Here is a 57,671-nt window from a genome sequence, read left to right on the forward strand (position 1 = left end):
GGTTGATAGGTCTGAGGTGGAAGTGTGGCGACACATGGAGCTGACAGATACTAATCGATCGAGGACTTAACCATATTTTTGAATGATGTCACACCTGTTATCTAGTTTTGAGAGAACACTCTCAATTTGTTTGGTGGCGATAGCGAAGAGGTCACACCCGTTCCCATACCGAACACGGAAGTTAAGCTCTTCAGCGCCGATGGTAGTCGGGGGGTTCCCCCTGTGAGAGTAGGACGCCGCCAAGCATTACTTTTATCATCGCGGGGTGGAGCAGTTCGGTAGCTCGTCGGGCTCATAACCCGAAGGTCGCAGGTTCAAATCCTGCCCCCGCAACCAAATATATGATTAAATAAGGAGTGCCCTAAGGGTACAACTAAAATAATCTTATACAAATATGGTCCGGTAGTTCAGTTGGTTAGAATGCCTGCCTGTCACGCAGGAGGTCGCGGGTTCGAGTCCCGTCCGGACCGCCATTAATGTAAACGAAACGATCATGTTTTCGTTTTTTTTGTGTTTTCTTTTACTGTATCTTCTGCTTGGTGTCATAGCCAAGCTTTCTTTATATCGGGAACATCTTGGATATTCCAGCAAAATTCGATAAACTAGGAAGAGCAATATAGGCATAAGCAGGGTTGAAAGGAGATTTTGGTTCATGGATGAATTTGATTTGATACATAGCATTACTCCGCGGACCATTCACCATTCTTCCGTTGATGTAGGAATAGGTGATGATGCAGCGCTCTACACTGCGAAACACGGCGTTCAGGAAATTGTTTGTGTTGATACTATGGTAGAAGACGTGCACTTCAAATTACACTATTCCTCACCTGAAGATATCGGGTATAAGGCGTTAGCCGTTAATATAAGTGATATTGCCGCGATGGGAGGCATTCCGAAATTTTATTTGGTATCAATTGCGGTACCTTCAAAATGGACGGCATCCGAAATCAAGGCGATGTATGAAGGAATGAATGAACTGGCGAAACTATATCAGATGGATCTGATTGGCGGCGATACAGTTTCTACCGCTGACAAATTAGTCGTTACAGTCACTGTGATCGGTGAAGTTGAAAAGGGACAGGCCTGTTTGCGCAGCTTAGCAAAACCGAATGATATTGTGTTTGTAACCGGTGAAATCGGTTCTTCTGCAGCAGGGCTTTCTTTATTATTAGAGGAGACTAATCCTCAAAACTCATCTGTGGAAACGGATTACTTTATCCACAGGCATAAACGGCCTGAGCCAAGAGTAAGCGTCGGCAGATTATGCTCGATTTTTAAACGGGCAGCTTTAAATGATGTTAGTGACGGATTGGCTAGTGAACTGAACGAGATTGCAGAAGCCAGCTGTGTTTCAATTGAAATTGTTGAAAGCATGCTTCCAATTCATTCTGATTTGCCTAAGCTTCATCCTAACTGGAAAGAATGGGCTTTGTTTGGCGGTGAGGATTTTGAGCTGACAGGGACGGTTTCAAATGAGGAGTGGGAAGTGTTGAAGCAGGAGTGCGCAGCGCTTCATCTTCCCATTACAAAGATTGGCTATGTCAGGGAAAAAACAAAATCTAAAGTGATCCTAAAAACAGATCAAACATCAATGATCTTAGAGAAAAAGGGATATAATCATTTTAAATAAGACGGGTGACTCGTGTGAAGCAATTAAAATGGAGAACTGTAAATCCAGAAGAAACAAAAGCAATTGCCAAGCTGACGGCAGCGTTTGCTAAACCGGGAGACGTCCTGACATTAGAGGGCGATTTAGGTGCAGGAAAAACGACTTTTACGAAAGGTTTTGCAGAAGGGCTGGGAATTACACGTGTTGTAAACAGTCCGACTTTTACAATTATAAAAGAATATAACGATGGCGTACTTCCTCTTTATCACATGGATGTGTATAGAATGGAAGATGAAAGTGAAGATTTGGGACTTGATGAATATTTTCACGGACAAGGTGTCTGTCTCGTTGAATGGGCTCATTTAATTGAAGAACAGCTGCCACAGGAGCGACTGCAAATTGTCATCAAAAGAGCTGGTGATGATGAGCGGGAAATTACCTTTACTGCTGTCGGGAATCGGTATGAAATGCTTTGTGAGGAGTTAAGTAGACATGACAATATTAGCAATTGATACATCAAATTATACATTGGGCATTGCGCTGCTTCGAGAAGACACTGTTATAGCAGAATACATTACATATTTGAAAAAGAACCACTCTGTAAGAGCGATGCCTGCTGTTCATTCATTGCTGAATGATTGTGATATGGCACCGCAGGACCTTTCTAAAATTGTCGTTGCAAAAGGCCCTGGTTCATACACAGGAGTAAGAATAGGTGTGACGTTGGCCAAAACACTTGCCTGGTCTTTAGACATTCCAATAAGTGCTGTATCAAGTCTTGAGACGCTTGCGGCAAATGGCCGGCATTTTGACGGTCTGATCAGCCCAATCTTTGATGCTAGACGGGGACAGGTGTACACAGGTCTGTATCAATATAAAAATGGGCTTTTAGAGCAAGTTGTTCCAGATCAAAATGTGATGCTGGCAGATTGGCTGGAGATGCTAAAAGAAAAGGACCGCCCTGTTTTGTTTTTAGGCCATGATACTTCTCTTCACAAGCAGATGATCGAGGATGTGCTTGGAACAAAAGGATTCATTGGAACTGCCGCCCAGCATAACCCGCGTCCTTCAGAATTGGCTTTTCTCGGGAAGGAAAAGGAAGCAGCTGATGTTCATGGGCTTGTCCCGGATTACTTGCGGCTGGCAGAAGCTGAAGCGAAATGGATTGAAAGTCAAAAGTAGGGTGATAGGATGAAAACAAAAGCAGCGGTCAGAAATATGCGGATTGAAGATATAGATCACGTATACGAAATCGAAGCATCCTCCTTTACGTCTCCTTGGACGAAGGATTCGTTTTATCATGAGCTGCTGGAAAATCCATATGCTCATTATCTCGTGATTGAAAAGGACGGCCATGTTGTTGGGTATTGCGGGATTTGGATTGTGATGGATGATGCCCAGATTACAAATATAGCGATAAAACCAGAGTATCGCGGCCAGTCTTTAGGAGAAACGCTTTTTCGCTCAGCTGTTGAACTGTGTAAAGAAAAAGACGCAAGGCGGCTTTCGCTTGAAGTGAGGGTTTCGAATCATCCTGCTCAAGGCTTATATAAGAAATTCGGGATGCAGCCCGGCGGAATAAGAAAGAACTATTATACTGATAACGGGGAAGATGCGTTAATTATGTGGGTGACGATAAATGAGTGAGCAAAAAGACATGTACGTATTAGGAATTGAAACAAGCTGTGATGAGACTGCTGCAGCTATTGTGAAAAACGGAAAAGAGATCATTTCAAACGTAGTAGCCTCTCAAATTGAAAGCCATAAGCGCTTCGGAGGCGTTGTTCCGGAAATTGCTTCAAGACATCATGTTGAACAAATCACTTTGGTTATAGAAGAGGCGTTTCGCAAAGCTGGCATGACGTATAGTGATATTGATGCGATTGCAGTAACAGAAGGTCCGGGACTGGTGGGAGCGCTTCTTATCGGAGTGAATGCCGCTAAAGCATTGAGCTTTGCACATAACATTCCGTTAGTAGGCGTTCATCATATAGCCGGTCATATATACGCGAACCGTCTTGTAGAAGACATCGTGTTCCCGGCACTGGCATTGGTCGTTTCAGGAGGCCATACAGAACTGGTTTATATGAAGGAACATGGATCATTTGAAGTCATTGGGGAAACCCTTGATGATGCGGCAGGAGAAGCCTACGACAAAGTGGCGCGGACGATGGGATTGCCATATCCGGGTGGACCGCAAATTGACAAGCTAGCTGAAAAAGGGAATGACAATATTCCGCTTCCTCGCGCATGGCTTGAAGAAGGCTCTTACAACTTCAGCTTTAGCGGATTGAAGTCTGCGGTGATCAATACGCTTCATAATGCATCCCAAAAAGGGCAAGAGATTGCTCCGGAAGATTTGTCTGCCAGTTTCCAAAATAGTGTGATCGATGTCTTGGTAACCAAAACGGCGCGCGCGGCAAAGGAATATGATGTCAAACAGGTCCTTTTAGCCGGAGGAGTAGCTGCAAACAGAGGCCTCAGAGCTGCATTAGAAAAGGAATTTGCCCAGCATGAAGGGATTACGCTTGTCATTCCTCCATTAGCTTTATGCACGGATAATGCTGCGATGATTGCTGCTGCTGGTACAATTGCTTTTGAAAAAGGAATTCGCGGTGCATATGATATGAATGGCCAGCCCGGCCTTGAATTGACTTCTTATCAAAGTCTCACGAGATAATAGCGTGAGACTTTTTATATGTTTGTTATTAACAGATAATTCACAATTTATCCACATGTCTGTGAGTAATTATAGAGATATAGATGGATAAAGGGCTGAAGCCGCTGTTAATAAAGTGGATAAATTCAGAATATTTTGTGGATATTGTGTATAAAGTTTACTTTGTTTATTTATTAGGAGATGTTCTGTGGATAAAAAGCACCTCTAAAAAGAGGTGCTTGACTTTTAATCTTCTTCTGTGGATAGTTCTTCCCATTCGGACAAAAGAGATTCCAGCTCCTGATTGAGCTTCTCATTGTCTGCATGGATAGCTTGTACTTTTTCATGATCCTGATAGACTTCAGGGTCACATAGCAATTCATCATTGCGGCTGATGTTCTCCTCAATGGTTTGAACGGTGGTTTCAATTTCTTCAATCCGACGGAGTCGTTGGCGCTCTTTCTTTTTCCATTCTTTTTCTTCCTCGTAGGAACGTTTGGAGTCAGACTTCACAGTAGCTGGCGTTTTTTCAGTTTCTTCTTGCTGATTTATTTTCTCCAATTCAAGCTGCTCTGTTTTTTTCTCTGTATAATAATCGTAATCTCCCAGATACTCCTCTATATGGCTTGAAGAAAGCTCCAATACTCTTGTGGCGATTCTGTTAATAAAATATCTGTCATGTGAGACAAATAACAGTGTGCCTGGATAATCAATCAGCGCGTTTTCGAGAACTTCTTTGCTGTCTAAATCCAGATGGTTAGTCGGTTCATCAAGGATGAGAAAGTTGGCTTTTTGAAGCATCAGCTTAGCTAGAGCCAATCTTGCTTTTTCGCCTCCGCTCAGTGAATGAACTGGTTTCAGCACATCATCTCCGGAGAATAAGAAATTTCCGAGACACGTTCTGATTTCTTTTTCTGGGAGCCCGGGGTACTCGTCCCACAGCTCATCAAGGACACGTTTAGAGGAAGTCAACTCAGCCTGTTCCTGATCATAATAGCCGACACTGACATTTGAGCCGTATGAGATCGTTCCTTGATCTGGTTTTAGGGTGTCTATCAATGTTTTCAGTAATGTCGATTTACCAATTCCGTTAGGGCCGACAAGCGCTGCGCTTTCTCCTCTTGTGAGCATGAATGACACTTCTGTTAAAAGCGGCGGCTGGTTTTCATAGCTGATTGTGAGATCCTGAACACGGAGGACTTCATTTCCGCTCTGTTTTGTAATATCAAAATGAAAGTTTGCAGATTTTTCATCGCCAAGCGGTTTTGACATGACTTCCATTCGCTCAAGCTGCTTTCTGCGGCTTTGCGCCCTTTTGGTGGTAGAGGCTCTCGCCAGATTTCGGTCTACGAAGTCCTGCAGCTTTGCAATCTCGTCCTGCTGCTTTTCATACATTTTAAGATCTTTTTCATACTGCGCGGCTTTTTGGTCGAGATAAGCACTGTAGTTGCCGTGATACTTTTTGCTTTCTGCTCTTGATACCTCGTATACCTGGTTTACTACTTTGTCCAAAAAGTAGCGGTCATGCGAAACGATGAGGATGGCGCCTGAATAGCCTTGTAAATAATGCTCAAGCCAGGTAAGCGTATCAATATCCAGATGGTTTGTCGGCTCATCGAGAATGAGCAAATCAGGCTGTGTTAACAGAAGCTTACCTAAAGCCAGTCTTGTTTTCTGGCCTCCGCTGAGGCTTTGAACCTGTGTAGAATCGTCAAAATGGCTGAAGCCGAGACCATGCAGCACAGATCTTACATCCGCTTCATATTGATAGCCGCCTTTATCTTTGAATTCCTGCTGAAGGCGGTCGTAGGTTTTCATGATGCTTTCTAATTCACCTGGGTCAGCTGCCGCCATTTTTTCTTCTATAGCCCGCATTTCCTTTTCCATTGCTTTTAAGTGGTCAAAAACAGTCAGCAGCTCTTCTTTTATGGTAAGCTTAGAATCCAAGCCAGTATGCTGGGCGAGATATCCCATTGTAATATCTTTCGGTTTAATAATTTCGCCCTTTGCATACGAAAGCTGGCCTGCGATAATTTTAAGGAGCGTGGATTTTCCGGCGCCATTTCTTCCTACAATGGCGATGCGATCACGATTTCTGACTTCCAGCTTTATATTGTTTAAAATAGTATCAGCACCAAACGATTTGGACAGCTGATTAACTTGTAAGATCATCATATTATTTCACCTCTGCTATAATAAGTTAAGTGTAGCTTATGAACCAGAAGTCAGCAAACAATACATTGGCCATATAAGACATAGAGAAGAAAATAGTGTATGATCTGTTTAAGGAGCGTTTTAATATGAATGGATTTTCTCATTTTAATGAACAGGGCAGAGCCCAGATGGTGGATATTAGCGAAAAATCTTCGACTGTCCGTACTGCGGCGGCTGTTTCAAGCGTACACATGAAGAATGAAGTGTACGAGAAAATACAAAGTCACGATATCGGCAAAGGAGATGTACTGGCTGTCGCACAGGTGGCAGGCATTATGGCCGCAAAGCAAACGTCGAATATCATTCCGATGTGCCATCCGCTTTCATTGAGCGGGGTAGATATATCGTTTGACTGGAAAATAAAAGAAGCAGAAGTTATACTTCATATAAAAGCACAGGTCAAAACGAAAGGGAGTACAGGTGTGGAAATGGAAGCGCTCACTTCTGCATCGGTGTGCGCTCTTACCGTTTACGATATGTGCAAGGCCCTTGATAAGGGAATGGTCATCGGCCCTACTTTCTTGCTGGAGAAGACAGGCGGGAAAAACGGTGACTTTAAAAGAGAACTATCCGAGTATAATTTGGAGGACCAAAAATGAATAAGGATCAATCAAAAATTCCGCAGGCGACGGCGAAACGGCTGCCGCTTTACTATCGCTTTTTAAAGAATCTGCATGCGTCAGGAAAACAGCGTGTATCATCCGCTGAACTCAGTGATGCCGTAAAGGTTGATTCTGCCACGATTCGGAGGGATTTTTCCTATTTTGGAGCTCTTGGCAAAAAAGGATACGGATATAATGTGGATTATTTGCTGTCTTTTTTCCGGAAAACGCTTGATCAGGATGAGATGACAGACGTCATCTTGATTGGTGTCGGGAACTTGGGAACGGCATTTCTTCACTATAATTTCACAAAAAACAATAACACAAAAATTTCTATGGCTTTTGATATAAATGAGAGTAAAATAGGAACTGAGGTAGGCGGCGTGCCCGTCTATAACCTTGATGACCTTGAACAACACGTAAAAGATGAATCAGTTGCCATTCTTACAGTGCCAGCAGTTGCCGCTCAATCCATTACAGACAGATTGGTCGCATTAGGAATCAAGGGAATCCTTAATTTTACGCCGGCCCGTTTGAATGTGCCGGAACACATTCGAATTCATCATATAGATTTAGCAGTTGAGCTTCAGTCACTGGTTTATTTTTTGAAGCATTATTCAGTTTTAGAGGAAATCGAATAGAGGGAAAGGAGGAGCCCAAATATGCCGATCGGTCCTGGAAGCCTTGCTGTTATCGCAATCGTTGCTCTGATTATCTTCGGTCCCAAAAAGCTGCCTGAATTGGGTAAAGCAGCGGGAGACACACTTCGTGAATTCAAAAACGCTACAAAAGGATTAACGAGTGATGAAGAGGAAAAAAAGAAAGAAGATCAGTAAGTTAGGATGACACGAATGAAAGTGAATCAAATGTCGCTGCTGGAGCATATTGCTGAGCTTCGAAAACGGTTGCTGATTGTAGCGCTGGCGTTTGTCGTTTTCTTTATTGCTGGATTTTTTTTAGCGAAGCCGATTATTGTGTATCTGCAAGAAACAGATGAAGCGAAGCAGCTTACGCTTAACGCGTTTAACCTGACAGACCCGCTTTATGTGTTTATGCAATTTGCGTTTATCATCGGCATAGTCCTGACCTCGCCGGTTATTCTTTATCAGCTTTGGGCTTTTGTGAGTCCGGGTCTCTATGAGAAAGAGCGCAAAGTAACGCTCAGCTACATTCCGATCTCTATTTTGCTGTTTTTAGCGGGCTTATCTTTTTCATATTATGTTTTATTTCCTTTTGTTGTTGATTTTATGAAGCGGATCTCTCAGGACTTGAATGTCAATCAGGTGATCGGAATTAATGAATATTTTCATTTTCTTCTGCAGCTGACGATTCCGTTTGGACTGCTGTTCCAAATGCCGGTCATCCTCATGTTTTTGACCAGGCTCGGAATTGTGACACCGATGTTCTTGGCGAAAATCAGAAAGTATGCGTATTTTACGCTGCTGGTGATCGCAGCCCTGATTACACCGCCTGAGCTTCTGTCCCATATGATGGTCACAGTCCCGCTTTTGATTTTATATGAAATCAGTATTCTGATATCGAAGGCCGCTTATCGGAAAGCGCAGAAAAGCAGTGCTGCCGATCAGGACGTGTCTTCGGGGCAATAATAAAAAATCCATTTCTCATGAGGGAAATGGATTCAGCGTGTTGACAAACCCCCGCATTTGTTGTCAAGCCTGTGCGTTGGTGCTCACGAATGAAAACATTCGCTCCGCTCCAATGCTCGCCTTTCCTAGACTTCAAGGGTTTTCAATCACGCTGAAAATGACAAAATCCTAAAACGAAAGCCGTTTTAGGATTTAATTTGAATCCATTTCTCATTCAGAAATGGATTTTCTTTATTTTTGGTTCTTTTTGATTTTAAATGAAAAGGCGAACATCTTAAAAGAAATGCTGATGTTGTAAGCGGCGAACACCATCAGCAGGATGGAGTAAAATGACCACATGCTGCCTGGCGAGCTTGCGGCAAGATAAGTAAAGATGCACCCTACGGCAAAGTAGATCATTCCCCAAACTACCGGGTTTCTCATAAAAATAATCCTCCAATAATCAATTGCATTTGTGTGCTCTGCTGTTCAAGGTAATTCCGAACAGGCTCAAGCTGCATGATGACGACGAATGTATTCATCATTAAATGGGCGAAAATCGGCACCCATATCCGTTTTGTTCTCGCATATAAAAAGGCAAAGGTAAAGCCCATTGCTGTATATAGAAGGAGATGCTTCAAATCAGCGTGAACAATACCGAAGATAACCGAGCTGATCAGTCCTGCGAAAAAGAAATTCGTTTTTTCGTAGAGCGCGCCGAAAATGATTTTTCTGAAGATGATTTCTTCTAATATAGGCCCGATGACGGAAGAAACGATAATCATGAGCGGGACTGCCTGAATGACATCCAGAATCGCTTGTGTATTTTCTGATTCTCTTCCGATGCCAAAAACATAATATTCAATAGAGCCTGCTATTCCTTGAGAGAAAAGGGCAATGAAAAAACCGGCTATCGCCCAAAGGATAGAGAGTCCGATTGAGTCCTTCTGTCCGTTTCGCAGCGTTTCTTTCGGAACGGTTCTCAGAATGAGCAGAACAACAACGAGACAGGCGATAAAGCTGATAACGGACCATAATCCTTGTGCATGCAGCATATTTTCATCTGTAGGCTGTCCTCCGGCATAACCGAATTTAAATAACAAGGGAATCGCGATTAATGCGGAAAACTGCATGATGATATATGTCAAAATAATAAACCAATACTGTTTTCTCAAATGGTATGTACTCCTTTGTTAAGTGGGTTTCGTTCATCTACAGCTATTGTAACATAATCGGTACGGGGGTGAAAAAGCTAACGGAAAAGGGAGCGGAAAAGAATGATGTAAGCGTGAAAAATTTTTTATCTTATCACTTGAAATTGGAAGGGAGATTCTTTATTATAAGAATTGTGTTAGCACTCTTTAGTGCTGAGTGCTAAAATTACATATTCATACTATTGAGGAGGTTATTACATTGTTAAAGCCATTAGGTGATCGCGTTGTCATTGAACTCGTAGAATCTGAAGAAAAAACTGCCAGCGGAATTGTATTGCCGGATTCTGCAAAAGAAAAACCGCAAGAAGGCAAAATCGTGGCAGCTGGTTCAGGTCGCGTGTTAGAAAGCGGAGAGCGCGTTGCTTTAGAAGTAAAAGAGGGCGACCGCATTATCTTCTCAAAATACGCAGGTACTGAAGTGAAATACGAAGGTACTGAATACTTAATCTTACGTGAAAGCGACATTTTAGCTGTTATAGGCTAATTCTTAAATAAACAATATTTAAAACATTTGAGGAGGTCTTGTAAACATGGCAAAAGAAATTAAGTTTAGTGAAGAAGCTCGCCGCGCAATGCTTCGCGGTGTCGATGCACTTGCTGATGCTGTTAAAGTAACTTTAGGACCAAAAGGACGCAACGTGGTTCTAGAGAAAAAATTCGGTTCTCCGTTAATCACAAATGACGGTGTAACAATCGCTAAAGAAATCGAGCTAGAAGACGCTTTTGAAAACATGGGTGCTAAGCTTGTTGCTGAAGTAGCCAGCAAAACAAACGACGTTGCCGGTGACGGTACAACAACTGCAACAGTTCTTGCGCAAGCAATGATCCGTGAAGGCCTTAAAAACGTAACAGCAGGCGCTAACCCTGTAGGCGTGCGTAAAGGGATGGAACAAGCTGTAGCGGTTGCGATCGAAAACTTAAAAGAAATTTCTAAGCCAATCGAAGGCAAAGAGTCTATCGCTCAGGTTGCTGCGATCTCTGCTGCTGATGAGGAAGTCGGAAGCCTTATCGCTGAAGCAATGGAGCGCGTAGGAAACGACGGCGTTATCACAATCGAAGAGTCTAAAGGCTTCACAACTGAGCTTGAAGTTGTTGAAGGTATGCAATTCGACCGCGGATATGCGTCTCCTTACATGGTAACTGACTCTGATAAGATGGAAGCGGTTCTTGACAATCCTTACATCTTAATCACAGACAAAAAAATCACAAACATTCAAGAAATCCTTCCTGTGCTTGAGCAGGTTGTTCAGCAAGGCAAACCATTGCTTCTGATCGCTGAGGATGTTGAAGGCGAAGCACTTGCAACACTTGTTGTGAACAAACTTCGCGGCACATTCAACGCAGTTGCTGTTAAAGCTCCTGGCTTCGGTGACCGCCGTAAAGCAATGCTTGAAGACATCGCTGTCCTTACTGGCGGAGAAGTCATCACAGAAGATCTTGGCCTTGACCTGAAATCTACTCAAATCGCTCAATTGGGACGCGCCTCTAAAGTTGTCGTTACTAAAGAAAACACAACAATCGTTGAAGGCGCTGGCGAAACAGACAAAATTTCTGCCCGCGTGACTCAAATCCGCGCTCAAGTGGAAGAAACAACTTCTGAATTCGACAGAGAAAAATTACAAGAGCGTCTTGCTAAACTTGCTGGCGGCGTAGCTGTCATCAAAGTCGGCGCTGCGACTGAAACTGAACTGAAAGAGCGTAAACTTCGCATCGAAGACGCCCTGAACTCAACTCGCGCAGCTGTTGAAGAAGGCATCGTATCCGGTGGTGGTACAGCGCTTGTAAACGTATATAACAAAGTCGCTGCAGTTGAAGCTGAAGGCGATGCTCAAACAGGTATCAACATCGTGCTTCGCGCGCTTGAAGAGCCAATCCGTCAAATCGCACACAATGCTGGTCTTGAAGGATCTGTCATCGTTGAGCGCCTCAAAAACGAAGAAATCGGCGTAGGCTTCAACGCTGCAACTGGCGAATGGGTAAACATGATCGAAAAAGGTATCGTTGACCCAACGAAAGTTACACGCTCAGCTCTTCAAAACGCTGCGTCTGTAGCTGCAATGTTCTTAACAACTGAAGCCGTTGTCGCTGACAAGCCAGAAGAAAACGCTGGCGGCGGAATGCCTGACATGGGCGGCATGGGCGGTATGGGCGGCATGATGTAATCAATTCCCCAAAACCCAGTAAAAATGGGGTTTCTAGACTCTTATCTACTTTGAAAATAACCGAAGAATAACAAAAGGGTAACATTTTCTTGAATAAGGATCTAAATCAGAGGTTTTCCATTAGTTCTTTGAACTTTTGGGAAGCCTTTTTTATTTCTTACTTCAAATAAATGTCCTTTGTCGTATCCTCATCTTTGTATCCTAATCGTTCTATTATTTAGAAGAGTTACCTAGCCTGTGCTAATAGGGGTGTGAGTATGACATAATTAGGGAAGTTCTGTATTTAGTTCTTCCATTTTTAACATGGGTCTAGTTCAATTCTCTATTTTTAAATATAGAGGGGATTACTAGGTAGTTACTCCTCGATGCTCACAAAAACAAAGTTTTCGTATAAATATATCCCAGTACTTCATCATCAATTGTTGTTGAACTAACTTATGCTTACTTAATTCATTAATTCGGTTTCATCAATATCAATAATGTGTACAGCTGCCGATGTTTATGGAGTAAATAACTTTAAATTCTTATTGTTGTTTGGGGGATTGTAATATGTTACTAAAATGCTATTAGTCTGTTTTCAAAATTAATATCGCGCCATTTTAAATTGCAAGTTTTGTCTGCACGTAATGGGTAATTGTTATTAATTAAAAAGATAGAGTAATCATCATCAATCTTTGTGTTTGAGTTCTTCTCTATCTAAATATTTTGGTAAACTGTTTCGATCCCAAATCTTTGTTGATATATTGCTGTTTAGGAGCTGTGTCGGGTCTTTTTTTAGGATTTTCAGTTCGATAACCCTAAAGATTATTTTGCTTGTCGATGAGCATATCCCTTTCTTTAAGTCATTTAAGGCTTCCTGATATTGTTTTCAATAGTCTGATAGTCGTTTGTATTCGTGCCTGCGGGTTCTCGCAGTATTTTCTTTTACAACGTCCGTACCTTAATAGAGGGACAGCCACTCGTCAGGAAAAGCCTTAAATGTTGTGTCAGTCTCTTCTAGGTAGGTACCTTAACTTATTTCGTTTCCTCAGATTAGCCTCTGCCTCCTTTAATCGGAACTATTTTATATTTTTTCCTTTCATTCCATTTATATAATAATAAATTGCAGTAAGTCCACTTACTCCTACCCTTTCTATACCAAATAGTGTTTTGTGAAGAGCGGTAAGGATTTTCCTTTTTTAAAATTCTTTATTGTGAGTTTAATAGTATAATTAGGTTATTATACAAAGGGAGTGATTTAATGGAGGATTTACTTAGTCTAGAAAAACAGCAAATTGAAAATGAAGATGAGAAAATTGAATATGTTGATGAAATAAAAGTAGTAACAAGGGGCGTGGATTTTTCTGTACGTGAATTAAAACTGCTAAGAGAGGAAAAAGAATTAATTGTTCCTGATTTCCAGCGGGAATTAGTATGGGATAATAAAAGAAAATCAAGATTTATTGAGTCCATTTTATTAGGATATCCTATCCCAGGAATGTTTTTCACTGATTTAGAAAAAGGCCGTATGATGATAATAGATGGGCAACAAAGGATAAATACTCTAGTTGAATTTCTAAATAATGAGTTAAAAATATTAAAGCGGGAAGACATAAATCCTAAATGGAGAGGAAAATTTTACAGGGAAATAGATGAAGACTCACAAAGACGTCTTAGAAATACAAATATTAGAGCTTCTGTGTTTCAGATATTGTCAGAAGATGTGGATAAGGATATTGCATTGTATAGTTTATTTGAAAGAATCAATACCGGAAGTATTCAACTAAATAGTCAAGAGATTAGGAGAGCTATATATTTTGGAGAATTCACAAAAAAATTAAATATTTTTGTAGAAAATCCGCTTTGGTTAGCTGCATATAAAATGATAATGCCTGAAGAATATAAAGATTATTCTAAAGATAAAAGGCTGAACGATCAGGAGATTGTAGCTAGATATTTTACTCTTAAATCATTAATTCAATCCAAAGAATTAGAAAGTGATATCTCTTATAAAAAAGAAATTAATCGATTTATGTCAAATGTTCAGAAAATAGAAGAGGAGACAGTAGATAAAATATTTAAAGACCTCGAGGAGAAATTAAGGTGGTTACAATCTCAAGTGGATTTTTCAATAGGTTATCTTTTTAGAAGGCCTATCGAAAAAATAGAACATATAAATAATATTAAGGATATTTTAAAAGGAAAAAAATTTAACATTCCCTTATTTGAGAGTGTATTGATAAGTATTGATAAATTAAAGTTGGAAAATACAAAATTAGATATTGAGAAATACTTTAACCTATTTAATGATGAAAAGTTTGTAGATGCAATTTCCTCGCAAACTAATCGTGTTGAAAAGATTCATTATAGGTTGGGTGCGGTAGAGGAGGTTTTCTACAGTGAATAACAAATTAATGGAAAGAGAAATGGAAGTGGTAAAAAGTACAGGATTAATGGTAGAGAATAAAAATGCTATTGAGGTAGACAAAACTGAATTACCTGTAGAAGCAGATGATATTACACAAGAAATAGATGATTTGAAAAGACAGATTATATTCTTGAAAGAATTAGTAGAAGAAGCAACATATGATTCTTTTATTAAAGTTATCAATTACTATGAAGAGCTATTGAGAATGGATACAAATGAAAGATCTTCATCAGTATATGGCTTAACAAGCACGTATGGTTTGCTGCTATTAAATTCAACGTATGATGTTTCTATTAAAGAGATTTTCAGAAAAAGATTTTCTAATGCTTTAGCGGATAAAAACATAATTCAGAGTTACATTAGTGGAATTATTGATAATAAAATATTAAATAGGTATATGACTAATATAAAACATAAAAATGTAAAAGATACATTTGCTTTAGCAGTTGATACAAATGATGCCAAACTTCAAAGGAGTATAAAAGTAATAAATGATCTAATAGATACTCGGAATAAAATTGCTCATGGCTTAGAGACTAGCACAAAAGGTCATAATGATTTGATCAGCGCATTAGAAAGCGTGATCTATTATTTGAATTGGTATAATGAACAACTTTTAAATAAGTTCTGTGAAAGTTAGATTTAAGGGGTAAGTTGAGGTTGATCATGTGATGAAATAAAGGTTACATCAAGTTTTGTTTACCCTTTAGATTAATTTTAAATAGCTTGTAAGTATAGAATTAGTATAAGTTAGTATAAAACTTTGTTGGAACGAAATAATTCGTTTATGGAAGGAATGGACACAGATAATTTATCGACTTAAAATCTTTAATAAAAATGATAATCCTTTTTTATTTCTGAAAATAAAATAATTATCGCAGAAAAGACCTCTAATCAATTACTAGGTAGATTAGAGGTTATTTTAAAAAGGGCTTAGTTATTTGTCGACGCTCATATACCTATCTAATTACTATATATTACTTGTTTATTTAATAACCATCTGTAATCTTTCCACCTCTCCCCGAATCCCAATCGCAGGCTCCCACGAATCAATCAAACGAATCGCCTTCTGATTAGATTCCATCGCTTTCGTTTTCTCTCCTTTACGGTTCAACAGCTGCGCCATCCCGTAAAAATAATAGATCAACTCAACCTGATTGGCGTTATGTTTGTCATAGAGCATTTGCTCAAAGGCTTCTTCCGCTTTCTCAAACTGGTCACACTTCACATAAGCAACACCCAAATTGAAATAGGCTTCTATCGTTTTTTCGCCGCCGTACGTGGAGCTGATCTCATTTGCCGCTTCGTATAGTTGAATGGCTTCTTCATCAAGGTCTCTCGCAAAGCTTAGGTCTCCGCGAACCAATAGAACCCTGTGTTGAATCGTAGGGGAAATCGGTTGATCTTCGATTTTGTTTAAAATGGTCATTGCTTTTTCCTGTTGCCCGGCTTTTAAAAACAGCCTTGCTTTGAGTGCCTGTCCCCAAACCTTTAGATCATAGGCATCGTGAGCGTCTGATTGTTCCAGAATCCTCAGCCCGGCTTCAATTTGCTGTAAGGCCCTGTCTAAATCATTGACTTCCATCAGAGCCCAGCCTGCTGTGTCGATTCGGAAGTACGCTTCTCGTATGTGTTGGCCTAATTGATGGGCGGCGTCGGCGGCTTTGCGCCCGTATTCGATTCGCAGGGGCAGGTTGATTCTGCTTAGAAAATGGCTGATGCGGGTGATGAGTTCGATTAGGATTTCTTTTTGATCGGTTTCACTTGCCCATTGGATGACCTTTAAGATGTTTGGCCATTCTTGTTTCATTTGATCTAAGTTCCGTCCCAGCAGGTAGCTCCAATAGATAGAGTTGGGCTGTTCCCGCTTTAAATGGGTTTCGGCATAATCAATATAATAGTGAGCCCAGCGATTGTGGGCTTCTTTTTCATATTCGTGCTGTTCGGACAAGTGCTGTTCTCCGTAAGCGACAACGGTTTGGTGCGCTAAGTATTGTGTCCTGCCTTGGCTTCGTTCCGGCTGAATCAGCGCATATGACCGCATTTGTTCCATAGCGTAATGAAAACGGCGGGCGTCTAATCCGGCTGCTGCCGCCAAGCTTTTTTCATCAGGCGGCTTGCTGAAAAAGCAAAGCGTCTGCCAGAGCTTTCGCGTATCTTCATTGCATCTATCCCAGGTGCGGCCAAAGAGGAATTCAAACAATTCCAGCAGTGAGTAGCCTGCTTTTCCAAGCTCATGAATCAGCTGCTGAGCGGGGATGTCATCGTCTGACATATAGGCAATGCTGAGTGCCATGGCTTTCGGGTTTCCGGCAGTCGCTGAAATGAATTCGTTTTTCAGGTCAGATGATAGATGTAACAGCTGCTCCAGCTTTTCCCGTTTACGTGGGAGGTTGCATGTTTGTAAGCAGTGATGCACTTCTTGTTGAAAAAATTCGTGGGCATCTGTTTGGTCAAGACCGCTTAGCTGAATGGCTGTCATTTCTCCGAAGCTTTCCCGATAGGTCTGCTTTACGTTTTCCCGCGCTGTGAGGAGGACTTTCACGCCTTGAGGAAGGCTGGTGATAAATTCATGAATGTCACGTTCTGCGGTATCAATACTGTCAACGATCAGCAGGATCGGTTTTTCTCTAGTATAATTGGCTAACGCATTGCGGACGACGAACCGTTTTTCATTGATTGATTTATCGATTTGTTCTGTGCGTCCGAGCTGATAGGCGATCGTATTTAAAAAATCGCTAAAGCTCAATCCTTTCCAATCAGCGCTGACCCAGATGATGCTGTTGAATGCGTGCCAATCTGAAGTATCGCCGACACAGGAATAGGCGGCTTCAAGAGCGACTGTGGTTTTACCCATACCGGCCCAGCCGGTGATTAAACAGACTGGTGACGGAGAAAGCATCCATTGCCGTATCGCTTCCATATCAAAGCTGCGTCCGATAAAGCGTCCGGACCAGCGTGAGGGTAAATTATGAGTGATAGGCTGTTCTGTAAGCGCATTCGTTTCATGGCCGGGTCTGTCATGAAACAGCCGTTTTACTACATTTTCAATTTCGCCTTCACTCGGAGCCCCGAATAATCCGTCTTTTCGCAGTATTTTCGCTTTTTTCAAACAGGATGCTGCCCATACAGGCAATGCGGGTTTGATGACTGGGATAGTGGTGGCTTCCAGCAAGTCGGTCAACCACTCGATATCCAAGTCGGTCTTTTCGAGAATGATCCAGATCATTCCGAACAGTTTTCCGTCGTCGATTCTTCCGGGAATGTAGTTTGCCCCCATCTGTCCGATCCAGCTTTTGATCGTGTTTGGGGAGACTCCCAGCTGGAGTGCGATTTTATCTATGTAAGACTGTCCTGTTTTTTCATTCTTTTTCCTTCTGACTTTATAATCAGGATGAAGTTTTAGCGTTTTGACGCCAGGTGCCAGCAGTTGTGCAAATTGTTTTCGGTTTTCAAGTTCAGCCATAAGCCTGCACCTCCTATTAGTACTATTTTATCAATCCAGCGTTTTTTGTATATGAAAAAATAAAAGTACAGTGCCGCTGTCCTTTTATACAGCAGAAAAGGCTGTTGAGCGTGTTGAAAAGCAGATAAAATGGGGGCAGTAACAGAGAAAACAAAAATGTATGCACTTACATTTTATTTTCTGAAGAAAGGAATTTGCCAAATGACTCACACAGTACCTCAAAACATGAAAGCGGCTGTTATGCACAACACAAGAGAGATCAAAATCGAAACAGTACCTGTGCCTGACATCAATCATGATGAAGTGTTGATTAAGGTGATGGCTGTCGGAATTTGCGGATCAGATCTGCATTACTATACAAATGGCCGAATCGGCAACTATGTAGTGGAAAAACCATTTATCCTTGGGCATGAATGTGCAGGAGAAATTGCCGCTGTCGGATCATCTGTCGATCAATTCAAGGTGGGAGACCGCGTCGCTGTAGAACCTGGTGTTACGTGCGGACGCTGTGAGGCGTGCAAAGAAGGACGCTATAATCTTTGCCCGGATGTAAAGTTTTTGGCTACACCGCCGGTAGACGGTGCGTTTGTCCAATATATTAAAATGCGTCAGGACTTTGTTTTTTTAATCCCAGACTCACTTTCTTATGAAGATGCTGCTTTGATCGAGCCGTTTTCTGTCGGCATCCATGCGGCGGCCAGAACGAAGCTACAGCCCGGATCAACGATTGCGATTATGGGGATGGGCCCTGTTGGGTTAATGGCTGTTGCCGCAGCTAAAGCATTTGGGGCAGGCACAATCATTGTCACCGACTTAGAGCCGCTGCGGTTAGAAGCTGCGAAAAAAATGGGAGCGACTCATATTATTAATATACGTGAACAGGATGCACTTGAAGAGATTAAAACGATCACGAATGATAGAGGCGTTGATGTTGCTTGGGAAACAGCAGGGAATCCAGCGGCATTGCAATCCGCACTGGCTTCTGTGCGCCGGGGCGGAAAATTGGCGATTGTCGGTTTGCCTTCACAGAACGAGATTCCGCTCAACGTGCCGTTTATTGCGGATAATGAGATTGATATTTACGGGATCTTCCGTTATGCCAATACGTATCCAAAGGGAATCGAATTTCTTGCTTCAGGCATTGTGGACACGAAGCATCTAGTAACGGACCAATATTCGCTGGAGCAGACGCAAGATGCGATGGAGCGAGCGCTTCAATTTAAGAATGAATGTTTAAAAGTGATGGTGTATCCAAATCGCTGAGTGAACAGGGAGGATCTTCGTATTCTCCCTCTTATTTACTGGAAATGAAAACGGATTCTTGGGGTGGGAAATCATGATTGAAACAGAAAAAGTAACGGCAATGAAAGTGAAGCATCAGTCAAAATCCAGTACCGGACTGTCTTGGTTTGAACGAATCGGCTATGGATTCGGCGATATGTCGTATAATATTATCTTTCAGTTTGTAAACGCATACTTATTATTTTATTATACAGACGTCGGCGGCATTCAGCCTGCGGTGATTGCAACTTTGTTTCTTGTTGTGCGTGTGCTGGATGCTATTTTTGACCCGATCATGGGATTGATTTTAGATAAAACGAATACAAGGTGGGGAAAAGCAAGGCCATATTTGCTGTGGGTGGCATTTCCTTTTGCGCTATTCACATTCTTATGTTTCACGACGCCTCATTTCGGTGAGACCGGAAATATGGTATATGCGTATGTCACTTATATTCTGCTTGGGATGTCCTTTAGTATGCAAACGATCCCGGTGAACAGCTTAACGGGGCGGATGACGAATTCGGTGGAGGAACGGACGGTTCTGACCACAACCCGGATGATTTTGGTGTATATCGGCATTCTTTTATCCATTTCCTGTGCGACACCGCTTGCAACTGCTATCGGAGGAGAGGATCAGGCGTTTGGATTTCAAATGACTGCGCTCATCTATGCGGCTGTCAGCATCGTTTTGAATCTATTTAGTTTCTTTACTGTACGGGAGCGAATTCAGCCTAAAAAGAGAAAAAAACAAGGGATCAAAAAGACATTATCCGTTTTATTCCAAAACAAACCCTTGCTCATGTTAATTTCATCATTTTTGGCTTTTGCGATCGGGTTTAATATTAAGCTCAGCACGATGGTGTATTATTTTACGTATAACGTAAACCATAAAGAGTTCGTGTTTATGGGCACCGTTTTATTTTTCGGGGCAGCGCTGATCAGCAATTTGTTTATTCCTTTCTTTTCTGAGAAGTGGGGCAGAAAACAAGTCATGATCATCACGGCAGCTCTATCGCTTATTTCTTATGCCGGCCTGCATTTTACGCCGTATTCTTCAATTCCACTCATTTTCATTTGGCTTTTCGCTTCAGGATTTTTCACAACGCCTTTAAATACGCTTGCTTGGGGAATGGTTGCGGATTGCGTCGATTATGCAGAATGGAAAACCGGAGTTCGCGCGGATGGTGTTGTGATTTCGAGCATGAGCTTTATTAATAAGTTGGGTGTTGCGTTAGCCGGGTCATTTTCGGCCATTTACTTAGGAATCGCCGGATATGTGGCGAATACAGACCAGACAGTTGCGTCATTGAATGCGATTAAAAATATGAATGCTTTGATTCCGGGATTTTTCATTTTGCTTTCTATTATTCTTATTGCCTTCTATCCTTTAACGGAAAAAAGATATAAACACATCATCTCTGAGCTGGAGCAAAGGTCTGCGAGATAAATAGATGTAAAATTTTTAATATTCAATGTTGTATTTATGGCAGAAAGTAATATACTGAGACTGTAATCTAGACTTTATAAATGAGTGTGATAATATGCGTAGTCATTCTGTAGTTTGTATTGGGGAATTGTTGATTGATTTCTTTTGTACCGATGTTGACGTTGATTTAATGGTAGGGCGCCAATTCCTGAAAAGTGCCGGCGGGGCACCGGCGAATGTGTCGGCAGCAATTGCTAAGCTGGGCGGAGACGCCGCTTTCAGCGGAAAAGTAGGAAAGGATCCGTTTGGGTATTTTCTGAAGCAAACATTGGACGCTGTACATGTCGATACCTCTATGCTGGTGATGGATGAGAAAGCGCCTACAACGCTTGCTTTTGTTTCATTAAAACAAAATGGAGAGCGTGACTTTGTTTTTAATAGAGGCGCGGACGCTTTGTTTACGCTGGAGGACATTGACCAGGAAAAACTAAACGAAGCGAAAATCCTTCATTTCGGCTCTGCGACGGCACTGTTATCGGATCCGTTTTGCTCAGCCTATTTACGGTTGATGTCGATTGCGAAAGACAATGGACAGTTTATTTCGTTTGACCCTAACTACCGTGAAGATTTATGGAGGGGAAGAGTCTCAGAGTTTGTAAGTGTTGCGAAAAAAGCGATCGCTGTAAGTGATTTTGTGAAAGTCAGTGACGAGGAGCTTGAGATTATCAGCGGTGTGAAGGATCATGAAAAGGGTGTTGCGATCCTTCATGAGATCGGAGCCAACATTGTCGCTGTGACACTTGGGAAAAGCGGAACGCTTCTTTCCAATGGAAAAGACCGTGAAATCATTCCAAGCATTCCGGTGACATCAATTGACTCAACAGGGGCGGGAGATGCTTTTGTCGGTGCGGCTTTATATCAATTGGCAAATACGGATCAGATTCAATCTGTAGATGCTGATTTTGTGAAACTGCGTAAGATTGTGGCGTTTGCCAATAAGGTCGGAGCTCTTGTCTGCACTAAAATTGGAGCGATTGATGCACTGCCAAGCATGGATGAGATTGAAGTTTCTTTGTAAATCATTGAAGATGTCTCTTGAAAGTCTTTGGACTTTTGGGGGCATCTTTTTTTATTACTTACATTTTTGTTCAGGTAAAAAGTTGTATATTTTTCGTTTGAAATGTCATTTTTTATTAAAAAAGTGAAACTTTTAACGATAATAAATAGTATATGTAACAAGGGTTACCGAATAGCTTTAGGAGGAACGATATGATGAGTATAATTGGAAGATTTAAAGATATTATGTCTGCGAATATCAATGCTTTATTGGACAAGGCTGAAAATCCGGAGAAAATGGCAGATCAATATTTAAGAAACATGAATAGCGATTTGGCTAAGGTTAAGGCAGAAACAGCAGCTGTTATGGCCGAGGAGCAGAGAGCAAAAAGAGAATATCACGAATGCCAGGCGGATATGGAAAAGATGGAAAGCTATGCAATGAAGGCGCTGCAAGCCGGGAATGAGGGCGATGCGAGAAAGTTCCTTGAAAGAAAAACATCTTTGGAATCAAAGCTTTCTGAGCTGCAGGCGGCGAATCAAATTGCTGCAACCAATGCCGCACAGATGCGAAAGATGCATGACAAATTGGTATCTGACATTGGAGAGCTGGAAGCACGCAAAAATATGATCAAGGCGAAGTGGGCAGTAGCGAAAACGCAAGAAAGAATGAACAAACTAGGCGCTTCTGTTTCAAGTACAAGCCAATCAATGTCTGCATTCGGCCGAATGGAGGACAAAGTAAATAAGGCACTTGATCAGGCCAATGCAATGGCTGAACTGAACAGCGCTCCGCAGGATGATATGGCTGATCTGACTGCAAAGTATGACACTGGCGGTTCAAGCCAGGTTGATGATGAACTTGCGGCGTTAAAAGCGAAAATGATGCTCGATAAGTAATACATAGGAGGCCGCAGCTTTCGGCTGCGGCGTCATTTTATCATAAAATGTGAGAGGGAACGGTAATGATAATATCTTATAAGTGTCCGAACTGCGGCAGTGATATGGCATTTGACAGTGAAACCGGCTCGTTATCCTGCAGCAGCTGCGGAAGACAGGACAATATTGAAAGCCTTCCGAAAGAAAACATTGCGGCACGGTTTTCTGATGATGAAGCAAAAGAATATCAATGTAAAAACTGCGGTGCCGTTTTGATCACGGAAGCTGAAACGACAGCAACGACGTGCAGCTTCTGCGGAGGTGCTGCAATACTTGCCGATCGTTTATCAGGACATTTGGCGCCGGCGAAGGTCATTCCATTTACAATCAGCAAGCAAGAAGCGGAGCAGGCATTTCGAAAGTGGTGCAAAAAAGGCCTTCTGACACCAAGAGGTTTCATGTCTGCTGATCGTATCAAAAGCATCACCGGCATGTATATTCCATTTTGGATGTTTGATTTAAATAGTGAAGTACAGGTGAGAGCAAACTGTACCAGAGTCCATCAATATGAAGAAGGGGATTATATTTGCACGGAAACAGAGCACTTTGAAGCGTTTCGTGATATCAATCTCGATTATTTGAAAATCCCTGTCGATGCCTCTGAAAAAATGAAAGACGAATTAATGGACAAATTGGAGCCTTATTCATACGAAGAGCTGAAGGACTTTCAAACGGCATATTTGGCCGGTTATATTGCGGAAAAGTACAATTATACCGATGAGGAGCTTTTTCCGAGGGCAAAAGAGAAAATCAGCAGTTATATAGATTCATACATCCATTCTACTTTTTCCGGATATACGTCAGTCAATGTGAGGGACAAACATATTCACACGAAAAACGTGAACAGCTTTTACGTTTTGCTTCCTGTTTGGATGGTCAGTTACGATTATGAAAGAGCGGAGCATATCTTTGCGATGAACGGGCAAACAGGAAAGGTCGTTGGAAAGCCGCCGATCAGTCGAGGAAAAGTGGCTGCATGGTTTAGCGGAATAGCAGGCGGGACATTTCTTGCGTTGAAGCTCGTCTCATTGATGATGGGAGGCGGATTTTGATGCGTGGATTTTTTGGGAAAGCGATCTTTGTTGTGCTGGCTGTTTTCATCATGATGCCTTTACTGGGTATCGAAGCGGTAAGAGCCTCTGAATTGCAGCAGCATGTGTACGATCGCGCTCATCTATTGTCAAAAGCGGAGATCGGAAAACTTGAATCTCTCTCGGCAAAGCTGGGTGCAAAGAGGGACACTGATTTCATCATTATTACGACCAAAAGCACAAACGGTGAAGATATTGCAGACTATACCGGCGATTTTTATGATCGTTACGGAAAAGGCAGTACAGCCATTCTGACGATTGATATGACAAACAGAGAAGTGTTTATCGCAGGCTTTAAAAAAGCCGAACAGTATTTGGACAACAGCAGGCTCAATAGCATCAGAAATACGATTTCATCTGATTTATCCAATGAAAATTATTTTGAAGCTTTTGAGACATATATTCAGCTTTCCTATAAAGATATGGGCATAAAACCGGGAGTAAACCCTGACAACATATTCTTTACATGGTGGTTTCAGCTGATTGCTGCCATCGCAGTCGGGGGAATTGCGGTTTCAATCATGCTTTATCATGCAGGCGGCAAAGTAACGGTTAATGGAAGTACATATATGGATCAGCGTACGTCTGATGTGATTGATCAATACGACACTTATATTAGAACGACTGTAACAAGAGAAAGAAAACCATCAGATAAAGACAGCGGCAGCGATGGCGGTGTTACGAAAGGCGGCACGTCATACAGTGGGAGCCGGGGCAGTTTTTAAATGTAAGAAATAGAGAAAGGGAGAGGCGTAATGTCGTTTTTCAGAAATCAATTAGCGAATGTAGTAGAGTGGGAAGAATTTAGAGATGATATGATTTTTTATAAATGGAACAATCGTGAAATCAAAAAAGGGAGCCGTTTAATCATTCGTCCCGGACAGGATGCTGTCTTTTTGAACAATGGGCGGGTTGAAGGAGTCTTTCAAGATGATGGCGATTATGATATTGAATCAGAAATTATTCCATTCCTTTCAACGTTAAAGGGCTTTAAGTTTGGCTTTAACAGCGGCATGCGAGCTGAGGTGCTGTTTGTCAATACGAAGGAATTTACCGTAAGATGGGGAACAAAACAGGCGATAAATATTCCGGCAGCGGGAATGCCAGGCGGGATGCCCATTCGCGCAAACGGCACATTTAATTTCAAGGTGCAGGACTATATCAGCCTGATTGATAAAATCGCTGGCGTGAAAGATCAATATTTTGTAGAGGATATTAAAACCCGTATCATTTCTATTCTGGATCAGCTTCTCATGAAGTGGATCACAAGAGAAGGGAAAGATATGTTTAATCTTCAAGCAAACGCTTTTGATATTGCCAAGGGAATTCAAGAGGACTTAGATATGCAATTAATAAGCGACGGGATGACGGTCACTGGTTTTCAAATCATGAGCTTTAATTATCCTCAAGAGGTTCAAGATATGATTACAAAGAACGCTTCCTACGGTATGGTTGGGGATGTGAACAGATACCAGCAAATATCAATGACGGATGGAATGGCATCCGGAAAGATGAGCGGAGGCGGAGCGGCTTCGGATATGGCTGGAATGATGATGGGAATGAATATGGCCAATCAGATGATGAACCAAATGAATCAAAATCAGCAGGCACAGTCATCAGGCCCACAGTCAACTGGCAGCGGAAGCAAACCGAATTTCTGTCCAAACTGCGGAACAAAAACGGGCGAAGCCAATTTTTGTCCGAATTGCGGCCAGAAGCTTGTATAAGAATCATACAGTGAAAAGTCCAGAGTGATGAGCGCTCGGGACTTTTTTATTTAGGAGAATAAGCGTTACCTATTGCTTGCTCCTGAACAGGCCATTTTCGAGCACCCGCTTGGATAATTCCCAGCAGCAATTGACGGCGTTCCTTTATTGAATTGACGGCAATTTGAAATGTTTGCTTTGATAAAGCCGGTATGCCTGATTGTTGAAGCTTTGAGATGTCTGGTTCCGGCGGCGCTTGTTCTGCAGGATGGATATAGGCAGTATGAACGGTATCCAGATAGTTTTTGATACTTGAGCGCGCTTCTTTGATATGAAGCTGATTCGGCTGATATTGTTCAGGAATTCCGTATTTGAAAATGGTTAGAGCTTCATCCAATACAGCAACAGCTATAATGGATGATTCCTGATGCTGCGTGCTGTGGTAAAAATGAAGGATGGGGAAGGCGTTATGCTGAGCGGTCAGCTTTCCCAGTTCTGATGAGGCAGCGACAAGAAGAAAATCAATGTCGTGAAAATCTTTGCCATTCCATGCATTATGGACGATTTCTGTTCCGTCATGCCCTAGACTTAATACACTTTGGGCAAAGGAGCGTTTTTGATTAACCGCACTCAAGACGGAAATCAAATACGTGACAGAAAACGTGATGGTAAGCAGTCCTTGAGCTGTTTCAATAATCGTGACAAGCTTCCATAGGCCTCCGTTCGGAGCGAGGTCGCCATTTCCTAATGTAAACATGACATAGCCGGCAAAATAAATTCGGTCTGGCCAGGAAGCCGGTTCTTTCGATTGAACTTCCATAAGTGAGTGAGGATCGCTCGAGAAAATCAACACCCATCCGCCCCAAAACAGACTGATCCATATCACTAATGTCAGGCATAACAGCAGAGGACCAGCCATACTTAGAACCTTTGCGTGGTCACCGCTGATTCTGCGGCAGCCCTTCCAAAGCCAGGCAGACAGGCATCTTGTGATCGGGCCTGCACCGCTCTCTAACCATAACGTGGTCCATAAAAAATCAATCATCCCCGCTGTCAATAATAAAAGGCCTGCAATGATATAACCCTCATTCATTTTGGTTGCCTCCCTTAAGTCAGCCTTCTTTTATTTTCTTCTCTATTTCCTTTTATCCTGAGTCTGAAACAATTGAGCGAATGTTTGATTTTACAGAGAAAAATAGGAGAAGTTAACCAACACTTACTCATTTATCGATATGAACAAAAAATCACAGGATTTTTGACTTGATTCACACATTTTCATGAAGAAAAACGTTCATTTTCCCCTTGAATTGGTGATTTTCCTTTTATAGAGTAAAAAATTTTCAGAAATTTATATTGACTGAAAGCGTTTTTATAATTATGATAATATCAGATGTAACAAAAATATAACTATCATATCACTACAATTGAACTATCAAGTGACTATTAAATGCCAAATTTACAAGGCTATGCACAAAGAAATGACCATTGCTCTTTTAGCGAGAAATGAAATCGCTTCCATTGGGACTGACATGCTAAGAAGAAGGGAAGGTTATGAGGTTATTGGATAAAAACATGAACAACTATTTTCTGAAGCCTGCTTACGAAATGTGAGGAAGGCAGCAGCCCTGGAATGAGTTTTTGACATACGCATTTTGAAAAAGACTGGGGGAAACAGTATGAATAAACAAGGCAATCAAATGTCATTTTTACGTACAATTATTTTAGTCTCCACTTTCGGCGGGCTTCTTTTTGGCTATGATACCGGTGTGCTCAATGGAGCTTTGCCGTATATGGGAGAGCCGGATCAGCTTAATCTCAATGCCTTCACAGAGGGTCTTGTCACCAGTTCACTTCTTTTTGGAGCGGCACTGGGTGCTGTGTTTGGCGGCAGGATGTCTGATTTTAACGGCCGCCGCAAAAATATTTTGTTCCTCGCTGTTATATTTTTTATTTCAACGATTGGGTGTACGTTTGCACCAAATGTTACGGTCATGATTATTTCCCGTTTTGTGCTCGGTATTGCGGTTGGGGGTGCATCCGTAACGGTGCCTGCCTATTTAGCAGAGATGTCTCCTGTGGAAAGCAGGGGACGGATGGTGACGCAGAACGAATTGATGATTGTATCAGGACAGCTTTTGGCCTTTGTTTTTAATGCGATCCTTGGAACAACAATGGGAGACAACTCCCATGTGTGGAGGTTTATGCTGGTCATTGCGTCACTTCCAGCCTTGTTCCTGTTTTTCGGCATGATCAGAATGCCCGAGAGTCCCCGCTGGCTTGTTTCTAAAGGAAGAAAAGAAGATGCTTTACGTGTATTGAAAAAAATCAGGGATGAAAAACGGGCAGCAGCTGAGCTGCAAGAAATTGAATTCGCTTTCAAAAAAGAAGATCAGCTTGAAAAAGCGACGTTTAAAGATCTTTCAGTCCCATGGGTGCGGCGTATTGTGTTTATTGGATTAGGGATTGCGATTGTACAGCAAATTACAGGTGTGAATTCGATTATGTATTATGGGACTGAAATTCTAAGAAATTCTGGTTTCCAAACGGAAGCCGCTTTAATCGGAAATATTGCGAATGGTGTGATTTCGGTATTGGCAACATTCGTCGGAATCTGGCTGCTGGGAAGAGTGGGGCGCCGGCCGATGCTGATGACAGGCTTGATCGGTACGACAACAGCGTTATTGCTAATCGGGATATTCTCACTTGTACTTGAAGGATCACCGGCACTTCCGTATGTAGTCCTGTCATTAACGGTCACATTTCTTGCTTTTCAGCAGGGCGCCATTTCACCAGTGACTTGGCTGATGCTATCTGAAATTTTCCCGCTTCGCCTTCGCGGACTGGGAATGGGTGTTACGGTATTCTGTCTGTGGATGGTGAATTTTGCAGTCAGTTTCACGTTTCCAATATTGCTGGCAGCCATCGGGCTGTCCACAACGTTCTTTATCTTCGTTGGATTAGGAATTTGCTCTGTCTTGTTTGTGAAGAGGTTTTTGCCGGAAACGAAAGGGCTTTCGCTTGAGCAGCTGGAGGAAAACTTCCGGGCTTATGATCACGGCGGGGCAAAGAAGGATTCTGGGACTGAAGTGATTGGATAATTAAAAAAAGAATCCGCACCTGAGTGCGGATTCTTTTTGGTTTCAAATTAGTTAGGTCTGACAAGGATTTTGACTTGGCTTTTCTCTTTAATAAGAGCCCCGAAGCCTTCCTCGATCAAATCATCTAGTACGATTTTTTTCGTTACGAGTTTGTCGGCTGAGAAATAGCCTTCTTTCATTAATGACAATACAGCCGGGAAGATGTCGCGGTATCCGATAATTCCTTTTACTGTACGTTCTTTGATTACGATATCGTTCGGATGGATTTCAGCACCTTTTTCCCAAATGCTGACGATGACGGTTTCACCGGCAATTGTAGTGGACTGGATGGCTTGTCGTAACACCACTGGGACACCAGTGACTTCGAATGCTACGTCAACACCGCCTCCTGTACGTTCTGCAATCTCAGCGACTACATCGTCTGTTTTAGACGGATCAACGATGATCGCGCCAAGCTCCTCAGCTTTTTGCTGGCGTTCAGGAGAAAGCTCAACAGCGTAAATATCAGTTGCACCGGCAGCCTTCAGCGCTTCAATGACAAGAAGTCCGATCGGGCCGCAGCCGAATACAGCCGCTTTGTCGCCTGCTTTGAGTTTGCTTGAGCGGACAGCGTATAGAGCAACTGCAGAAGGTTCAACGAGCGCGCCTTGTTCATATGATAATTCATCAGGAAGTTTGAACAAAAGCTCTTCATCCACAGAGACGTATTCAGAGAAACCGCCGCCTCCGCCGGCTAAGCCGAGGAATCCCATTTGTTCATCAAGGTTGTAGGCGCCTTGGTGGCCGTGTGTAGCAAAAATCGGCTCGACTACAACGCGGTCTCCAACCTTATAATTTTCAACGCCTTCTCCGACTTCGACAACTTCACCGGAGAATTCATGCCCCATTGTGACAGGTGCCGTTTCATTTGTTAATGGGTGCGGTTTGTCAACCGGAATAAAGATCGGGCCGCCAAGATATTCGTGTAAATCACTTCCGCAGATGCCGCACCATTTGACTTTGATCTTTACTTTTCCCGGCTCCGTTTTTGGCTCTTCGATATGTTCAATACGGATATCCTTTTGGTTATGCCATCTTGCTGCCTTCATGGATTACCACTCCTATAACTTTTGATGTGAGTAATTCCGCACCGGTCAATATGAACTGTTCACAAAATCGCCATTTTTAAAACCAAAAAAGAAATGAAATTTTTATATAATATAATCTACGTTTTTTTGAAAAAAGAAACTTTGAAGAAAAAAGGGTCTCGCACACTCTTTTTTCTTTATATGAGAGTATCAATCGTTTACATAGCTATGAATTTGGTTTGAACAATACGGTAATGGTTCGTTCATATTGAATGCGACAACTACTCTATCAATAATTATAACGCTAATACGGCTATTATAATAGGATAATCTTCCATGGTTTAATTTAGCAGAGGCAACTTTTTGACTTTGTAACATTACTGTAAGGATATTGAAATAAAAAATAGCTGGTTGATCGTGTATAATCTTCCTAGATGTTAACAAACAGGGGGACGAAATGTTGAAGAAAGTCATTTTAGCCGCTTTTATCTTAGTAGGAAGTACTTTGGGAGCTTTTAGTTTTTCATCAGATGCCAGTGCGAAACATGTGAACGGAAATATTACTTGGTATAATGGAGTCGGGAAAAAAGGCTCTTCAGGTAAGAAACTTGGACATTGGGATTGTGCGACCAAAATCGGATTTGATGTTCCTAGAAACGGGACAAAAATCAGAGCTTATGCAAAAGCGAAGCCTAAAAAGGTGATTACGGTTTATAAAAATGATGTTGGCAGAATGCCTAATGCAGTGCTGGATGTTAGCCCTAAAGCGTTTAAAGCGCTTGGATACCCATTAAGCAAAGGTAAAGTAGCGGGGCATTACAGCTATTAATGTACATATATAATCTGGAAAGCAAGAAGTCACATTCTTGCTTTTTCTATTGGTGGAGATAAAAGATGAAAAAAAGAATCATATTATTGTTAGTAGTGATAATAGCGGCAGCTGCCGCGGGGGTTGCGTTTTATGTTGCAAAGGATAAAGGCCATGAGAAGGCTGCTGATGTTTCAGTCAATACCGATAGCGGTGATGAGCTGCTGGTTTCAATTACAGATACGGATCTGCTGACAAAGTATTATGAAAATGACAAGGTGATCCATGAGGAGAAGCTGACCAGCTATCCGGCATTTGCCTTGGATCAAAAACAGCAGGTGCTCTATTATACGGGCAATAATGAACAGAATGAAATGAGGCTTTTTAAACTGGATCTAAAGTCTAATAAAAAGACGGTGCTTTATAAAGGCGCGGAGAGTGCGGACAGTTTGTTTTTATCAAAGGACCGTTCAACCATCTATTTCCGCTTAGGAAAAGCGGACGAAAGCAATTTTCGGATCGCCGCTTTTGATCTGAAAACGAAAAAGTACAAAAATCTTTATCCTGCCGCTAATGATCAGGATAACACCGTCAGCAGCTTCTTTTATAACCAAAAAAACGATTCATTTGCATTGCTTCATTATTCTGTAGAAGAAGACTACAAGAAAACAGATGAAGCAAACGAAAAGGGCATCGACCCTGAACCGACAACGATTCATTTTGCGGAAGGCCGCCAAAATAATTTTAATGAGCTGAAAAGCCTGAACCAATTTATCAGCGATATTGCTGTTTCTGATGATGATAAACGTATTTTATTCACATCATATACGCAAAAAGGAACGGAGCAAACCGCTTCTATTCAAATGCTCAATGCGGATACGAAAAAATATGAAGGCATCATCTCAAATCAAAAATCATTTAAGCTGTTAATTGACGCACAGCCTCAGTTTTCTAAGGATGGGAAGAACATTTATTTTCTTGCCGAAGCCAAGGGGGCTAAAAAGCTGAAGGACGAAACAGGGCGTGAAGCTAAGGTGCGGACGATTTATTCCTATAGCCTTGAAAATAAGACCTTCAAAAAAGTATGGGAAAATCCGAACGGCATCATCAACAGCTTTTCTGTGATTAACTAATAAAAACCACTCGGCTTGGGCTGAGTGGTTTTTTTAATGGATGAGGTGCAGGGCTAATGATCCGAGCCATTTAAAGATATGAATCAGAGGGACCGACAAAAACAGAAGTTCAACATAGAAGTTCATTGCAACATCCAGCTTTTTGAACGCAGCTCTTTTTTTCAAGTCTTTTTGCTGCTGGTTTGGGATCACGTTATCGCTCCTCTTATATCCATATTACACCATTAAAACAGACGAAAAAGCCCTAAACGTTTACAGTTTTGGGCTTCTTTCTTCGTATTTGGCCTCTTGCAATGAGAGGTTTTTATTCTGAAATATAGAATTTTGTCTCCGTTCGGGGTTTGTTTGCTTATTGCTTGCAGGAGTCTGCATTTGTTATAGGGAAGAACTAGCTTGTTTTCGTTTGGCTGTTGTTTTGGAGATTCACTAATGAACGGATGCCGTCGACCATTTTACTTCCGCACAAAGGGCACAATGGCGTATCACTGCTGGCGAAGTTTTTTCGGGTCCAGCCATTACAGTCTTCTTTTGTGCATTCCCAAGTACTCACATCTTCTTTTGGCAGCGGTTCTTGATTTCGTTTGTTATAGTAAGACATAAAGTCACTTCTTCCCTCATGTATTTTACTGCACATTTCCTATTGTCTCATACTTTTCCCTAATCTCCTAATTCCTTTTTCTTTATGACTTTCCAATAACCCCATCTAAAAAGGAGAGGAGTGTGCTGTTAAAAGCATCTGGCTCTTCTAAAAACGGGCAATGGCTGCTTTTAGAAAAGGTAACGAGTGTTGCGTTCGGAATATTGCTGCGCAAGTGTTCCCCAGCTGCTGTAGAGAAAAATTTCTTGTCTTCCCCGAAGCACAACAATGTCGGCACATTGATGTTTTGGAGGGTGCCCCGGTAATCAGCGGCGGTTTGGTTAAATAAAATCGTGCTAGAAATGGCAGCCGGCTGTTTGAGGATTTCTGCCAGCATCCATTCTGTTTCGGTCTCGGCAGGCGGTTCTGCGAACATATTTTGGATGAAGCTTTCGTAGAAAGGCAGCGGGTCAGTTTGAATGGCGTGCATCGCTGTTTTTAAGCCGTCAAAATCAAATGGACCGTGTTCCCAGTCCTCCCATTGATAGTCGGAAGCGGATTGATCGATGATCACAGCGGCTTGAATATTATCATTCCCAAATTGATTGAGATAATCCCATACGACAAAAGCGCCCATTGACCAGCCGGCAAGAACGACATGGTCAAGCTCCATTGCATTTAGAAATTCCCTTATGTCACGGGCATATTGGGAAATGGTGTGGCCGTGAAGCACTTTGTCAGATTCGCCGTGTCCTCTAAGATCAAGACGAATACATTGATAATTGGCAGAAAGCGCCGAAAATTGTTTGTGGAAAAATTGTCCGCTCATCAGCACCCCATGTATAAACAGGATCGGCGTCCCGTTCCCGTGTGTTTCATAGTAAAGGCGTGTCTGATCTTCTAATGTGATGTATGGCATGTTTCTCCTCCTTTAGTTTCCATCATGAGTATGGCTGGCTGCTGTTGAGCTGATGATGGCAGCTGTCGCGGCTGCCTGCTGTGCTTGAATGACTGTTTCGATAGCGGTGTATAGTCCTGATTCCATCAGCAGATTTTTCTCCATATGCTCACTGAGATAGAGGCTGACAGCAATTTTAAAGTTCATTTCCTTTTGCCATTTAAAAGCTTTTTCCTGGTTTAATTCGTCAGTGATGCACAAAACGGTTTTGATATCTGGCTCTTCCAGAAATGTGAGGAGAGCAAGGTCTGGATAATGATAATCCTTTGGTTTTTTGACATCAGTGATCGATTGATATATCTGTTTGCAAGCGGAAACAAGCATTTCGGGCTCTTTTTCACTTTGCAAGGCCAGAATATGGCTGACCTGATGTAAGTACTGTCCTTTTTTAAAGCCGTTGGCTGCCAGCAGCTGATAGCATGTTTCCGCCTTCTGTAGCGCCTGCAAACCTTTTTCGTTTTCTCCAAGCAGTATGGCAAGCGGAACATTCTGAGTTGAAGTGAGGAAATAATGATTTTTCTTCATCTGCTGATAAACTGCTAGCCCCATGTTCATCTGTTCTTTTTGGTTTGTCGTTTCAGATTTGCCGGTGAGCAAGATCAGAGCGGAAAGGTATGTGAACATATCCCGCTTATATCCTAGCTTCACCATTTCATTGTATACATCGATGAAAGTATGAAATGTTTGTTTTGCCTTATGCTGAAAATGAATGTCCAGAATAGATGCAACAGTAAAGCGGTGGTGTGAATTGAGTGTTGAGAAGCTGCCGATGTTTGATTTGATATAGCTGCTCCAATCATAAAAGCGCTGAAAATCAAACTCTCTTTTATTCACAATATATGCAGAAGAAATGAGCATTAATATCTGATCGTGTGAAACTTTCCATTTTAATTTTGATTTTAATTCAGCATAAATGGAAATGTATTGCTTTATTGTTTCATGTAGGTCGTGTGTCAGCATAAAAAGCAGCTCCTTTTTGCTGTTTTTACGTAATACGATAAATAGGGCCAAAGGTTTCATAAAGAAAAAACTTGCCTGCTAGAGGCAAGTTTGTCGGGTTATTTATGGGGATCAGTTATATCCATCGGTCTCATCATGTCATAGTCTTCATGCTCTAGAATATGGCAATGCCATACGTATCGTCCGCTGTACGGACCGAATGTCGCCGCGATTCTCAGGACTTCACCTGCATGCGCTTGAATGGTGTCTTTCCAGCCCTTTTCACTTGGCGGCGGCGGGACAGCCGGACCGGTATAGGACAATTCCCCGCTTTCTTGATAACGGGCGATATCAAACGGCCGCCGGTCTAATACACGGAAGGAGACTAGATGCAGGTGGATCGGATGTGTTCCGCGTGTCGGGTTGATAATGGACCATATTTCAGTTGTGCCGACTTTTGGTGCTTCTGTGACGGGATCGTGCCAGCGTTTGTTATTAAGCAGAAGGACGGGTCTGCCGTATTCGTCCTGGGTGCCTGCCAGTTTTAGCGTTCTGATGTTTTGTATTCTTTCATGCTGTACCGAAGGGTATGAGGCGAGGTACTTCGGCTTTCTGCTTTCGTCTTTTTGTGCCAATGGTTTTGTGACTCTGAATTGCATGATATTAGCATCTGTTTCAGGATTGACGTCACCGCCACAGCCCGCGCTGTTTGCCAAAATGATCGATTCTCCTTCATATGCTGTGAAGTCAATGATGATATCGTAACGTTCAGCAGGCGCAAGGCTGAAAGAATTCAGTTTAACAGATCGCGGCAGGAGACCTCCATCTGAACCAATCTGAATAAACTCTCCGCCATTATCGAGTGTCAGGTTATAGGTTCTTGTATTGGAGGCGTTGATGACTCGGAATCGGTATTTCCTCGGCTCGACCTCCAAGTATGGCCATACCTTCCCGTTGACGAGTATGGTTTCTCCGCAAAAAGCCGGAACGATTGAAGGATTAGGCAGTGACGGAGAAGGGTTTTCCGGTGCGCTCGGATAAAACAAAGAACCGTCCTCATTGATCGTGCGGTCTGTGATAAGAAGCGGCACATCGTATTCGTCTGAAGGCAGTTTTAAGCGTTTTTCCTTTGGGTCATGAATGATATAAGCACCGACAAGTCCGGCATAGACATTTAGCCTGGTGAGCGCCATGGCGTGATCGTGATACCACAATATAGCCCCGCGCTGCTGGTTTGGATAATGATAAACCTCTCTTTTGAAATAAGGTCCTGTTTGTTCAAAGTCTTTGGAAAACCAAGCCTCGGGATACCCGTCACTGTCATCTGGCGTGACGCCGCCGTGTAAATGAACAACAGTCTTTACCTCGGACTCTTCATGCTGGCTGTCACTGTGATGAATGGTGTGATCAATCGGAAGGAAATGCGTGGAAGGTAGGTTATTCATCCATTTTACATATACGTTTTCATTTCTTTTAACCTCAATGGTCGGCCCCGGAAATAAGCCGTTGTAGCCCCACAGGCGGGTTGGAGGGAGATCGCGATGGAGCTGATGGGTGCATTCCTCCATGGTGACTTCGTAGTATGTTTTTTCTTTTGATTGCTGTACTGGCTTTAGTGTATCTGGGATTGGGAGAGCATCCACAAATTTTTCAAGTGTCATTTTCATCTGTCCTTATCTAAATTTTCCAAATTGGTACTATAGTTAATGACAATAAGAACGTGATGGTTACAAAAAATCTTCGTGCTGCAGACTGCCCGAGAAAGAAAATAACAAAATCCTAAACGGCAGGCCGTTTAGGATTTGATCAGCATTAAGGCAGGATATCGGGCTGCTGCTGTGTGACTGGGTTGGCAGCCGCTTTCTCGCTCACCTTGCGTTTTCTGAACACAAGGTAAGAAATCAGAACGATTCCCGTGATGACGCCTGTAAGCAGCAGCTCGTCTCTCATGGAATCAATAAACGCCATGGACACTAAAATTCCGCAAATGGCGATGATGGTCAAGTAGGTTAGGAAAGGGAAGAGCCACATTTTGATCTTCAATGCTTCTGGGTTTGTTTTTTCGAGTTTTTTCCGCATTTTCAGCTGGGAAACAGCGATGACAAGATAGACGAGTAAAGCGATTGCGCCTGATGAGTTGACTAAGAATAAAAAGACGGTATCCGGTGAAAAATAGTTCATTACGACCGCGATATAAGAGAAAAATGTCCCGGCCACAATGGCTTGTACGGGAACGCCTTTTTTGCTCAATTTCATAAAACGGCGCGGCGCTTCGTTTCTTTCTGCAAGAGAATACAGCATTCTGGATGTGGTGTACAAACCTGAATTCAGGCAAGAGAGTACGGCTGTGAGGACGATAAAGTTCATAATCTGTGCGGCTGCGGGCACTCCTATATGCTCAAGTACAGCGACGAAAGGGCTTTCTAAAATATTTGCTGAATTCCATGGCAACAGCGCCACGACAATGGCGATTGAGCCCACGTAAAAGACGATGATGCGCCATACAACGGATCTGGTTGCTTTTGTCACAGATTCGATCGGGTTGGATGTTTCCCCTGCTGCAATGGCAACGATTTCAGTTCCCATAAAAGAGAAGATGACAACGACAATGCCGAGCAATACAGAGCTGATGCCTTCCGGGAAAAATCCGCCTTTGCCTGTAAGATTCGATAAACCGACTGGCTCACTGCCCGGTGCAAAGCCAAAAATAAAGGCAAAACCAACGATTAGAAAAGCAATGATAGTCACAACTTTAATGAGGGAGAACCAATATTCAAACTCACCGAAAGACTTAACGGAGTAGACGTTTGTCAGGGTGAGCACAATGGTCAAGATCAAACTTGTCAGCCACAGCGGAATATCATGGAACCAGTATTGAATAATGCCAGCACCGGCAATGGCTTCGATCGCGATGACGATCACCCAGAAAAACCAGTACAGCCAGCCGATTGTAAATCCTGCCCACGGTCCGATGGCGTCGTGAGCGTATTGAGAAAACGATCCGCTCGTCGGGTTTACGGCAGACATCTCACCGAGCATTCTCATAATAAAAATCACCAATAATCCGGCTAACGCGTAAGAAACAACGGCACCCGGACCGGTCGAGTGAATCACTGAACCGCTGCCTACAAATAGGCCGGCTCCGATTACACCGGCAATCGAAATCATTGTCATATGGCGGGTCTTTAATTCCTTTTTTAATCCTGATTGAGACTGGTTCATAAGTTACCTCCTTTTAAAATGCAATCATTACTGAATATTATGATAATTGAAACTCTATCATAAATATACAGTTTGTCGAAAATTCATGTGAGAAAATATAACGTTTTATTTCAAATTTGTAGTGTTTTGTTTGCGCTTTCAGCGAATGTGTGGAAAAAATGTTTCGTTTTTTATTTGCTGTGTGATTTTGTGTACTATTTACAATTCGATAGAATGCGAGAAGCGCTGGTGTCATTGGATCTGATGGGCTTTTTGGCGGAGCAAATAAATTGGATGAGAGAAAAAGTGTTCCATCGTCACTATTTTTCTGTGGCGGGTGAATCATGTTTCTGTAGACCCACTGCGGTTCAGCTTTGTAAGATAATAATAGGAAAATGTGAGCGGGGAGGAGGTTTTGTATGGAGAGATATGATGAACTGAAAAAGGGAGAATCCGGGGCGCTGGTCAGCATTGCCGCGTATCTTGTTCTTTCCGCAATTAAACTGATCATCGGTTATCTTTTTCACTCGGAAGCACTTACGGCAGACGGGTTAAATAACACAACTGACATTATTGCTTCTGTTGCTGTGCTGATTGGCCTGCGCATCTCTCAAAAGCCTCCTGACGAAGATCATCCATACGGCCACTTTCGAGCGGAAACGATTGCATCGCTTATCGCATCGTTTATTATGATGGTTGTCGGCCTGCAAGTGCTGTTCAGTGCCGGAGAATCTATTTTTTCTGCTAAACAAGAGACGCCGGATATGATTGCGGCTTGGACGGCAGCGGGCGGGGCAGTCCTGATGCTGATCGTTTATCGGTACAATAAAAGGCTGGCCAAAAAGGTGAAGAGCCAGGCGCTCCTTGCTGCGGCTGCTGATAATAAATCAGACGCATTCGTCAGTATCGGCACATTTATCGGCATTGTGGCTGCTCAATTCCATCTTGCTTGGATTGATACGGTCACTGCGTTTGTGATCGGTCTGCTTATTTGCAAGACCGCATGGGATATTTTTAAAGAGTCATCTCACTCTTTAACAGATGGATTCGACATAAAGGACATTTCCGCTTATAAACAGACAATCGAAAAAATCTCCGGTGTGAGCCGTTTAAAAGACATAAAAGCAAGATACTTGGGCAGTACGGTTCATGTTGATGTGGTGGTTGAGGTATCGGCAGATTTAAATATTACGGAAAGCCACGATATAGCCAATGAAATTGAGCGGAGAATGAAGGAGGAGCATGCGATTGATTATTCGCATGTTCATATGGAGCCTTTAGAACACAAATAATGGAGCTTCCTGTCACAGGAAGCTTCAGCGTGTCGACAAACCCTCGCATTCGTTGTCAGGTCTGCGCTTCGGTGCTCACGAATTAGAACATTCGCTCCGCTCCTATGCTCGTCCTTCCTAGACTTCAAGGGTTTTCAATCACGCTGAAAAGATGACAAAACCCTAAAATGAAAGCCATTTTAGGATTTTGTCAACAATCTGGAGCTTCCTGTCACAGGAAGCTTTTTTGCGTGATTTGCCCTGCTTTATTGGAAACAATTTGCTTGAATCGTTTTTTTATACAGATTGCTTTTTGTGGTAAAGTTAGGTTACATTATGATGAATTTTGTAGATGACTAGGAGGAAAAGAATGGCATATCAAGAAGACCTGCATCCTTTGCTGGGGAAAGCAGTTGAACATATTAATAGAGTAATGGTTGGAAAACGAGACATCGCCATACTCAGCTTAGCAGCCCTTCTTGCCAAAGGGCATGTGCTGCTTGAGGATGTACCCGGAGTCGGAAAAACGATGATGGTCCGCGCGCTGGCAAAGTCAATCGGCGCCGATTTCAAAAGAATCCAATTCACTCCGGATTTGCTGCCATCTGATGTAACAGGGGTATCTATCTATAATGCGAAAACGATGGAATTTGAATATCGTCCTGGCCCGATTATGGGAAATATCGTGCTGGCCGATGAAATCAACCGTACCTCTCCGAAGACACAGTCGGCTTTGCTCGAAGCGATGGAAGAGGGGAGCGTCACGGTAGATGGCCATACGATGCAGCTTGCCGCTCCTTTTTTTGTGATGGCAACGCAAAACCCGGTCGAATATGAAGGGACCTATCCTTTGCCGGAAGCTCAGCTTGACCGTTTTTTATTCAAACTTCGGATGGGTTATCCGTCCTTTAATGAAGAGCTTGACGTCTTATCTCTTCAGGAAAAAAGCCATCCGATTGAGACGCTTGAGCCGGTTATTGCAAAAGAAGACTTCATCTGTTTACAGAGGGAAGTGCAAAATGTCCGTGCTGATGACAGCATTAAGGAATATATCGTTGAAATTGTGCAGAAAACGAGACAACATCCTTCTGTTCAATTAGGCGTCAGTCCGCGTGGCTCAATCGCCCTCATGAAAGCGGCACAGGCATACGCGCTGCTGCATCATCGCGACTATGTCATCCCGGATGATATTCAATATTTAGCTCCTTTCACGCTGCCGCACCGGATGATGCTTCATCCTGAGGCAAAATTTGAAGGGATTCAGGCAGAAGCGATCGTAAGGGAGATCATGTCAGCTGTGAAGGTGCCGGTTCAAAGGTCGTCGGTCCGCTGATGAATAAGAAATGGCAATGGCTCGTATATGGTTGGAAGCTGATTATATTAACTTTATTGACGGCTGCTGTTTTTTCTTATGCGATGTTTCAGGGCGGCTTTGTCAGCTGGTTTTTGTTTTACGCGTTTCTCCCTTTTGTCTTGTATGCCGGGCTGTTGGCCTTGTATCCGCTCCGTTCTTTTCAGGCTTCAAGGCAAATGGATAAAACACAATTGCATGCGGGGGACAGGCTGGGCGTAACGGTTACGCTGAGAAGAAAGCTGCCATTCCCCCTGATGTATATGGTGATTGAAGATTGCCTGCCAGAAGGTATCGAGTCATTAAATCGAGACGGAGCCGCGGCCAAACGGCTCGTTTTTCCTTGGTTTAAACGGAGCATGACGATGTCGTATGAATTAGCTCGGGTACCGCGCGGAGAGCATCACTTTCATTCTGTCAGGGTGCGAATCGGGGATGTTCTTGGCTTGATTGAAAAAACTGCATTTTTTGAGCTGGATGATACCTTGTTTGTTTATCCATTCTATCAGCGTTTTTCCTATCAGGTGAATGAGAGGCATCAGGAAGACGGTGTAAGCGGTTCTTCTCCTATTCATCAGCACCATTCCTCAGTCGCAGCAAGTGTGCGGAATTATCAGCCGGGAGACCGATTTGCTGCGTTAGATTGGAAGACATCTGCACGGCGGAGCCAGCTGATGACGAAGGAATTTGAGCCTTCTCGCAGCAAAAATCTGTTTCTGCTGATGGACCGTTTTTCCTCAGACGCATTCGAAGAGGTCGTTTCAGTGACAGCTTCGATTCTTCATTCTGTTTTAAAAAACGGCGCGGGTGCTGGTCTGGCTTCCATCGGGAAGGAAAAAAACATTTTCCCTATTCAGGAAGGGGATCAGCATTTTAAGCACATGCTTCGGCATTTAGCCATCGCTCATTGTGATGCGGCAGACCCGATAAGCCGATATGCACGGGAAGAGCTGGGAAAGCCATCTGTTCGCCAAGCTGATCAAGTTGTTGTCACGGGACAGTTAACGGAAGATATGCTGCACCTCGCAGAAATAGGAGGCGGCCGGGTTACGGTGATACTGGCAAAAGAGAAAGATGCTGAGCTCTCTCAAACTGAAAATGTCATGATTGAACGCATGATGAAACGCCAAGTCAGAGTTCGGGTCATGAGGGGCGGGCGAGTTTCGCGTGTTGTTTAGAAAGAGAGGTGACTGGTTCACATGCTGCACGATGATCACAAGGGAAGCCGTTTGAGCTTGCTGTTATTTTATTTTCTGGCTTTTTTATTGCTGTGGGAGTGGCTCAGGCCGCTTGACAGTTTTACTGAAACGAAACATACAGGCTTTTTTAGTGTCTTTATCGGTTTGACGTTTCTGCTGACTTTTTTCAGGATGAGGTGGTTTGTCACCGTTCCTTTTTGTGTCATATTTACATTGATCTCGATACACATCCTGTTTTATCAAGGATCTATATTCGACTTGAGCTGGGTCAGCTCTTTTTTGCAGGATGTCTATCTGAATATCACGCTGATTCAATCTGGGCAATGGAATGACATGATTCCTTCATTTCGGACCCTGCTGTTTTTTGTGCTGCTGTGGCTGCTTGTCTATCTCCTGCATTATTGGGTGATTTACCAGAGAAGAATTTTGTTTTTCTTTTTGATGACAGTAGCGTATATTACGATTCTTGATACCTTTACGCCATATGATGCCACTTTTGCCGTCATCCGTATCGTGCTGATCGGCTTCTTTATGCTGGGCCTTTTATACTTGGAACGCATTAAGCTGATGGAAAGAATCACACTGCCAAAAACATCTGTCCTGAAATGGTTTCTTCCTTTATCTGTATTGGTTTTGGCTGCAACGGGATTCGGACTCGCCGCTCCAAAATCAGAGCCGGCCTGGCCTGATCCGGTGCCTTTTCTTAAAAAAATCACTCATCAAGACCGCGTGTCTGCAGGGGAAAGCAAAATCGGATACGGGAATCATGATGAATCACTCGGCGGCCCGTTCCAGCAGGATGCTACACCTGTTTTTACATGGCAGGGAAAAGAGCGTACGTATTTCCGTGTGGAAACGAAGGACACGTATACCGGAAAAGGCTGGATTGAAACAGACACAGGCATGTCGTATCAGCTTAGCAATGGAAAAGTTGAAAATCTGTGGTTTGACCATAAGGTTGCGACAGAGCGCCGCACCGTCCGTGTAAAAGTCGATAAGCACTACGGGTATAACCATTTGATGTATCCGATTGGTGCGGAAACCATTCAGCCAAAGCAGGCTGTCTCACTTGAAATGAACGGCAACACGGAGCAAATTTCTCCGGTCAGTGAACAAGCCGGTGAAATCAGAAATATGGGGAATTATACTGTAACGTACAATTCCCCGGTCTATAAGCTGGATGAACTGAGAAAGGTAAAAGTGAGAAAAAACAGTGAGGAGTACACATTCAGCGATCGCTACATGCAGCTTCCAGATTCACTGCCAGAGCGGGTGAGAACCCTTGCGATCAAACTGACTCAGGATCACGACAATATGTTTGATAAGGTGAAAGCGGTTGAGGACTATTTAGGGTCAAATGCGTTCACCTATGAAACAGAAAACGTGACCATTCCGAAGAATGATGAGGATTATGTCGATCAATTTCTCTTTGAAACGAAAATGGGTTATTGTGATAACTTTTCTTCCGCCATGGTGGTGCTCTTGCGCTCGGCCGGCATTCCGGCCCGCTGGGTAAAGGGTTATACGTCCGGCGAATACAAAGAAGCAGGGAACAAAAATGGCAGCATTTACGAAGTGACAAATAACAATGCCCATTCCTGGGTAGAGGTGTATTTCCCGGAACAGGGCTGGGTTACATTTGAGCCGACTAAAGGGTTTACAAATCCGGCTGAATTTACTTCTTCTGACACAAAGGACTCCGGCAGCGATAACAGCAGCTCGCCGAAGAAAGCAAAACAGAAAGAAGAGAAAAAACAGCCGCAAAAAGAGGAAAAACAAAAGGAAAAGCGGGAGCCAGCTGTTTCTAAAAAGCCGTCCGCTTCGCATACCAATGCCGGTGCGGGCTTGTATGCAGCGCTTGCGGTTCTTGCAGTCCTCCTGGTGGCAGCTGTATTGCTGTATGTTTTCCGCTCGTTATGGATTCCTGTTTTCGCCGTGAGGAAATTGAAGCGGCGCAGCGATCAGCACGCGTTTTTTGAGGCATATGGCGCGCTGCTGAAACAACTGAAGAGAAAAGGGCTGCCGAAACGAGACAGTGAAACACTGCGTGATTATGCAAAACGAATCGATGAAAAATACGACATAGAAGACATGTCAAAGCTGACATTAAGCTATGAAAGGGCGCTTTACAGAAATGAAGATTCTTCGGCGCTATGGAATGATTCGAGAGAGTTATGGGAAAATTTAATTAAAAGAAGATGGTCTTGACCACTTATCGACGTGTTGTTAGAATTAGTGAATATTATCGGAGTCTGGGAGCGAGTTGGCCTGACTCCGGCAAACGGCCTTGCCAAAGAGGGCGGAGCGAGCTTCATATCTGTCCTCGTTTTTTTCTGTGTCAAAAAACTTAGAGGAGATTAGGTGACAACCATGACAAAGTTAGTGAATGAAATGATTCTTGTCCTTGATTTCGGCAGTCAGTATAACCAGCTGATTACACGCCGTATCCGTGAATTCGGTGTATACAGCGAGCTGCATCCACATACATTGACGGCTGAAGAAATTAAAAAAATGAATCCAAAAGGAATTATTTTATCCGGCGGTCCAAACAGTGTGTATGATGAAAATTCTTTCCGCTGTGACGAGAAAATCTTCGAGCTTGATATTCCTGTTTTGGGAATTTGCTACGGCATGCAGCTGATGACTCATTACCTTGGCGGTAAAGTTGAAGCGGCAAGCCAGCGTGAATACGGAAAAGCAAACATCCACATCGAAGGCACACCTGATTTGTTCAGAGATCTTCCGAATGAACAAGTGGTTTGGATGAGCCACGGCGATTTGGTTGTAGAAGTTCCTGAAGGCTTCACTGTTGACGCGACAAGCCATCACTGCCCGAACTCAGCAATGAGCAAAGCAGACAAAAAATGGTACGGCGTTCAGTTCCACCCGGAAGTGCGCCACTCCGAATACGGCAATGATCTTCTGAAAAACTTTGTATTCGGTGTTTGCGAATGCGAAGGCGAATGGTCAATGGAGAACTTTATCGAAATCGAAATGCAAAAAATCCGTGAAACGGTCGGAGACAAACAGGTTCTTTGCGCGCTAAGCGGCGGCGTTGATTCCTCTGTTGTTGCTGTTTTGATTCATAAAGCGATCGGCGACCAGCTGACTTGTATCTTTGTAGACCATGGTCTTCTCCGTAAAGGCGAAGCTGAGGGTGTTATGAAAACATTCAGCGAAGGCTTTAACATGAACGTGATTAAAGTAGACGCACAAGATCGATTCTTAGATAAACTAAAAGGCGTTTCTGATCCTGAGCAAAAACGCAAAATCATCGGTAATGAATTCATTTACGTGTTTGATGATGAAGCGGACAAGCTCAAAGGCATCGACTACCTTGCACAAGGTACGCTTTACACAGATATCATCGAGAGCGGTACAGCAACGGCACAAACGATCAAATCTCACCACAATGTTGGCGGACTTCCTGAAGACATGCAGTTTGAGCTGATCGAGCCATTAAATACGCTCTTCAAAGACGAAGTGCGCGCGCTTGGCACAGAGCTCGGCATTCCGGATGAAATCGTATGGCGTCAGCCGTTCCCAGGACCGGGACTCGGAATCCGCGTTCTTGGCGAAGTAACAGAAGAAAAACTAGAAATCGTTCGTGAATCAGATGCAATCTTGCGTGAAGAAATTGCAAATCACGGCTTAGAGCGTGATATCTGGCAATACTTCACGGTTCTTCCTGACATCCGCAGCGTTGGTGTTATGGGTGACGCAAGAACATATGATTACACAATCGGAATCCGCGCCGTTACATCAATCGACGGCATGACATCTGACTGGGCGCGTATCCCGTGGGATGTGCTTGAAGTCATTTCGACACGTATCGTAAACGAAGTGAAGCACATTAACCGCGTGGTGTACGATATTACAAGTAAGCCGCCTGCGACGATTGAGTGGGAATAAGAATCAATTAATGGAAACCATCTTTTTGGCAATTTTGCCGGGAAGATGGTTTTATTTGTTTATTACGAACAAAATCCGATTTTGTGTGACTATTGTTCGCTTTTTGTATTGTTTTTTCAAAATGAAGTTGGTACAATAGACACAGAAATCAAATAAGATGAATTCGTATAATCGCGGGAATATGGCTCGCAAGTCTCTACCAAGCTACCGTAAATGGCTTGACTACGTAAACATTTCTTTCGTTTGATATAAATAAAACACGTTTATTTATTCGAACTGAAATCCGTCTGTAGTCAAGCGTCCCAAAATTATTGGGGCGTTTTTTATTTGGCGATTTCAGGACAGAATAAATAGCAAAGAGTGAAGGGAGTCAAATAGCTTGAAAAAGTATTTTCAGTTTGATGAGCTGGGCACCAGCTATCGCAATGAAATCATTGGCGGATTAACGACTTTTTTATCTATGGCATATATATTGTTCGTCAATCCGATTACGCTTGCTTTGGACAGCGTGAAAGATTTTCCGGAGGCGCTGAGAATTGACCAGGGTGCGGTCTTTACGGCGACAGCGCTGGCGTCTGCAGCAGGCTGTATCTTAATGGGATTAATAGCGAGATATCCGATTGCCATCGCGCCGGGTATGGGGCTGAACGCGTTTTTTGCGTTTTCTGTTGTCCTTGGTATGGGTATTTCATGGCAGGCAGCTTTGTCTGGTGTTTTTATTTCAGGCCTTATTTTCGTTGCTCTTTCTTTAACAGGTTTTCGTGAAAAAATCATCAACGCCATTCCGCCTGAGCTGAAATTGGCAGTCGGTGCGGGGATCGGCCTGTTTATTACATTCGTTGGTTTGCAAGGCTCAGGAATCATTACTGCAAATCCTTCTACGCTCGTCACGATCGGAAACATTCACAGCGGTCCTGTGCTGTTAACGATTTTCGGTGTGATTGTCACGGTTATTTTAATGGTGCTTCGCGTGAACGCAGGCGTGTTTATCGGGATGCTGTTAACAGCGGTTGCCGGCATGATTTTCGGTTTGGTTCCGGTTCCGACTCAAATTGTCGGCAGTGTGCCGAGCCTTGCGCCGACTTTCGGACAAGCGTGGATTCACCTCCCGGATATTTTCTCCGTACAAATGCTGATCGTTATTTTAACATTCTTGTTTGTCGGATTTTTTGATACAGCTGGTACACTTGTTGCTGTGGCGACACAAGCTGGTTTAATGAAGGAAAATAAATTGCCGCGTGCAGGCCGTGCGCTTTTAGCTGATTCATCTTCTATTGTGATCGGTGCCGTGCTTGGTACGTCTACAACAACTTCTTATGTGGAATCAAGCTCAGGTGTCGCTGCGGGTGCCCGGTCAGGATTTGCCGCAATTGTAACAGGGATTCTCTTTTTACTGGCTACGTTTTTCTCGCCGCTCCTATCAGTCGTTACGTCAAATGTAACAGCGCCGGCGCTTATTATTGTTGGTGCATTGATGGTGGCGCCGCTTGGCAAAATCGCTTGGGATAAGTTCGAAGTGGCCGTTCCTGCTTTCCTTACCATGATCATGATGCCGTTAACGTACAGCATCGCGACTGGTATTGCCATCGGATTTATTTTCTATCCGATTACAATGGTGTGCAAAGGGAAAGCAAAAGAGGTTCATCCAATCATGTACGGGCTGTTTGTCGTATTTATCCTGTACTTTATCTTCTTAAAATAAGAATTGAAAAACCAGCTGCACCGGCAGCTGGTTTTTTTGTTGCAAAAGATAAAACCATTTCATACGATATACCGTCATGTAGATGTGCCGCCATGCTTTACTTAAATGGAAATGACTTGACTGTTCAGGAAGGCTTCGGTACCTTATATAAGTGTTTTATTTTCTTGCTGAATGGTATTCCGCCGTATTTTTTTGATAGGAGTTGCTGACATGACGGAAGAAAGAAAAGAAACGTTTGAAGAAGAAATTAACCAGAGTGAAAGAATAGATGCAGATGAAGAACCGCTATCGAGAATGTCAAGAAAGGCGAGCCGGCAAAGCAAGCAGAAGCAAAAACAAAAGCAGAAACCGCGCCAGGAACGCGGTGAATCAACTGTTAAAGACAAGCTTGCGTCTGTTTGGGCAGCCATCAACAGATATTGCGGTTTTGCGTTCTCGATTTTAAAATCACCGGCGAAAACTGTCGTAACGGATGGTTTTTCTCATTATAAGTACGGTCTGATTTCAATGCTTATATTCAGTATCATTTTTTCAATTGGGAATTGGTTTCAGTTAAAGGCAAGCTGGAATCGGCCGCTCGGTTTCGGAGAACGCCATCATGCTTTCTATGACGGGTTTTTAGTTGTTCTTGTGTATTTGCTGATCTTTTTCGCGGTAATGGTCTTTGCTATATGGGCTGTCTCCCGCTATATGATGAAGCAGAAGGTGACGTTCAGAGAAGCGGCTGCCGTATTGGGTTCATTGCTTGTACCGGTAATTGCTGTTTCAATCCTTTGGCTGATCTTTGCGATCGTAAATATCCCAATGCTGACAGTACTGTTTACGGTGCTGATCTTGTTTTCCATCTTTTTTATCATCGCGCTGTATGTACAGCGTGTGTACCAGGCGGCACAAGATGCATCAATTGATTATATCTATTGTGTATTTGCAGTGGTTGCGATAGCGCTGCTGTTTACGGCAGTGACTTGGCCGTTTATTTCTGAGTATTTTACGGCGTCGCTGATTCCGCTTTAATGAAAAAACCGGCTAATCCTAGCCGGTTTTTTTATGTCACACTTTTTACAAATATATCTAAAAAACATAGTTGATTTGTAGGATTAACCCGTGTATGATGGGGAAAATGCTGAAAACGTCCAGCGCAAAAACCTTTATGTTTAAGGAGGATGATGGACATGGCTGATGTACTTCGCCGAGCAATTAACCAAAAGAAGCAATTTTTAAAAACCAAATTACTGCTCTCGGAATTTTATCAAGGAAGAGGGGAACAGCTTGCGGACTACACGCTGAGTGAGCTTGAGAAAGAATACAAGTCCCTTCAGAAAATGAAAAAAGAGATCTGACAATAGATATAAAGAGGTGAGTCTGCTGAAAAGCGGGCTTTTTTGTTTTGATTTTGAAAAGGCGAGAAAGAGGGTAAACTACTACTGTTCAACTCATAAAAGCATGTCGAAATATTTTGCTTAAACTTACGGGCGAAGCTAATTGTAAACGGCTCATTTCTCTAGTAGAATATGAATGCTTTGTGCAAGCTGAAGAGTAGGGGGATGAATAAAATGATGCAAACCATCTTATCAAATGGGATAGCCATGGTTCTCATAATTCTCATTATTAATATTGTCTATGTGTCATTTTTTACGATAAGAATGATTTTAACGCTGAAAGGACAGCGTTATTTAGCGGCCGGCATCAGTACGATTGAAATACTGGTTTATGTGACAGGGCTGAGTCTGGTGCTCGATAACTTAGATCAGATTCAAAATGTGATCGCGTACGCGCTCGGTTACGGTCTTGGCGTAATTGTCGGCATGAAAATAGAAGAAAAATTGGCGCTTGGCTATATTATGGTCAATGTGATTACGAAGGAGCTCGATCTTGATCTTCCGAAGCAGCTCCGCGAAAAAGGCTACGGCGTGACAAATTGGGTGGCAGGCGGGCTTGAAGGCGACCGCACAGCCCTTCAGATCCTGACGCCGAGAAGATATGAACTCCAGCTATATGATACGATTAAAACACTTGATTCAAAAGCCTTTATTATTGCGTACGAACCAAAAACAATCCACGGCGGCTTCTGGGTCAAAGCGGTGAAGAAGAGGAGAATTAAAGAATAATGGCAAAGCCGAAGAAGAAAAAGTTTGAAGTGACAGAGCAGCAAACGATTGATGCGGTGCTTCAGCAAATGAAAGAAGAAGGATATCTGCCTGTAAGGCGAATGGAAGAGCCTATTTTTATGGAAAAAAAGGAAAAAGGGTCAATTCAGATCGTTCCGTGCGGGAAAAAAATCGTATTTGAAGGGAAATTGATCTAAAACACGAACATTAGTAGAATGAATTTTTGTATCGTTCGATAATATCGTTGACATTATCCATGTCCGTTGTTAAGATAAACATGAAATCAAAACACGACCTCATATAATCTTGGGAATATGGCCCATAAGTTTCTACCCGGTAACCGTAAATTGCCGGACTATGCAGGAAAGTGATCGATAAAACTGACATGGATATATCGCAGAAGCGAACGACTGACGATACATGTACCATGCCCGGTTTGTATTGCTTCCTCATAAGTGCAATGCAGAGCGGGTATTTTTTATTTTCTGAAAACAAAAGCATTAGAAGGTGGGGAACAGAATGCAGCCGCTAGTAGGAATCATCATGGGAAGCACTTCCGATTGGGAGACAATGAAACACGCATGCGACATACTTGACGAACTCAATGTTCCGTACGAAAAAAAGGTCGTTTCCGCTCACCGGACGCCTGATTTCATGTTTGAATATGCTGAAACTGCTAGAGAAAGAGGCATCAAGGTGATTATTGCCGGTGCCGGAGGAGCGGCGCATCTGCCAGGGATGACGGCTGCGAAAACAACACTGCCAGTCATTGGAGTTCCGGTTCAGTCTAAGGCGCTGAACGGAATGGATTCACTTCTTTCCATCGTCCAGATGCCTGGAGGCGTGCCTGTTGCGACAACATCCATCGGCAAAGCGGGTGCTGTGAACGCAGGCCTGTTAGCGGCGCAAATTTTGTCAGCATTTGACGAAGACCTTGCCCGTAAGCTGGATGAGAGAAGAGAAAATACAAAACAGACAGTGTTAGAAAGCAGTGATCGGCTTGTCTAAACAAATCATCTATCCGGGAGCTGTAATCGGCATTATCGGCGGCGGCCAGCTTGGGAAAATGATGGCTGTGTCCGCCAAACAAATGGGGTATAAAGTCGCGGTCGTTGATCCGGTGAAAGATTCGCCGTGCGGGCAGGTTGCGGATGTCGAAATTACCGCTCATTATAATGACCGTGAAGCGATTCGAAAATTGGCTGAAATCAGCGATATCATCACATATGAGTTTGAAAACATCGACTATGATGCGCTGCATTGGCTGAAAGATCATGCGTATCTCCCGCAAGGAAGTGAGCTGCTGCTCATTACCCAAAACCGTGAAACAGAGAAAAAAGCAATTCAATCCGCGGGCTGTGAAGTCGCACCGTACAGCATCGTCAAAACAAAGAATGAATTGAAACAGGCGGTACAGGAGCTCGGGTTACCCGCAGTTCTGAAGACATGCCGCGGCGGGTACGACGGCAAAGGCCAATTTGTGATAAAAGAAGAGGCGCAAATGGAGCAGGCAGCCAGTCTGTTAGAACACGGAACTTGCATTCTTGAAAGCTGGGTTTCTTTTGAAATGGAACTGTCGGTGATCGTCGTCAGATCGGTAAACGGTGAAATTTCAACATTTCCGACAGCTGAAAACATTCACCACAACAATATTCTTTTCCAAAGCATCGTGCCCGCACGGGTAGAGAAAGGGATTCAGCAGAAGGTTGCTGATCTCGCAGTTAAGCTTGCAGACGAGCTTAACCTTGTCGGACCGCTTGCTGTTGAGATGTTCCTGACAGAGGACGGAGAGCTTTTGGTCAATGAACTGGCGCCAAGACCGCACAATTCTGGGCATTATACGCTGGATCTTTGCGAGACGAGCCAGTTTGAGCAGCATATCAGAGCGGTATGCGGGCTTCCGCTTGGGAAGACAGATTTGCTGAAGCCGGGCATGATGGTGAATCTTCTCGGCGATGAAGTGAAGCTTGTTGAGGAAGACCCGGAGCTTTTAAAAGAGGCAAAGCTATATATATACGGAAAACATGAAATCAAAAAAGGCCGCAAAATGGGGCATATTACATTTATGAAGCAGCCTGAAGACGAATGGATTCAGGAGATCACAAATAAATGGATGAATAGAGACGGAGGACAAGCAGAATGATCGAACGTTATTCAAGACCTGAAATGTCCGCGATTTGGACGGATGAAAACAGATTTCAAGCATGGCTGGAGGTAGAGATTCTTGCCTGTGAAGCGTGGGCGGAGCTTGGCGTCATTCCGAAAGAAGATGTAAAGGTTATGCGCGAAAACGCGTCATTTGACATCAACCGCATTTTAGAAATCGAACAGGACACGCGCCATGACGTTGTCGCTTTTACACGCGCCGTTTCCGAATCACTGGGCGAAGAAAGAAAATGGGTGCACTACGGATTAACGTCAACTGACGTTGTTGATACGGCTCTTTCCTACTTATTAAAACAGGCAAACGATATTTTGCTCAAGGATCTTGAGAGATTTGTTGACATTATAAAAGAAAAAGCGAAAGAACATAAATACACAGTCATGATGGGGCGCACGCACGGCGTACACGCTGAGCCTACAACTTTCGGCTTAAAACTTGCGCTTTGGCATGAAGAAATGAAACGTAATCTTGAGCGCTTTAAACAAGCGAAAGCAGGCATTGAGGTTGGAAAGATTTCCGGCGCTGTCGGCACATATGCGAACATTGATCCATTTGTTGAACAATATGTCTGTGAGAAGCTCGGATTGAAAGCAGCACCGATTTCCACTCAAACCCTTCAGCGTGACCGCCATGCTGACTATATGGCAACACTTGCTTTGATCGCGACAAGCATCGAGAAATTTGCTGTGGAAATCCGCGGACTGCAAAAGAGTGAAACACGTGAAGTAGAGGAATTTTTCGCGAAAGGGCAAAAGGGTTCATCTGCAATGCCGCATAAACGAAATCCGATTGGCTCTGAAAACATGACAGGCATGGCGCGCGTGATCCGCGGCTACATGATGACAGCTTACGAAAATGTTCCATTATGGCATGAGCGCGATATTTCTCATTCTTCAGCAGAACGGATTATTCTTCCGGATGCGACAATTGCGCTGAACTACATGCTGAACCGCTTCTCCAACATCGTGAAGAACTTAACGGTCTTCCCGGAAAATATGAAGCGCAACATGGACCGCACTCTCGGCCTTATCTATTCTCAGCGTGTGCTGCTTGCTTTGATTGACACAGGCCTTACACGTGAAGAAGCCTATGATACTGTTCAGCCGAAAGCAATGGAAGCGTGGGAAAAACAAGTGCCGTTCCGCGAACTTGTTGAAGCGGAAGAGAAAATCACGTCACGTCTTTCTCCAGAAAAAATTGCTGACTGCTTTGATTACAATTACCATCTGAAAAATGTTGATCTGATCTTTGAACGTTTAGGTTTAGCATAGAAGAAGCTTTAGCGGCTTCTTCTATGCCGCCGCAGTTTGAAAATTCCCAACATTCGGGTTAGGAGGCCTTCCGTGAATATTGTGAAGAATGAACTTTTATACGAAGGAAAAGCAAAAAAGATCTACAAAACCGATGACGAAAACACTCTGTATGTCGTGTATAAAGACTCCGCCACTGCCTTTAACGGCGAGAAAAAAGCAGAAATCAGCGGGAAAGGGCGCTTAAATAACGAGATTTCAAGCTTAATTTTCAAACACCTTCATGCAAAGGGCATTAACAATCATTTTATCGAGCGCATTTCGGAAACGGAACAGCTCATTAAAAAGGTAACGATTGTGCCGCTTGAAGTCGTGGTCAGAAATGTTGTGGCAGGAAGCATGTCCAAACGTCTCGGCATTCCAGAAGGCACGGAGCTTGAGCAGCCGATTATCGAGTTTTACTACAAGGATGACGCGCTGGGTGATCCGCTCATCACAGAAGATCATATTTGGCTTTTGAAAGCAGCGACTCCTGAGCAGGTAGAAACCATTAAGTCCATTACAAAAACAGTAAACGAAGAGCTTCAAAGCATTTTCGACGATTGTCATGTCAGATTAATAGATTTCAAGCTTGAATTCGGTCTAGATGCAGACGGGCAAGTGCTTTTGGCGGATGAAATTTCACCTGACACATGCCGCTTGTGGGATAAAGAAACGAACGAAAAGCTGGACAAAGATTTATTCAGACGCAATCTGGGCAGCTTAACCGACGCATACGAAGAGATTTTCAAAAGACTGGGAGGCATTCATCATGTATAAAGTAAAAGTTTATGTCAGCTTAAAAGAAAGTGTACTAGATCCACAAGGGAGCGCTGTCCAGCATGCCTTGCACAGTATGACTTATAACGAAGTTCAAGATGTGCGCATCGGGAAATACATGGAGCTTACCATTGAAAAATCTGACCGTGATCTTGACGTGCTAGTGAAAGAAATGTGCGAAAAACTTCTTGCGAACACAGTGATTGAAGATTACAGATACGAGGTTGAGGAGGTAGTCGCACAGTGAAATTTGCGGTGATTGTGTTACCCGGCTCCAACTGTGATATCGATATGTATCATGCTGTAAAGGATGAGCTCGGCCATGAAGTGGAATACGTCTGGCATGAGGAAACAAGTCTTGACGGCTTCGACGGCGTGTTAATTCCGGGAGGATTTTCTTACGGCGATTACTTAAGATGCGGTGCCATTGCCCGATTTGCGAATATTATGCCAGCTGTCAAACAAGCAGCGGCTGAAGGAAAACCTGTTCTTGGCGTCTGTAACGGATTCCAGATTTTACAGGAGCTTGGGCTGCTGCCAGGCGCAATGAGACGCAACAAAGATCTGAAGTTCATTTGCCGTCCGGTTGAATTGATTGTTCAGAACGACGAAACCTTATTCACAGCTTCCTACGAAAAGGGAGAATCGATTACAATCCCGGTTGCCCATGGTGAAGGGAATTTCTACTGTGATGACGAGACGCTTGCTTCATTAAAGGAAAACAATCAAATTGCTTTCACATACGGCTCTAATATTAATGGAAGTGTCAGCGACATTGCCGGTGTCGTGAATGAGAAAGGCAATGTATTAGGCATGATGCCTCACCCTGAGCGCGCGGTCGATGAACTGCTTGGAAGCGCCGACGGTCTTAAATTGTTCCAGTCTATCGTGAAAAATTGGAGGGAAACTCATGTCACTACTGCTTGAACCAAGTAAAGAACAAATAAAAGAAGAGAAACTGTATCAGCAAATGGGTGTCAGTGATGATGAGTTTGCATTGATAGAATCCATTCTTGGAAGATTGCCGAACTACACAGAAATCGGAATTTTTTCTGTCATGTGGTCTGAGCATTGCAGCTATAAAAACTCAAAGCCGATTCTGCGTAAATTCCCGACAAGCGGCGAGCGTGTGCTGCAGGGGCCGGGGGAAGGCGCCGGAATCGTTGATATCGGTGATAACCAAGCGGTTGTGTTCAAAATTGAATCACATAACCACCCATCAGCTCTCGAGCCTTACCAAGGCGCTGCGACTGGCGTAGGCGGAATTATCCGTGATGTATTCTCAATGGGTGCACGCCCAATCGCTGTATTGAACTCTCTTCGATTTGGTGAACTGACTTCACCCCGCGTGAAGTACTTGTTTGAAGAAGTAGTAGCGGGTATCGCCGGATACGGCAACTGTATCGGCATCCCGACAGTCGGCGGAGAAGTGCAGTTTGACAGCAGCTATGAAGGAAATCCGCTCGTCAACGCAATGTGCGTCGGTTTAATCAACCATGAAGACATCAAAAAAGGCCAGGCAAAGGGTGTCGGCAACACAGTAATGTACGTAGGAGCGAAAACAGGGCGTGACGGCATCCACGGCGCTACGTTTGCTTCTGAAGAAATGTCAGACTCGTCTGAAGAAAAGCGTTCTGCTGTCCAAGTCGGCGATCCGTTTATGGAGAAGCTTTTGCTTGAAGCATGTCTGGAAGTCATCCAATGCGACGCCTTGGTCGGCATTCAGGATATGGGAGCTGCCGGTTTAACAAGCTCAAGTGCAGAAATGGCAAGTAAAGCCGGTTCTGGCATTGAAATGAATCTTGACCTGATTCCTCAGCGCGAAACAGGCATGACCGCGTATGAAATGATGCTTTCTGAATCACAAGAACGGATGCTTTTGGTTATTGAGCGCGGACGTGAGCAGGAAATTATCGATATTTTTGACAAGTACGATCTTGAAGCGGTTTCTGTCGGACATGTGACAGATGATAAAATGCTTCGCCTGACACATAAAGGAGAGGTTGTGTGCGAGCTGCCTGTTGATGCCTTGGCAGAAGAAGCACCGGTTTACCATAAGCCTTCTCAAGAGCCTGCTTACTATCGCGAGTTTTTGGAAACGGACGTTCCGGCCCCGCAAATTGAAGATGCGAATGAAACGCTGAAGGCCCTTCTTCAGCAGCCGACGATTGCGAGTAAAGAGTGGGTTTATGATCAGTATGACTACATGGTGCGCACGAATACAGTTGTCGCTCCTGGGTCTGATGCTGGTGTTCTCAGAATCCGCGGAACGAAAAAGGCGCTGGCGATGACGACAGACTGTAACGCGCGTTATCTCTATCTTGATCCTGAAGTCGGAGGGAAAATTGCTGTCGCTGAAGCAGCGCGCAACATCATTTGCTCAGGCGCAGAACCGCTTGCGGTCACAGATAACCTTAACTTCGGTAACCCGGAGAAGCCGGAAATCTTCTGGCAGATCGAAAAAGCGGCAGACGGCATAAGCGAAGCGTGCAATGTTCTCAGCACACCGGTTATCGGCGGTAACGTATCGCTTTATAACGAATCAAACGGCACGGCGATCTATCCGACACCTGTTATCGGCATGGTCGGCTTAATTGAAGATACAGCACACATTACAACACAGCATTTCAAACAAGCGGGAGATCTCGTATATGTGATCGGCGAAACAAAACCAGAGTTTGCCGGAAGCGAGCTGCAAAAAATGACAGAAGGCCGTATTTACGGCAAAGCGCCGCAAATCGATCTTGATGTAGAGCTGTCTCGTCAAAAAGCACTGCTTGACGCGATTAAAAAAGGCTTCGTTCAATCTGCGCATGATGTGTCTGAAGGCGGCTTAGGCGTAGCGATTGCGGAAAGTGTCATGACGACGGAAAACCTTGGTGCTAATGTGACTGTAGGAGGGGAAGCGGCGTTATTATTCTCTGAATCTCAATCCCGCTTCGTCGTGTCAGTGAAAAAAGAACATCAAGCAGCGTTTGAAGCAACTGTCAAAGATGCGGTTCATATTGGTGAGGTAACAGCTGACGGAATTCTGGCGATTCAAAACCAAGACGGACAACAAATGATTCATGCGCAAACGAAAGAGCTTGAACGCGTATGGAAAGGAGCTATCCCATGCTTGCTGAAATCAAAGGCTTAAATGAAGAATGCGGCGTTTTTGGGATTTGGGGACATGAAGAAGCCCCGCAAATCACGTATTACGGTCTTCACAGCCTTCAGCACCGAGGACAGGAGGGTGCGGGCATCGTAGCGACTGATGGTGAAAAACTGACGGCGCACAAAGGCCAAGGGCTGATCACTGAAGTATTTCAAAATGGCGAACTCAGCAAAGTAAAGGGAAAAGGCGCTATCGGGCACGTTCGGTACGCAACGGCTGGAGGCGGCGGATACGAAAATGTTCAGCCGCTCCTCTTCCGTTCCCAAAACAACGGCAGCCTGGCGCTTGCTCATAACGGAAACCTTGTCAACGCCACTCAGCTGAAGCAGCAGCTCGAAAATCAAGGGAGCATCTTTCAAACCTCTTCGGATACAGAGGTTTTGGCCCATCTGATCAAAAGAAGCGGCCACTTCACACTGAAGGATCAAATTAAAAACTCGCTTTCCATGCTGAAAGGCGCCTACGCGTTTCTGATCATGACAGAGACCGAAATGATTGTCGCGCTTGACCCGAACGGGCTTAGACCGCTGTCGATCGGCATGATGGGCGACGCTTATGTGGTCGCATCGGAAACATGCGCATTTGATGTTGTCGGCGCAACGTACCTTCGTGAGGTAGAACCGGGTGAGATGCTGATCATCAATGATGAAGGCATGAAATCAGAGCGTTTTTCCATGAATATCAATCGTTCCATTTGCAGCATGGAGTACATTTATTTCTCCAGACCAGACAGCAATATTGACGGTATTAATGTGCACAGTGCCCGTAAAAACCTTGGGAAAATGCTGGCTCAGGAATCCGCAGTTGAAGCTGACGTCGTAACCGGGGTTCCGGATTCCAGTATTTCAGCGGCGATCGGCTATGCAGAGGCAACAGGCATTCCGTATGAGCTTGGCTTAATCAAAAACCGTTATGTTGGCAGAACGTTTATTCAGCCGTCCCAGGCTCTGCGTGAGCAAGGCGTCAGAATGAAGCTGTCTGCGGTGCGCGGGGTTGTAGAAGGCAAACGCGTCGTGATGGTGGATGACTCTATCGTACGCGGAACAACTAGCCGCCGGATTGTCACGATGCTAAGAGAAGCGGGTGCGACAGAGGTGCATGTGAAAATCAGTTCACCGCCGATCGCTCATCCGTGCTTTTACGGCATTGACACTTCCACACATGAAGAACTGATCGCGTCTTCGCATTCTGTTGAAGAAATCCGTCAGGAAATCGGAGCCGATACCCTCTCATTTTTGAGTGTGGAAGGGCTGCTGAAAGGCATCGGCAGAAAATACGATGACTCGAATTGCGGACAGTGTCTCGCTTGCTTTACAGGAAAATATCCGACTGAAATTTACCAGGATACAGTGCTTCCTCACGTAAAAGAAGCAGTATTAACCAAATAAAACTTGAAAAATGACATAAAGGCAGCGCAGTTCGGCTGCCTTTCTCTTTCTGCCCTCGTTCGGGGAAATATTTTGAAAAGCGCCTTAAAGGAGTGAATAGGATGTCTGAAGCATATAAAAACGCAGGAGTTGACATCGAAGCCGGATATGA

Annotated in this window: 55 protein-coding genes, 2 tRNA genes, 2 rRNA genes and 2 riboswitches (2 of these 61 cut by a window edge); of the genes, 46 read left to right on the top strand and 13 right to left on the bottom strand. The window is 43.5% G+C overall.

The annotated features are described in order from the left end of the window. From MKX38_RS03245 to tsaD, 9 genes are all read left to right on the top strand, one after another. Positions 1-74: ribosomal RNA gene (locus MKX38_RS03245) — 23S ribosomal RNA — on the top strand (it extends 2,854 nt beyond the left edge of the window). 55 nt (positions 75-129) lie between these two features. Further along, positions 130-245 (top strand): 5S ribosomal RNA (rrf, locus tag MKX38_RS03250). A gap of 14 nt (positions 246-259) precedes the next feature. After that, positions 260-336, top strand: a tRNA-Met gene (locus MKX38_RS03255). Between the two features lie 60 nt (positions 337-396). Next, a tRNA-Asp gene (locus MKX38_RS03260) sits at positions 397-473 on the top strand. A gap of 179 nt (positions 474-652) precedes the next feature. Next, positions 653-1,630 (top strand): thiamine-phosphate kinase, encoded by a 978-nt coding sequence (gene thiL / locus MKX38_RS03265; RefSeq protein WP_339188584.1) that lies wholly within the window; start codon positions 653-655, stop codon positions 1,628-1,630. A gap of 14 nt (positions 1,631-1,644) precedes the next feature. Then, positions 1,645-2,121: a tRNA (adenosine(37)-N6)-threonylcarbamoyltransferase complex ATPase subunit type 1 TsaE gene (gene tsaE, locus MKX38_RS03270; RefSeq protein ID WP_041336741.1), complete on the top strand. Its 477-nt coding sequence runs from the start codon at positions 1,645-1,647 to the stop codon at positions 2,119-2,121. Beyond that, a complete protein-coding gene (tsaB, locus tag MKX38_RS03275; protein ID WP_003234078.1) occupies positions 2,102-2,791 on the top strand; it encodes a tRNA (adenosine(37)-N6)-threonylcarbamoyltransferase complex dimerization subunit type 1 TsaB in 690 nt (229 codons plus the stop codon). The genes tsaE and tsaB overlap by 20 nt, the downstream gene beginning before the upstream one ends. Positions 2,792-2,800: 9 nt before the next feature. Further along, positions 2,801-3,256: a ribosomal protein S18-alanine N-acetyltransferase gene (gene rimI, locus MKX38_RS03280; RefSeq protein WP_003234077.1), complete on the top strand. Its 456-nt coding sequence runs from the start codon at positions 2,801-2,803 to the stop codon at positions 3,254-3,256. After that, positions 3,249-4,289, top strand: coding sequence for a tRNA (adenosine(37)-N6)-threonylcarbamoyltransferase complex transferase subunit TsaD (tsaD, locus tag MKX38_RS03285; RefSeq protein WP_003234076.1), 1,041 nt, complete (start codon positions 3,249-3,251; stop codon positions 4,287-4,289). Before rimI ends, tsaD begins: the two co-directional genes overlap by 8 nt. Positions 4,290-4,514: 225 nt before the next feature. Here the strand turns inward: tsaD and MKX38_RS03290 are convergent, their stop codons facing one another. Continuing rightward, a complete protein-coding gene (locus MKX38_RS03290) occupies positions 4,515-6,443 on the bottom strand; it encodes an ABC-F family ATP-binding cassette domain-containing protein (protein ID WP_339188589.1) in 1,929 nt (642 codons plus the stop codon). Positions 6,444-6,568: 125 nt separating this feature from the next. On the opposite strand from MKX38_RS03290, the gene moaC reads away from it, so the two are divergent. The 4 genes from moaC to tatC are packed head-to-tail and all read left to right on the top strand — an operon-like array spanning position 6,569 to position 8,691. Further along, positions 6,569-7,081: a cyclic pyranopterin monophosphate synthase MoaC gene (moaC, locus tag MKX38_RS03295; RefSeq protein ID WP_003243499.1), complete on the top strand. Its 513-nt coding sequence runs from the start codon at positions 6,569-6,571 to the stop codon at positions 7,079-7,081. Beyond that, a complete protein-coding gene (locus MKX38_RS03300; RefSeq protein WP_003234073.1) occupies positions 7,078-7,725 on the top strand; it encodes a redox-sensing transcriptional repressor Rex in 648 nt (215 codons plus the stop codon). Before moaC ends, MKX38_RS03300 begins: the two co-directional genes overlap by 4 nt. A gap of 21 nt (positions 7,726-7,746) precedes the next feature. Further along, on the top strand, positions 7,747-7,920 hold the full coding sequence (gene tatAY / locus MKX38_RS03305) for a sec-independent protein translocase protein TatAY (protein ID WP_003234072.1): 174 nt from the start codon (positions 7,747-7,749) through the stop codon (positions 7,918-7,920). A gap of 6 nt (positions 7,921-7,926) precedes the next feature. Beyond that, positions 7,927-8,691, top strand: coding sequence for a twin-arginine translocase subunit TatC (gene tatC, locus MKX38_RS03310; protein WP_339188592.1), 765 nt, complete (start codon positions 7,927-7,929; stop codon positions 8,689-8,691). 231 nt (positions 8,692-8,922) lie between these two features. Here tatC and MKX38_RS03315 read toward each other — a convergent pair whose 3' ends face one another. Continuing rightward, a complete protein-coding gene (locus tag MKX38_RS03315) occupies positions 8,923-9,114 on the bottom strand; it encodes a YdiK family protein (protein WP_003225680.1) in 192 nt (63 codons plus the stop codon). Next, positions 9,111-9,845 (bottom strand): type II CAAX endopeptidase family protein, encoded by a 735-nt coding sequence (locus MKX38_RS03320; RefSeq protein ID WP_029317386.1) that lies wholly within the window; start codon positions 9,843-9,845, stop codon positions 9,111-9,113. Before MKX38_RS03320 ends, MKX38_RS03315 begins: the two co-directional genes overlap by 4 nt. A 238-nt stretch (positions 9,846-10,083) precedes the next feature. Here MKX38_RS03320 and groES point away from each other — a divergent pair, with 238 nt between their 5' ends. The 4 genes from groES (at position 10,084) to MKX38_RS03340 (ending at position 15,093) form a co-directional block, all read left to right on the top strand. After that, positions 10,084-10,368: a co-chaperone GroES gene (groES, locus tag MKX38_RS03325; RefSeq protein ID WP_003155970.1), complete on the top strand. Its 285-nt coding sequence runs from the start codon at positions 10,084-10,086 to the stop codon at positions 10,366-10,368. A gap of 46 nt (positions 10,369-10,414) precedes the next feature. Beyond that, a complete protein-coding gene (gene groL, locus MKX38_RS03330) occupies positions 10,415-12,046 on the top strand; it encodes a chaperonin GroEL (protein ID WP_003234067.1) in 1,632 nt (543 codons plus the stop codon). A 1,240-nt stretch (positions 12,047-13,286) separates the two neighbouring features. Next, positions 13,287-14,432 (top strand): DUF262 domain-containing protein, encoded by a 1,146-nt coding sequence (locus MKX38_RS03335; RefSeq protein WP_339188595.1) that lies wholly within the window; start codon positions 13,287-13,289, stop codon positions 14,430-14,432. Beyond that, positions 14,425-15,093 (top strand): HEPN domain-containing protein, encoded by a 669-nt coding sequence (locus MKX38_RS03340; protein WP_339188596.1) that lies wholly within the window; start codon positions 14,425-14,427, stop codon positions 15,091-15,093. Before MKX38_RS03335 ends, MKX38_RS03340 begins: the two co-directional genes overlap by 8 nt. Before the next feature lie 345 nt (positions 15,094-15,438). Here the strand turns inward: MKX38_RS03340 and gutR are convergent, their stop codons facing one another. Then, a complete protein-coding gene (gene gutR / locus MKX38_RS03345; RefSeq protein WP_339188598.1) occupies positions 15,439-17,919 on the bottom strand; it encodes a glucitol operon transcriptional regulator GutR in 2,481 nt (826 codons plus the stop codon). 201 nt (positions 17,920-18,120) lie between these two features. Here gutR and gutB point away from each other — a divergent pair, with 201 nt between their 5' ends. From gutB to MKX38_RS03380, 7 genes are all read left to right on the top strand, one after another. Further along, entirely contained in the window at positions 18,121-19,182 is a 1,062-nt protein-coding gene (gene gutB / locus MKX38_RS03350; RefSeq protein WP_339188600.1) for a sorbitol dehydrogenase, read from the top strand. A gap of 73 nt (positions 19,183-19,255) precedes the next feature. Continuing rightward, positions 19,256-20,647 (top strand): MFS transporter, encoded by a 1,392-nt coding sequence (locus MKX38_RS03355; protein ID WP_033883848.1) that lies wholly within the window; start codon positions 19,256-19,258, stop codon positions 20,645-20,647. A 94-nt stretch (positions 20,648-20,741) separates the two neighbouring features. Further along, entirely contained in the window at positions 20,742-21,704 is a 963-nt protein-coding gene (locus MKX38_RS03360; RefSeq protein ID WP_015252673.1) for a carbohydrate kinase, read from the top strand. A 194-nt stretch (positions 21,705-21,898) separates the two neighbouring features. Then, positions 21,899-22,582: a PspA/IM30 family protein gene (locus MKX38_RS03365; protein ID WP_015715426.1), complete on the top strand. Its 684-nt coding sequence runs from the start codon at positions 21,899-21,901 to the stop codon at positions 22,580-22,582. A 65-nt stretch (positions 22,583-22,647) separates the two neighbouring features. Next, a complete protein-coding gene (locus MKX38_RS03370) occupies positions 22,648-23,673 on the top strand; it encodes a TFIIB-type zinc ribbon-containing protein (RefSeq protein WP_009966712.1) in 1,026 nt (341 codons plus the stop codon). Beyond that, positions 23,673-24,437 (top strand): YgcG family protein, encoded by a 765-nt coding sequence (locus MKX38_RS03375; RefSeq protein ID WP_003242723.1) that lies wholly within the window; start codon positions 23,673-23,675, stop codon positions 24,435-24,437. The genes MKX38_RS03370 and MKX38_RS03375 overlap by 1 nt, the downstream gene beginning before the upstream one ends. A 30-nt stretch (positions 24,438-24,467) precedes the next feature. Next, complete coding sequence (locus MKX38_RS03380; RefSeq protein ID WP_003234032.1) at positions 24,468-25,439, top strand: SPFH domain-containing protein; 972 nt, start codon at positions 24,468-24,470, stop codon at positions 25,437-25,439. Between the two features lie 46 nt (positions 25,440-25,485). Here the strand turns inward: MKX38_RS03380 and MKX38_RS03385 are convergent, their stop codons facing one another. Beyond that, entirely contained in the window at positions 25,486-26,511 is a 1,026-nt protein-coding gene (locus MKX38_RS03385; protein ID WP_339188602.1) for a potassium channel family protein, read from the bottom strand. A 583-nt stretch (positions 26,512-27,094) separates the two neighbouring features. Between MKX38_RS03385 and iolT the strand changes: the two genes are divergently transcribed. Further along, on the top strand, positions 27,095-28,516 hold the full coding sequence (gene iolT, locus MKX38_RS03390) for a myo-inositol transporter IolT (RefSeq protein WP_086343527.1): 1,422 nt from the start codon (positions 27,095-27,097) through the stop codon (positions 28,514-28,516). A 47-nt stretch (positions 28,517-28,563) separates the two neighbouring features. Here iolT and bdhA read toward each other — a convergent pair whose 3' ends face one another. Then, entirely contained in the window at positions 28,564-29,604 is a 1,041-nt protein-coding gene (bdhA, locus tag MKX38_RS03395; RefSeq protein WP_003234015.1) for a (R,R)-butanediol dehydrogenase, read from the bottom strand. A gap of 436 nt (positions 29,605-30,040) precedes the next feature. On the opposite strand from bdhA, the gene walM reads away from it, so the two are divergent. Then, the gene (walM, locus tag MKX38_RS03400; protein ID WP_003234013.1) at positions 30,041-30,412 is read left to right on the top strand and encodes a cell wall metabolism protein WalM; all 372 of its coding nucleotides are present in this window, start codon (positions 30,041-30,043) and stop codon (positions 30,410-30,412) included. Between the two features lie 65 nt (positions 30,413-30,477). Further along, positions 30,478-31,524 (top strand): hypothetical protein, encoded by a 1,047-nt coding sequence (locus tag MKX38_RS03405; protein ID WP_326225817.1) that lies wholly within the window; start codon positions 30,478-30,480, stop codon positions 31,522-31,524. Between the two features lie 33 nt (positions 31,525-31,557). On the opposite strand, the gene MKX38_RS03410 is transcribed toward MKX38_RS03405, so the two are convergent. The 7 genes from MKX38_RS03410 to MKX38_RS03440 form a co-directional block, all read right to left on the bottom strand. Continuing rightward, on the bottom strand, positions 31,558-31,716 hold the full coding sequence (locus MKX38_RS03410; RefSeq protein WP_003234009.1) for a hypothetical protein: 159 nt from the start codon (positions 31,714-31,716) through the stop codon (positions 31,558-31,560). A 196-nt stretch (positions 31,717-31,912) separates the two neighbouring features. Then, positions 31,913-32,122, bottom strand: coding sequence for a cold-shock protein (locus tag MKX38_RS03415; protein ID WP_003234008.1), 210 nt, complete (start codon positions 32,120-32,122; stop codon positions 31,913-31,915). 82 nt (positions 32,123-32,204) lie between these two features. Continuing rightward, entirely contained in the window at positions 32,205-33,020 is an 816-nt protein-coding gene (locus MKX38_RS03420) for an alpha/beta hydrolase (protein WP_339188606.1), read from the bottom strand. Positions 33,021-33,032: 12 nt separating this feature from the next. Further along, positions 33,033-34,019 carry a DUF4003 domain-containing protein gene (locus tag MKX38_RS03425; RefSeq protein ID WP_163130878.1) on the bottom strand — a complete coding sequence of 329 codons (987 nt, stop codon included), beginning with the start codon at positions 34,017-34,019 and terminating at the stop codon, positions 33,033-33,035. 98 nt (positions 34,020-34,117) lie between these two features. Then, a complete protein-coding gene (cotA, locus tag MKX38_RS03430; RefSeq protein WP_163130880.1) occupies positions 34,118-35,659 on the bottom strand; it encodes an outer spore coat copper-dependent laccase CotA in 1,542 nt (513 codons plus the stop codon). A gap of 151 nt (positions 35,660-35,810) precedes the next feature. Continuing rightward, positions 35,811-37,220 carry a GABA permease gene (gabP, locus tag MKX38_RS03435; protein ID WP_041351472.1) on the bottom strand — a complete coding sequence of 470 codons (1,410 nt, stop codon included), beginning with the start codon at positions 37,218-37,220 and terminating at the stop codon, positions 35,811-35,813. Positions 37,221-37,257: 37 nt separating this feature from the next. Then, positions 37,258-37,545, bottom strand: coding sequence for a hypothetical protein (locus tag MKX38_RS03440; RefSeq protein ID WP_032678949.1), 288 nt, complete (start codon positions 37,543-37,545; stop codon positions 37,258-37,260). A 73-nt stretch (positions 37,546-37,618) separates the two neighbouring features. On the opposite strand from MKX38_RS03440, the gene mneS reads away from it, so the two are divergent. From mneS to purM, 19 genes are all read left to right on the top strand, one after another. Continuing rightward, complete coding sequence (gene mneS / locus MKX38_RS03445; RefSeq protein ID WP_015382984.1) at positions 37,619-38,491, top strand: manganese transporter MneS; 873 nt, start codon at positions 37,619-37,621, stop codon at positions 38,489-38,491. A gap of 349 nt (positions 38,492-38,840) precedes the next feature. Continuing rightward, positions 38,841-39,803: a MoxR family ATPase gene (locus MKX38_RS03450; protein WP_161476412.1), complete on the top strand. Its 963-nt coding sequence runs from the start codon at positions 38,841-38,843 to the stop codon at positions 39,801-39,803. Beyond that, positions 39,803-40,999: a DUF58 domain-containing protein gene (locus tag MKX38_RS03455; protein WP_161476411.1), complete on the top strand. Its 1,197-nt coding sequence runs from the start codon at positions 39,803-39,805 to the stop codon at positions 40,997-40,999. The genes MKX38_RS03450 and MKX38_RS03455 overlap by 1 nt, the downstream gene beginning before the upstream one ends. 21 nt (positions 41,000-41,020) lie before the next feature. Further along, positions 41,021-43,228, top strand: coding sequence for a DUF4129 domain-containing transglutaminase family protein (locus tag MKX38_RS03460; RefSeq protein ID WP_339188612.1), 2,208 nt, complete (start codon positions 41,021-41,023; stop codon positions 43,226-43,228). A 162-nt stretch (positions 43,229-43,390) separates the two neighbouring features. Beyond that, a complete protein-coding gene (guaA, locus tag MKX38_RS03465) occupies positions 43,391-44,932 on the top strand; it encodes a glutamine-hydrolyzing GMP synthase (RefSeq protein WP_024571783.1) in 1,542 nt (513 codons plus the stop codon). 143 nt (positions 44,933-45,075) lie between these two features. After that, positions 45,076-45,177: riboswitch (purine riboswitch) on the top strand. A 134-nt stretch (positions 45,178-45,311) separates the two neighbouring features. Further along, a complete protein-coding gene (pbuG, locus tag MKX38_RS03470) occupies positions 45,312-46,634 on the top strand; it encodes a hypoxanthine/guanine permease PbuG (RefSeq protein WP_015252659.1) in 1,323 nt (440 codons plus the stop codon). 210 nt (positions 46,635-46,844) lie between these two features. Continuing rightward, the gene (locus tag MKX38_RS03475; RefSeq protein WP_046160140.1) at positions 46,845-47,648 is read left to right on the top strand and encodes a hypothetical protein; all 804 of its coding nucleotides are present in this window, start codon (positions 46,845-46,847) and stop codon (positions 47,646-47,648) included. Positions 47,649-47,806: 158 nt separating this feature from the next. Further along, positions 47,807-47,974 (top strand): Fur-regulated basic protein FbpA, encoded by a 168-nt coding sequence (locus tag MKX38_RS03480; RefSeq protein ID WP_003244066.1) that lies wholly within the window; start codon positions 47,807-47,809, stop codon positions 47,972-47,974. Between the two features lie 213 nt (positions 47,975-48,187). Beyond that, positions 48,188-48,742, top strand: coding sequence for a DUF5698 domain-containing protein (locus tag MKX38_RS03485; protein WP_009966729.1), 555 nt, complete (start codon positions 48,188-48,190; stop codon positions 48,740-48,742). Continuing rightward, complete coding sequence (locus MKX38_RS03490; RefSeq protein ID WP_029317404.1) at positions 48,742-48,939, top strand: NETI motif-containing protein; 198 nt, start codon at positions 48,742-48,744, stop codon at positions 48,937-48,939. The genes MKX38_RS03485 and MKX38_RS03490 overlap by 1 nt, the downstream gene beginning before the upstream one ends. 79 nt (positions 48,940-49,018) lie before the next feature. Next, a riboswitch (purine riboswitch) is annotated at positions 49,019-49,120 on the top strand. A gap of 141 nt (positions 49,121-49,261) precedes the next feature. Next, the gene (gene purE, locus MKX38_RS03495; protein WP_041056904.1) at positions 49,262-49,750 is read left to right on the top strand and encodes a 5-(carboxyamino)imidazole ribonucleotide mutase; all 489 of its coding nucleotides are present in this window, start codon (positions 49,262-49,264) and stop codon (positions 49,748-49,750) included. After that, positions 49,743-50,885 (top strand): 5-(carboxyamino)imidazole ribonucleotide synthase, encoded by a 1,143-nt coding sequence (gene purK / locus MKX38_RS03500; RefSeq protein ID WP_044052613.1) that lies wholly within the window; start codon positions 49,743-49,745, stop codon positions 50,883-50,885. Before purE ends, purK begins: the two co-directional genes overlap by 8 nt. Continuing rightward, a complete protein-coding gene (gene purB, locus MKX38_RS03505; protein WP_014476028.1) occupies positions 50,882-52,177 on the top strand; it encodes an adenylosuccinate lyase in 1,296 nt (431 codons plus the stop codon). The genes purK and purB overlap by 4 nt, the downstream gene beginning before the upstream one ends. 72 nt (positions 52,178-52,249) lie before the next feature. Next, on the top strand, positions 52,250-52,975 hold the full coding sequence (gene purC, locus MKX38_RS03510) for a phosphoribosylaminoimidazolesuccinocarboxamide synthase (RefSeq protein ID WP_003233953.1): 726 nt from the start codon (positions 52,250-52,252) through the stop codon (positions 52,973-52,975). After that, entirely contained in the window at positions 52,968-53,222 is a 255-nt protein-coding gene (purS, locus tag MKX38_RS03515; RefSeq protein WP_003219409.1) for a phosphoribosylformylglycinamidine synthase subunit PurS, read from the top strand. Before purC ends, purS begins: the two co-directional genes overlap by 8 nt. After that, positions 53,219-53,902, top strand: a complete 684-nt coding sequence (gene purQ / locus MKX38_RS03520; protein ID WP_015715440.1) for a phosphoribosylformylglycinamidine synthase subunit PurQ — start codon at positions 53,219-53,221, stop codon at positions 53,900-53,902. The genes purS and purQ overlap by 4 nt, the downstream gene beginning before the upstream one ends. Next, on the top strand, positions 53,886-56,114 hold the full coding sequence (gene purL / locus MKX38_RS03525) for a phosphoribosylformylglycinamidine synthase subunit PurL (protein WP_144531348.1): 2,229 nt from the start codon (positions 53,886-53,888) through the stop codon (positions 56,112-56,114). Before purQ ends, purL begins: the two co-directional genes overlap by 17 nt. Further along, complete coding sequence (purF, locus tag MKX38_RS03530) at positions 56,090-57,520, top strand: amidophosphoribosyltransferase (RefSeq protein ID WP_003233947.1); 1,431 nt, start codon at positions 56,090-56,092, stop codon at positions 57,518-57,520. Before purL ends, purF begins: the two co-directional genes overlap by 25 nt. Before the next feature lie 101 nt (positions 57,521-57,621). Beyond that, positions 57,622-57,671, top strand: partial view of a phosphoribosylformylglycinamidine cyclo-ligase gene (gene purM, locus MKX38_RS03535; RefSeq protein ID WP_003233945.1) — the 5' end (the start) only. It continues 991 nt past the right edge of the window; the window shows 50 of its 1,041 coding nt (coding positions 1-50); the start codon lies at positions 57,622-57,624; its stop codon lies off the right edge, out of view.

It is taken from the genome of Bacillus sp. FSL M8-0025, from assembly GCF_037975475.1.
GTDB lineage: Bacteria > Bacillota > Bacilli > Bacillales > Bacillaceae > Bacillus > Bacillus subtilis.

Excerpts from the sequence above, each read along its gene's own strand:
- thiL (WP_339188584.1), top strand. The coding sequence starts at position 653 with ATGGATGAATTTGATTTGATACATAGCATTACTCCGCGGACCATTCAC.
- tsaB (WP_003234078.1), top strand. The coding sequence starts at position 2,102 with ATGACAATATTAGCAATTGATACATCAAATTATACATTGGGCATTGCG.
- rimI (WP_003234077.1), top strand. The coding sequence starts at position 2,801 with ATGAAAACAAAAGCAGCGGTCAGAAATATGCGGATTGAAGATATAGAT.
- tsaD (WP_003234076.1), top strand. The coding sequence starts at position 3,249 with ATGAGTGAGCAAAAAGACATGTACGTATTAGGAATTGAAACAAGCTGT.
- MKX38_RS03290 (WP_339188589.1), bottom strand. The coding sequence starts at position 6,443 with ATGATGATCTTACAAGTTAATCAGCTGTCCAAATCGTTTGGTGCTGAT.
- moaC (WP_003243499.1), top strand. The coding sequence starts at position 6,569 with ATGAATGGATTTTCTCATTTTAATGAACAGGGCAGAGCCCAGATGGTG.
- MKX38_RS03300 (WP_003234073.1), top strand. The coding sequence starts at position 7,078 with ATGAATAAGGATCAATCAAAAATTCCGCAGGCGACGGCGAAACGGCTG.
- tatAY (WP_003234072.1), top strand. The coding sequence starts at position 7,747 with ATGCCGATCGGTCCTGGAAGCCTTGCTGTTATCGCAATCGTTGCTCTG.
- tatC (WP_339188592.1), top strand. The coding sequence starts at position 7,927 with ATGACACGAATGAAAGTGAATCAAATGTCGCTGCTGGAGCATATTGCT.
- MKX38_RS03315 (WP_003225680.1), bottom strand. The coding sequence starts at position 9,114 with ATGAGAAACCCGGTAGTTTGGGGAATGATCTACTTTGCCGTAGGGTGC.
- groL (WP_003234067.1), top strand. The coding sequence starts at position 10,415 with ATGGCAAAAGAAATTAAGTTTAGTGAAGAAGCTCGCCGCGCAATGCTT.
- MKX38_RS03335 (WP_339188595.1), top strand. The coding sequence starts at position 13,287 with ATGGAGGATTTACTTAGTCTAGAAAAACAGCAAATTGAAAATGAAGAT.
- gutR (WP_339188598.1), bottom strand. The coding sequence starts at position 17,919 with ATGGCTGAACTTGAAAACCGAAAACAATTTGCACAACTGCTGGCACCT.
- gutB (WP_339188600.1), top strand. The coding sequence starts at position 18,121 with ATGACTCACACAGTACCTCAAAACATGAAAGCGGCTGTTATGCACAAC.
- MKX38_RS03355 (WP_033883848.1), top strand. The coding sequence starts at position 19,256 with ATGATTGAAACAGAAAAAGTAACGGCAATGAAAGTGAAGCATCAGTCA.
- MKX38_RS03360 (WP_015252673.1), top strand. The coding sequence starts at position 20,742 with ATGCGTAGTCATTCTGTAGTTTGTATTGGGGAATTGTTGATTGATTTC.
- MKX38_RS03365 (WP_015715426.1), top strand. The coding sequence starts at position 21,899 with ATGAGTATAATTGGAAGATTTAAAGATATTATGTCTGCGAATATCAAT.
- MKX38_RS03370 (WP_009966712.1), top strand. The coding sequence starts at position 22,648 with ATGATAATATCTTATAAGTGTCCGAACTGCGGCAGTGATATGGCATTT.
- MKX38_RS03375 (WP_003242723.1), top strand. The coding sequence starts at position 23,673 with ATGCGTGGATTTTTTGGGAAAGCGATCTTTGTTGTGCTGGCTGTTTTC.
- MKX38_RS03380 (WP_003234032.1), top strand. The coding sequence starts at position 24,468 with ATGTCGTTTTTCAGAAATCAATTAGCGAATGTAGTAGAGTGGGAAGAA.
- MKX38_RS03385 (WP_339188602.1), bottom strand. The coding sequence starts at position 26,511 with ATGAATGAGGGTTATATCATTGCAGGCCTTTTATTATTGACAGCGGGG.
- iolT (WP_086343527.1), top strand. The coding sequence starts at position 27,095 with ATGAATAAACAAGGCAATCAAATGTCATTTTTACGTACAATTATTTTA.
- bdhA (WP_003234015.1), bottom strand. The coding sequence starts at position 29,604 with ATGAAGGCAGCAAGATGGCATAACCAAAAGGATATCCGTATTGAACAT.
- walM (WP_003234013.1), top strand. The coding sequence starts at position 30,041 with ATGTTGAAGAAAGTCATTTTAGCCGCTTTTATCTTAGTAGGAAGTACT.
- MKX38_RS03405 (WP_326225817.1), top strand. The coding sequence starts at position 30,478 with ATGAAAAAAAGAATCATATTATTGTTAGTAGTGATAATAGCGGCAGCT.
- MKX38_RS03415 (WP_003234008.1), bottom strand. The coding sequence starts at position 32,122 with ATGTCTTACTATAACAAACGAAATCAAGAACCGCTGCCAAAAGAAGAT.
- MKX38_RS03420 (WP_339188606.1), bottom strand. The coding sequence starts at position 33,020 with ATGCCATACATCACATTAGAAGATCAGACACGCCTTTACTATGAAACA.
- MKX38_RS03425 (WP_163130878.1), bottom strand. The coding sequence starts at position 34,019 with ATGCTGACACACGACCTACATGAAACAATAAAGCAATACATTTCCATT.
- cotA (WP_163130880.1), bottom strand. The coding sequence starts at position 35,659 with ATGACACTTGAAAAATTTGTGGATGCTCTCCCAATCCCAGATACACTA.
- gabP (WP_041351472.1), bottom strand. The coding sequence starts at position 37,220 with ATGAACCAGTCTCAATCAGGATTAAAAAAGGAATTAAAGACCCGCCAT.
- MKX38_RS03440 (WP_032678949.1), bottom strand. The coding sequence starts at position 37,545 with ATGATTCACCCGCCACAGAAAAATAGTGACGATGGAACACTTTTTCTC.
- mneS (WP_015382984.1), top strand. The coding sequence starts at position 37,619 with ATGGAGAGATATGATGAACTGAAAAAGGGAGAATCCGGGGCGCTGGTC.
- MKX38_RS03450 (WP_161476412.1), top strand. The coding sequence starts at position 38,841 with ATGGCATATCAAGAAGACCTGCATCCTTTGCTGGGGAAAGCAGTTGAA.
- MKX38_RS03455 (WP_161476411.1), top strand. The coding sequence starts at position 39,803 with ATGAATAAGAAATGGCAATGGCTCGTATATGGTTGGAAGCTGATTATA.
- MKX38_RS03460 (WP_339188612.1), top strand. The coding sequence starts at position 41,021 with ATGCTGCACGATGATCACAAGGGAAGCCGTTTGAGCTTGCTGTTATTT.
- guaA (WP_024571783.1), top strand. The coding sequence starts at position 43,391 with ATGACAAAGTTAGTGAATGAAATGATTCTTGTCCTTGATTTCGGCAGT.
- MKX38_RS03475 (WP_046160140.1), top strand. The coding sequence starts at position 46,845 with ATGACGGAAGAAAGAAAAGAAACGTTTGAAGAAGAAATTAACCAGAGT.
- MKX38_RS03480 (WP_003244066.1), top strand. The coding sequence starts at position 47,807 with ATGGCTGATGTACTTCGCCGAGCAATTAACCAAAAGAAGCAATTTTTA.
- MKX38_RS03485 (WP_009966729.1), top strand. The coding sequence starts at position 48,188 with ATGATGCAAACCATCTTATCAAATGGGATAGCCATGGTTCTCATAATT.
- MKX38_RS03490 (WP_029317404.1), top strand. The coding sequence starts at position 48,742 with ATGGCAAAGCCGAAGAAGAAAAAGTTTGAAGTGACAGAGCAGCAAACG.
- purE (WP_041056904.1), top strand. The coding sequence starts at position 49,262 with ATGCAGCCGCTAGTAGGAATCATCATGGGAAGCACTTCCGATTGGGAG.
- purB (WP_014476028.1), top strand. The coding sequence starts at position 50,882 with ATGATCGAACGTTATTCAAGACCTGAAATGTCCGCGATTTGGACGGAT.
- purS (WP_003219409.1), top strand. The coding sequence starts at position 52,968 with ATGTATAAAGTAAAAGTTTATGTCAGCTTAAAAGAAAGTGTACTAGAT.
- purL (WP_144531348.1), top strand. The coding sequence starts at position 53,886 with ATGTCACTACTGCTTGAACCAAGTAAAGAACAAATAAAAGAAGAGAAA.
- purF (WP_003233947.1), top strand. The coding sequence starts at position 56,090 with ATGCTTGCTGAAATCAAAGGCTTAAATGAAGAATGCGGCGTTTTTGGG.